Here is a 55970-nt window from a genome sequence, read left to right on the forward strand (position 1 = left end):
GCGTTGCGTTTCTCCGGTCCGGTCCTGCCCGACGGCGAGGCACGGGAGGTCTACGTCGTCGACGGCCGGATCACCTACGAGCGCCCGGCCGGGCTGGAGGGCGCCGAGACCGCCGCCGAGGGGTGGATCGTCCCCGGCCTGGTCGACGCCCACAACCACCTCGGCCTCGAGGACGGGGGAGCGGTCGACGACGCCGAGATCGAGCGGACCGCGATCGCGGACCGTGACAACGGCGTGCTGCTCACCCGCGACTGCGGCTCCCCGGCCGACACCCGCTGGGTCCACGAGCGCGAGGACCTGCCCCGGCTGATCCGCTGCGGGCGCCACGTCGCCCGCACCCGCCGCTACCTGCGCAACTACGGCGTCGAGGTCGAGCCCGACGGCCTGGTCGACACCGTCGCCGAGCAGGCGCTCGACGGCGACGGCTGGGTGAAGCTGGTCGGCGACTGGATCTCCCGCGAGGAGGGCGACCTGACGCCGTCCTTCCCGGCCGACGCCGTCACCGCCGCGATCGAGGTCGCGCACGCGCAGGGTGCCAAGGTCACCGCGCACTGCTTCGGCGAGGACGCGATCGGCCCGCTCCTCGACGCCGGCATCGACTGCATCGAGCACGGCACCGGCCTCACCGCAGCCCACCTCGAGCAGATGGTCGCGCGCGGCGTCGCGCTGGTCCCGACCGTGCTGCAGACCGCCAAGTTCCCCGAGTTCATCTCGGCGGCGCGTGACAAGTTCCCGACCTACAGCGCCACCATGGAGACGCTGCTCGCCCGCCGTCGGGCCGTCCTGATGGACGCGTACGACGCCGGCGTGGCCCTCTACGTCGGCAGCGACGGCGGCGGCTCTGCCCGCCACGGCGTGCTGCACGAGGAGATCCTCGCGATGGCGGCGATGGGCCTGCCCAACGCCTACGTCCTCGGCGCCGCCTCGTGGCGCGCGCGAGCCTGGCTGGGGTGGAACCCCGGTCTCGACGAGGGCGACCCGGCCGACTTCGTGGTCTACCCCCGCAACCCGGTCGAGGACCTGTCGGTGCTCGCCGAGCCGTCCCGCGTCGTGCTGCGCGGGAAGGTCGTCGCCTGACCCGCACGACTCGGCGATCGGGCGTATCAGGCGCGCCACCCGCCGGCTCCTAGGAGGGAGCGACCACCCGGTCGCGCCCCCTCTCCAAGGAGCCCACCATGCACCGCTACCCCGAGCACCTCACGCACCCCTCCGGTGTGGAGCTCACCCCCAAGCCCGACCGCGTGCTGCTCTCGCCCCGGTCCGGCGGTCCCGCCGCCGCGGGCCAGGCCGACGTCCTCGACTCCCTCGGCCTGGTCCGCGAGGGCGCCGACAGCCACGGCGGTCCGGCCGCCGCCGACGACGGCGAGCGCAAGCAGCCCGCCAACGAGGGGCCGGACTTCCTGTTCGCCCGCACCGCCGACGGCGCCGAGGTCGACGGCGACGCGATCGCCGCGGCCACCGCGAGCGGCAGCGTCGCCTGGTCGTCGCCCGTCTTCACGGCCGACTTCGGGGCCGGGCCCGAGGAGCTCGCCCCGGCCGCGGACGCCGTGGTGCTGCTGCACGCCGACGTCGCCGACCCGGAGGACCTGGCCAAGGTCACCGCGCTCGGACTCCAGCGCGACGAGGTCCGCTCGGCCCTGCTCGGCGACCACGACTACTTCACCGTGACCGACCCGGCGGCCAGCCCGGCGTACGACCTCGCCGAACGGATCGGCGAGGCGCTGGGGCGTCCGGTCGAGGTGCGCCTGGAGTGGGTGCCCGCGCGGGTGCCGGTCGCCTACACGCCCAACGACCCGATGTACGTCGACCAGTGGAACCTGCGCCAGATCCACGCCGGCGGTCCCGGCACGACCGGCTGGAACCTCACGACGGGCTCGTCCGCGGTGACCGTGGCGATCCTGGACGAGGGCGTCGAGCTCGGTCACCCCGACCTCGTCGGCGGCTTCCTGCACAACGGCATCAACCTCGGCACCATGTCCGGGACCGGCGCCCCGACCGGCAACCACGGCACGGCCTGCGCCGGGATCGTCGGCGCCCGCATCGGCAACGGCGTCGGGGTCTCCGGGCTCGCCGGCGGCTGCCGGCTGCTGCCGATCGCGTTCTCGCGGTGGACCGACACCGAGGTCGCGGCCGGCCTGCGCTACGCCCGGATGCAGGGCGCCCAGGTCGTGTCGATGAGCTTCGGCTGGAACGCGTGGAGCCACGCGGTGATCGATCCGGCGATCCAGGAGGCGTTCAACGCCAACATGGTGATGTGCGTCGCCACGCACAACCAGAACCTGGCCAACGGCATCACCTACCCGGCGACCAACCCGCTCGTGATCGCGGTCGGTGCCAGCGACCAGGTCGACAACCGCAAGTCGCCGACCAGCCCGGACGGCGAGCAGTGGGGCGCCAACTACGGCCCGCAGATCTCGGTGGTCGCGCCCGGCGTCCGGATCCCGACCACCGACCGGCTCGGTGCCAACGGCTACACCGGCACCGACTACACCGGCACCTTCAACGGCACCTCCGCCGCGACGCCGCACGTGGCCGCGCTCGCCGCACTGATCCGCTCGCGGAACTCCTCGCTCAGCAATGTGCGGGTCCGCCAGATCATCGAGACCACCGCGGACAAGACCGGCACCGTGGCGTACGCCAACGTGTCCGGCCACCCGAACGGCACCTGGAACGAGCAGATGGGCTACGGCCGGATCAACGTGTACGCCGCCCTGGTGGCTGCCAGCCGGATCGTCAAGCGGTTCCACTTCGAGGACGACCTGATGAAGCACCTGCGCGACGACGTGTTCGAGAAGCGGTTCAAGGAGATCCGAGAGATCGACATCTACAAGCGCGCCGGCCGCGAGATCGACCACCTCGACCCGGGCGACCTGGTCATCAACCCGGTGATCGACGAGCGGGAGGGACTGGAGGAGGTCATCCAGCGCCTCGACCGGATCGAGCGGGTCGTCGGCAGCCTCGGCGCGCCGTTCGTCGGGGCCGAGGACCGGCCCGACGTGTCCGGCGAGGTGGTCGAGGCCGCCCTCAACGGCGCCCACGCCGAAGGGGCGTCGTGATCCTGGTCCTCGCCTCCGAGCGGGACCCCGGGGCCGCGGCCCTGGTCGCGGGGTGGGCGGGCGCACGCCTGCTCACCCCGGCGGACCTGTCGCTGCCCGGCTGGGAGCTCGCGGCGGGCCCGTCCTCCGGGACGGGCCCGTCCGTGGGCCGGGGGATCGCGGACGGCGAGCCGTTCACCGACGACGGGGTGCGCTGCGTGGTCTCGCTGCTCGCCGGGGTCGAGGCCGGGGACCTGGCCTGGATCGCCGAGGAGCACCGCACGTACGTCGCCGGCGAGATGACCGCGTTCCTCGGGCACTGGCTCGAGACGATCGGCGAGCGCTGCCTGGTCGCGCCCTCCCACGCCAGCCTCGCCGGCCCCTGCCTGCCGACCTCCGTGTGGGCGGCGTCCGCCGGCCTGGCGATGACCGACGACGAGGAGCCGGTCACCCCGGTCGTCGTCACCGTGGTCGGCGGCGAGGTGTTCCGGGTCGCGGGCGAAGGGCCCGCCCCGAGCGCCGAGCTGCGGCGCCGCCTGGTCCGGATGGCCATCACGCGGGCCGCACCGCTGCTCACGGTGGTCGTCGACCTCGGTGGCGGTCGCGCCCTCCCGCGGCTGCACGCCGTGCTGCCGGCACCGCTGGCCCGGACCGCGCCGGTCCGCGCGGCGATCCGCACCCAGGTCCGCCGCGTGGTCGGCACGGAGGTGGCGTCGTGATCGTGCTGCACGGGCTGCGGACCGACACCCCGCTGGACGACGTACGCCGGGCGCTCGCGGAGCGCGGGACGCCGTACCTGTTCGTGGACCAGGCCGCCTGCGCCGACGCCGTGGTCGAGCGCACCGAGGACGGGCTGGTCCTGGTCGTCGGTGGTCGCGAGGTCGCGGTCGAGGACGTGCGGGGGATCTACCTGCGGCCCTACGACCTCGGCGACGCCGTCGACACGGCCGAGCGCGCCCGGCTGCTGCGGCTCGCGACGGACCTGCGCGAGTGGGCGGAGGCCGCGCCGGAGTCGGTACGGGTCGTCAACCGGCCCTCCGCCGGGCTGAGCAACCACTCCAAGCCGCGCCAGTGCCGGGCGATCGCGGCAGCAGGGTTCGCCGTCCCGGAGACCCTGCTGACCACCGACCCGGACGCGGCCGCCGCCTTCGTCGCCCGGCACGGGCGGGCGATCGTGAAGTCGATCAGCGGCACCCGCTCCGTCGTGCGCATCCTCGGTCCGGGCGACGACTTCACCGCGGTGCGCTGGTGCCCGACCCAGCTGCAGCGGTTCGTGCCCGGTGCGGAGCACCGCGTGCACGCCGTGGGGGAGCGACTGTTCGCGAACCGGATCCGCACCGACGCGGTCGACTACCGCTACGGCGGCTTCAGTCTCGAGCCCGCCGACCTGCCGGACGTCGTCGCCGCGCGCTGCCGGGCGCTCACCGCCGCGCTCGGGCTCGAGCTCGCGGGCATCGACCTGCGCTTCGGCGAGGACGGACGCTGGTACTGCTGGGAGGTGAACACCTCGCCGGCCTACACCTGCTTCGACACCGGCGACCGGGCGATCGCCGCCGCCCTCGCCGAGCACCTTACGCAGGTCGCGGTCCGGGGGTGAGGGTGGATTCGTCCGGCAGGTCGGGCGTCTGGCAGACTGTCCGACTGAGTTCTGCGACTTCCGGTCCCTCTCAACCGGTGGTGGCAGAACCCGTCCGAGTCCGGGCGCCGGTGTCCCCACCTGGTCGTCCCTGGCTCACCCACCACCAGTTCTCAAGGAGACACCACAAACGTGGCCGTCAAGATTCGTCTGAAGCGCCTGGGCAAGGTCCGGGTCCCGCAGTACCGCATCGTCATCGTCGACTCGCGCAAGAAGCGCGACGGCGCGGTGATCGAGGAGATCGGCAAGTACCACCCCAAGGAGGACCCGTCGTACATCGACGTCGTCTCCGAGCGGGCGCAGTACTGGCTGGGCGTCGGCGCGCAGCCGTCGGAGGCCGTCGAGGCCATCCTCAAGGTCACCGGCGACTGGCAGAAGTTCAAGGGCATCGACGGCGCCGAGGGCACCCTCAAGGTCAAGGAGCCCAAGCGCGACAAGCTCGAGATCTTCAACGAGGCCCTCAAGGAGGCCGCCAGCGAGCCCAAGGCTTCGGCGACCACCGCGAAGAAGAAGGCCGAGAAGAAGGCTGACAAGGTCGAGGCCGCCGACGCCAAGGCCGAGGTCGAGGAGATGGTCGAGAACCTCGCCGCCGAGGAGCAGGCCGCCGACGTGGCTGCCCTCGCCGACGCCCCGGCCGAGACCCCCGAGGCCTGAGCCGATGCTGGCTGACGCGCTGGAGCACCTCGTCCGCGGAGTGGTCGACCACCCCGACGACGTGGTCGTGCGCGACAAGCAGCTGCGCCGCGGCGCCGTGCTCGAGGTCCGGGTCCACCCCGACGACCTCGGCAAGGTGATCGGTCGCAGCGGTCGCACCGCGACCGCGTTCCGCACCGTGATCTCCGCGATCGCCGGCAACAGCAGCACCCGGATCGACTTCGTCGACACCGACCGCCGCTGACGCCTCGTCGACGAGCAGCCCCGCACCGATGTGCGGGGCTGCTCGCATTTCCGGGACAATGGGGCACGTGGAGAGCATCGAGGTCGTCGTCGGCCGCATCGGCAAGCCGCACGGCATCCGGGGTGAGGTGACCGTCGACGTCCGCACCGACGAACCGGACCGGCGCTACGCCGACGGCGCGGTGCTCCAGGTCGAGGCCCCACGAGGCTCGGCGTTCGCGGCCCGCACCCTCACCGTCAGCCGCACCCGCTGGCACCAGGGCGTGCTGCTGGCCAGCTTCGCCGAGCTGCCCGACCGCAACGCCGCCGAGGCCGCGCGGGGCGTGGTGCTGCGCGCCGTCGTACCCGCCGACGAGAGCCCGGACGACCCCGACGAGTTCTACGACCACCAGCTGGTCGGCCTCGCCGCCCACGACCTCGACGGCACGCACCTCGGCGAGGTGGTCGGCCTGACCCACGGCGCCCAGGACCTGCTGCGGATCCGGACGCTGGACCGCCGCGAGGCGCTGGTGCCGTTCGTGACCGCCCTGGTGCCCGAGGTCGACGTCGCCGGTGGCCGCGTGGTCATCGCGGACCGACCCGGCCTGGTCACCCCGTTCCCCGACGACGAGGGCGGCACCGACGAGGCCGACGCCGACGAGGCCGACGCGTGAGGCTCGACTACCTCACCATCTTCCCGGACTTCTTCGCGCCCCTGGAGCTCTCGCTGCCGGGCAAGGCGGCAGCGAGCGGGCTGCTCGACTTCGCGGTCCACGACCTGCGGGACTGGACCCACGACCGGCACCGCAAGGTCGACGACACCCCGTACGGCGGCGGCGCCGGCATGGTGATGAAGCCCGAGCCCTGGGGCGAGGCCTTCGACCAGCTGCTCGCCCCGGGCGCGACCGTCATCTTCACGACGCCCTCGGGCGAGCCGTTCGACCAGCGCCTGGCCGAGGAGCTCGCGACGCGCGAGCGCCTGGTCTTCGCGTGCGGGCGCTACGAGGGCATCGACCAGCGGGTCATCGACCACGCCCGCGAGATCGCCGAGGTCCGCGAGATCAGCCTGGGCGACTACGTCCTCAACGGCGGCGAGGTCGCGGCGCTGGCGATCACCGAGGCCGTCGTCCGGCTGCTGCCGGGCTTCATGGGCAACGCCGAGTCGCTGGTCGAGGAGTCGCACGCGCAGGGCGGGCTTCTGGAGTACCCCGTCTACACCAAGCCGCCGCTGTGGCGCGGCCACGAGGTCCCCGCCGTGCTGCGCTCCGGCGACCACGGCAAGGTCGCCGCCTGGCGCCACGAGCAGGCCGTACGACGCACGGCCGAGCGCCGTCCGGACCTGCTGGCGCCGTCCGTGCTCGACGACGGCACGCCGATCGTGCGTGCCACGCCCGGCGACGCGGGCGAGATCCTGACGCTCCAGCGTGCCTGCTGGGTGCAGGAGGCGCAGGCCAACGACACCCTCGACATCCCCGCCCTGCAGGAGTCGTTCGACGACGTCCGCGGGTGGCTGGGGGAGTGGGACACCTGGGTCGTGCGGCGCGCCGGACGACTCGTCGGCGCCGTGCGTGGCCGGCTCGAGGGCGAGCACACCTGGGACATCGGCCGGATCATGGTCGCGCCGGACCTGCAGGGCAGCGGCCTGGGCCGGGTGCTGCTCGAGCACATCCAGGCCGTGGCGCCGGCCGGCGTGACGTCGTACGTCCTGTTCACGGGGGCCGCGAGCGCCCGCAACCAGCGCCTGTACAAGAAGGCCGGCTTCCGGCTGCGCACCGACCTGCCCGCTCCGCCGCACGCGGTGGTCCTCTCCAAGCGCCGCTGACCTGCGCCGGCTTTTGGGGAGGCGGTCCCGGCTGTGCGAGGATTGCTGGTCGGTGTCACGGACGCTTCTGCCACAGGGGAATCGCCGATCGTGACGCTCGATCCGCATCCATCACCACCACCGCGGCTGACCTGTGTGCATTCGCGAGGAGAATCATGAGCAACCCCACCCCCGCCGTGGTCACCGACCTCGGCAACGCCGCCAAGCGTTCCGACGTCCCGGCCTTCCGCGCCGGTGACACCGTCAAGGTCCACGTCAAGGTCATCGAGGGCAGCCGCTCGCGTGTCCAGGTGTTCCAGGGCGTCGTGATCCGCATGCACGGCTCCGGCATCGGCCGTACCTTCACCGTCCGCAAGGTCTCCTTCGGCGTCGGTGTCGAGCGGACCTTCCCGCTCCACTCGCCGATCTTCGAGTCCATCGAGGTCGTCACCCGCGGTGACGTGCGTCGCGCGAAGCTCTACTACCTGCGCAACCTCACCGGCAAGAAGGCCAAGATCAAGGAGCGCCGCGAGGTCTGACCTCTGCGAGCAGCGCTACCACGAAGGCCCGACCGGGAACGGTCGGGCCTTCGTGCTTCCACCGTGGGCCCTGCTCCTAGACTCGTGTCTCGTGACGACCGACGACCCCGCCGCGGAGCCCGCCGCCCAGGTCCCCGACCCGACGGCGACCGACGAGGCAGGGTCCCGGTCCTCCTCCCAGCGCAAGCACCTGCCGGTGTGGCAGGAGAGCATCCTGCTGCTCGCGGTGGCGCTGGGCCTGGCGATCGTGATCAAGGCGCTGTTCGTCCAGGCCTTCTACATCCCGTCGGAGTCGATGGAGCCGGGCCTGGTCAAGAACGACCGGATCCTGGTCCAGAAGGTCTCCTACTGGTTCGGGCGTACGCCGCAGCGCGGCGACGTCGTCGTCTTCCAGGACCCGGGCGAGTGGCTCGGACCCACGGACAGCCAGGGGCCGACCGGTGTCGCGAACCTGCTGTCCAAGGTCGGCCTCTACCCGACCGGCGGCCACCTCGTGAAGCGCGTCATCGGCACCGAGGGCGACGTCGTCGAGTGCTGTGACGCCCAGGGCCGGATCAAGGTCAACGGCAAGCCGATCGACGAGTCCGAGTACCTCGCGAAGGACCCCGGGCAGTGCAACGCCGAGATCGACGACTTCATCAGCGAGCGCGAGAGCGGCCTGTCCCAGCCCTGTGACTGGATCATCGGGCCGATCCCGAAGGGCAAGCTGCTGGTCCTCGGTGACAACCGCGGCCACTCCGCCGACTCCCGGGCACACCTGTGCAGCCCCGGCGAGGATCCCTGCACGCAGAGCCCCTGGGTCGACACCGACCTCGTGGTCGGCAAGGTGTTCACCCTGATCTGGCCGCGGGACCGCTGGCGCTGGATCAGCCGCCCGGAGGTCTTCGACAGCGTTCCCGACAGCCCACCGGCCGGCCTGCTGAAGAAGGCGGAGAAGGCCGACACCGTCCCGGGCAACTGACCTCGGAGGGAGAGCACAGGGCATGTCCACGCTGCCCAGGGGAGCGACGGTACGCCGCGACGCCGGCATCTACGGCTACGAGCGCGCCCTGCGCCGACACGGCTTCGAGCCGGTCGCCGGAGTCGACGAGGCCGGCCGTGGGGCCTGCGCCGGCCCGCTCGTGGCCGGGGCCGCGATCCTGCCCGCCGGCAAGGCCGGCGTCGTGCCCGGCCTCGCCGACTCCAAGCTGTTGACCGCGGCCGCCCGCGAGCGCTGCTACGACCAGGTCGTGCGCCGCGCTCTCGCCTGGTCGGTCGTGGTGATCCCGCACGACGAGTGCGACCGCCTCGGCATGCACGTCGCGAACGTGCAGGCGCTGCGCCAGGCCGTGGCGAAGCTGGACCTGCCGGCGTCCTACGTGCTCACCGACGGGTTCCCCGTCGACGGCCTCGGTGTTCCCGGCCTCGCGGTGTGGAAGGGCGACCGGGTGGCCGCGTGCGTCGCCGCCGCGTCGGTGCTCGCGAAGGTCACCCGCGACCGGATCATGCTCGACCTCGACGAGCAGTGGCCGGCGTACGACTTCAAGACGCACAAGGGCTACATCACCGCGACCCACACCGCGGCCCTCGAGGAGCACGGCCCGTCGCCGATCCACCGGATGCGGTTCGTCAACGTGCGACGCGCGGCGGGACTCGAGCCGCTGCCGGGTGATCCGTAGCAGCGGGGGCTAGGGTGGGCTCGTGAGTGCCGAGGAGCTCGAGAAGTACGAGACCGAGCAGGAGCTGAACCTCTACCGGGAGTACCGCGACGTCGTCGGCATCTTCAAGTACGTCGTCGAGACGGACCGCCGGTTCTACCTGTGCAACTCGGTCGACGTGAAGGCCCGCTCCGAGGGCGGCGACGTGTTCTTCGAGGTCACCATCGCCGACGCCTGGGTCTGGGACATGTACCGTCCCGCGCGCTTCGCCAAGAACGTGAAGGTGCTGACGTTCAAGGACGTCAACGTCGAGGAGCTGGCGACCTCCGACCTGGAGCTGCCGAAGCCGTGATCCCGGGGTGGGTCAGCCGCTGAGGTGGAGGCCCGACGGCGGGCGGCGCCACTCGCGGTCCAGGCCGTTGGTGACCTTGAGGTGCGAGAGCTGGCCGTTCATGTAGAGGTCGTTGACCACGATCGAGCCGCTGGTCACGCCGTTGCCCGAGTTGCCGTTCGCGTAGAGCGTCGAGCTCAGCGCGTAGATGCTGCCGTAGATGTTGGTCTGGCCGTTGCCCTGGACGTGGACGGGGCTGGTGTTGTGCCGGTCGTAGACGATCGCGAGGTCGCTGAAGCCGAGGGCTCCTGCCGTCAGGCTCAGCTCGTTGCCGTTGCTGGCGTCGAACTGGCCGCCGGCCTCGCCGGTCGTGGCGCAGAACCGCGGTGCGGTCGGAGTGCCGCACACGACGTACAACGTCACGCCCGTGCCGCGGAAGACCGTGTTGTTGCCCATGTCCCACGTGCCGGTCAGGACGTACAGGCCGGGGGAGAGCACGCAGGTCTCGTTGTTGCCGAAGGACCTGGACCCGTAGACGCCCGGGCCGTCGGTGCACGGATTGGTCCGGGCGGTCCCTGCCGGAGTCGGGAGGACCATGGCGCCGAGCGGGTCGCCCATCTTGGTGGCGACGTGCTCGGCGGGCGGGTCGTAGTTGCCGGTGGCCGTGTTCTCGACGGTGATCTCGTTGCCGTCGCCGATCGCCTCGACGATGCCGTTCGGCCCGGTCGAGACGCTGCCGTTGAAGTGCACGCTGCTCGCCGTGACGGTCGCGTCGCCGTTGCCGAGAGTGTGGGTCCCCTCGCCCAGCACGCACAGCGAGCACTTGAACACCACACCCGGGTCGAGGGTCGACGTCGCGATCGCGCCGATCTTCATCTCGCTGACCCCCATCAGGCCGGCGAGCGCCGTCTTCACGGTGCGCTGCGGCACCCGCACCCGCACCCTGCTCGGCCGGTCCGGGTCGTCGAAGGAGATGCACTGCGAGGCCGGCGCGTACGTCAGGTGCCCGGGGTCCTTGCAGCCGCCCCACGCCGCAGCGGGGACGTCGAAGTTCTTCGCGGCGTAGTCCTGCGCTGCCGCGATCGCCACCGCGAGCTGGGCGTCGCCGTGCGCGTCGTAGAGCACGTTGCCGGCAGCGAGCGCCGATGCGTCCGCCGCGTTCTGCGCCTGGCCACGGACGTCGCGCGCCAGGCCGAGGTCGATGACGAGGGAGGCGGTCATCAGCAGCACGACGGCGATCAGGGCGGTCAGGACGGCGACGACGCCGCGCTCGTCGCTCGCGTCGCGGCGGCACGGGCGGGTCATGTGCACCATCCCCAGCTCTGCCCGGTCGGCACGGCCTCGGCGGTCCCGGTCCCCGTCGGCTTCGTGGTGTCCTCCTCGATCGACATCCGGAGGCTGGCGCGGACGTAGCCGCCGTTGGGCATCGGCAGCATTCCGAAGTCACCGCGCGACCGGACCAGGACGCAGACCTGGAGCACGTTTCCCCGGGCCCAGCCGTCGGGCGCGGAGATCTTCACGTAGGTGTCCGCCGGTGCCCGGTCGACCATCTTCTCGACGGTGCACGAGATGCCGGGCCAGCCGAGCGTCGTGCTGCAGCCGGACGAGGTCTTGCCGACCACCGACATGCGAGCCGTCTCCCGGACGCCCTGGTTGGCGTTGAGGGAGTCGTCGAAGTACAGGCCGTACTGGAGGATCCCGAAGACGATCAGCACGAGCAGGCCGCCGACGAGGGCGAACTCGACCGCCGCCGCACCGCGCGCAGCGTCGATCGCGCAGGCGCGACGCGCACGTCGTTCCAGAGCCATTCCTGCCTCCCCCTTGCCGGCCCGAGCCGGCCGAACTCCCGATCTGATTGTCGGCACCCGCGTGGCCGCAGCGAAGGTCCCAAGGGGTCGCAATTGCCCCAGCGCGGGAAGTCGGGCCGACCGACAGGGACCCTCGTGACGTCGGCGAACCATGGACGGGACCTGAACGGGTGGGTCCCGCGAGGACCATCGTCCCGGGCGGCCGGGACCACGGGGGCCTAGTCAGAACGAACTAGCCCGCCCCCGTCGTCCGAGTGGAATGCCCCGGGATTCGTTCCCCGGCCGTTCTCCTCGCCACTACTGTGTGCGCAACGCCGCTCGGGGGCGTCATGGGAGCGAGTCCGGGGGAGGCCGGCCGATGAGGCGTTGTGTGCGAGGAACGGGTGTGCTGCTGCGCCGTCGAAGGACGAGCGACAGGGGTGCAGCCGCGGTCGAGTTCGCGCTGATCCTCTTCCCGCTCATGCTCATCGTGTTCGGCATCATCAACTACGGCGACATGCTCAGCGTGCGTCAGTCCGTCAGCCAGGCCGCGTCCGAGGGAGCGCGCGCGGCGGCGGTCGAGATCGACGCCGCCCAGCGCAGCAGCGCGGCTGCATCGGCCCGGGACGCCGCGCTCAAGGCGCAGGGCCAGACCTGCAACGCCCACTGCCAGGTCGTCGTCGACGACTGCGCCGACGCGACGGGGCTGGCGCGGGGTGCGCTGCCCTCCGGCACGAGCAACTCCGCCGCCGACCCCGTCGACTGCGTGTGGGTCAAGGTCGAGATCGACTACACCGGACTGATCCCCGGCTTCGGCCTGGTGCTGCCTGACAAGCTGCGGTACACCGCCGTGGCTCGGGTGAGCTGAGGTGCGGCGCCCCCTGCGCGGTGAGCGCGGCGCGACCTCCGTGCTGGTTGCCGTCCTCATGGCCGGCGTCCTGCTGGTCTCTGCCGCCTTCGCCGTCGACCTCGGGCAGCAGCGTGTCGTCCGCCGTGACGTCCAGGCCGTCGCAGACGTGGTGGCGCTCGACATGGCCAGGGAGCTGGACGGGCGCACGGCGAACCTCTACAGCGAGTCCGCGATGAACGACGTGATGAGGGCCAGCCTGGCGCGCAACCGTACGGCCCTGGGCGGTGAGATCCCTGGCTCGGAGGTCACGTGGGAGTTCCTCGCCACGGGCGTGGGCGGCGCGTGGGTCACCCTCGCGAAGACCTCCACGACCGGTGTGCCCACAGCGATCCGCGTGCGGGCGAAGTCCGACACCTCGCTCGCCTTCGGAGGATTCACCGGCCGGGAGCGCGGTGCCGCGACCCGGACGGCCATCGCGTCGTCGAGCGAGCCCTCGGTGTGCTTCTCGGTCGGCACCAACCTCCTCGACCTGAACACGGCGGACAACTTCCTGGTCCAGATGCTCAACGGCATCCTCGGCATCGACCTGCTCGCGATCTCCACCTCGGTCGTCGGACCGGGCGGGGTCGTGGCGCTGCAGAACGCGCAGATCCCTCTGCTCGGCCTGTCGGCCGCGCTGGGCGTCGGCACGGTCGAGGGTCTGGTCACCTCGACCCAGCCGATCACCGTCGGCGCATTGCTGAGCGCCTCGGCGGACGTGCTGCGCAAGGACTCGTCGAACCTCGTGAACCTCAACGCGGCGGCGATCCTCGACGCGTTGTCCCTGAAGGCCACGCTCGCGACGCCGACCCTGGTGGTGGGGGAGATCCTCGACCTCGGACCGGACCCGAGCAGCGCACTCCACGCCAAGATCGGTGTGCTCGACCTGCTGAACGCGCTGGTGTACGTGGCGGGCCAGGACGCCCAGGGCGACCCGCACGCGGTGGGGGCGAGTCTCCCGCTCAACCTCGGCGCGCTGGGCACCCTCGACACCCAGGTCACGATCATCGAGCTCCCCAAGATCACCTGCGGCAACCCCAACCGGCCAGGTCCCACGCCGGTGACGGCGACCTCGGCCCAGATCAGGCTGACGACCACCCTCAACCTCCCCACCGGAACCGGTCTCCTCACCGACCTGCTGACCGGGCTCAGCAACACGCTGACCCAGCTGCTCACCCTCGGTGGGCTGTTCGAGTCGACCCAGGAGCGGATCAAGACCGGCTCGCTCTCCTCCACGCTCAAGCTGACCATCACCACGGCGAAGTCGACCGCGACGTTGAGATCGGCGTCGGGGAACTCGTGCAGCGGTGCCGGAGGGGTCAACTTCGACGTCCTGCCGAGCGTGCTCGCCGCCGGCGTCAACCTCGACCTGGCCTACACGGTCGAGCAGCGGAAGAAGCAGCCGCCGCTGTACCTGACGTGGGGGGCCTGGTCCGACAAGACGAAGGTGAACTCCACCCTCCTGGGTCTGGCGGCCAACGTCGGCGACGTGACCGCGTACCCGGTCACCCTGAACTACGCCGCGCCCCCGTCCGAGGAGATGCCGCAGCACACGAAGGCGGTGAACCCGCTGAGCCTGCAGTTCGCGGTGACCTCGTCGGACAAGAACTTCATCGGTGGGATCGTCGGCGACCTGCTGACCCCGGTCATGAACAACCTGGTCACCCCGGTGGTCGGGATCTTGAACGCGGCGCTGCTCCCGGGGCTCACCACGCTGCTGGGCCGCCTCGGGATCGAGCTGGGCAAGACGACGCTCCGGGCGAGTGGGCGACCCGGCTGCGGCACGCCGAAGCTCGTGGGCTGACGCCCCACTGGTCACGTCCGTCAGGCGTGGTGCCGCTCGTTCTCCACAGCTGCAGGGCCGGGCCAGGTTGTGCACAGGCCGGGCGTTCCTGAGGGCACGGCGTCCGCCGTCGCGGCGACCATCGGTGCATGACGACAGCACAGGCCCGCCGGGCGATCGGTGCCTACGGCGAGGACGTGGCGGTGCGCCACCTGACCGGGCTCGGCATGGTGCTGCTCGAGCGCAACTGGCGCTGCGCCGACGGCGAGGTCGACGTGCTGCTGCGCGACGGTGCCACCCTGGTGGTGTGCGAGGTCAAGACCCGCACCTCGCTGGTGGCCGGCACCCCGCACGAGGCGATCACCGACGCCAAGCTCGCCCGGCTGCGCCGGCTGGGGGAGCGGTGGGTCCTCGAGCGAGGCATCCGTCCCGACGGGATCCGGGTCGACCTGGTGGCCGTGATGCGCCCGCGCCGGGGAGCCGCGGTCGTGGAGCACGTGCGGGGGCTGTGCTGATGCCCTTCGCGACCGCGCGGTGCGTGGCCCTCGACGGGGCGGTCGGGCACCTCATCGACGTGCAGACCGACGTCTCGGTCGGGCAGGCGACGACCGTGGTCGTCGGTCGGGCCGACACGTCCCTGCGCGAGGGCGTCGACCGGGTGCGGATGGCGCTGGTCAACTCCGACCTGCGCTGGCCCGCGACGAAGCGGTGCACCTTCCTGTTCTCCCCGGCCGACCTGCGCAAGTCCGGCACCCACTTCGACCTGGCGATGGCGGTGAGCCTGCTGGCGGCCGACGCCCAGCTGGACCCGGCCTGGCTCGACGGCGTGGTGTTCATCGGCGAGCTGACCCTTGCAGGAGGGCTGCGTCCGGCTCTGGGCGTGCTGCCGATGGTCCTGGCCGCCGCGGCGGCCGGGATCCGCCGTGTCTACGTCCCTGAGCCCCAGGTCGCCGAGGCGACGATGGTGCCCGACATGGAGGTGATCGGCGTCCGCTCGCTCGGGCAGGTCGTCGCCGAGCTCCGGTGCGACGAGCTGCCGCTCGCACCACCCGTGGCCGCCTCGACCGGCCTGCGGCTGATCTCCTGGCGGGGTGACGAGCGGCTCGACGAGCTGGACCTGGCCGACCTGCGCGGCATGGCCGAGGAGAAGTACGCCGTCGAGGTCGCCGCAGCCGGCGGCCACCCGATCCAGCTCTCCGGGCCCAAGGGGTGCGGCAAGACAAGCCTGGCCGAGCGGATCCCGACGATCCTGCCGGACCTGACTCCCGAGGAGTCCCTGGAGCTGACCGCTCTGTACTCGCTGGCCGGGGCGCTCGATCCCGGCGGCGGCATGGTGCTGCGGCCGCCGTTCGCCGCGCCGCACCACGACGCGAGCAAGGTCAGCGTGATCGGTGGCGGTTCGGGACGGGTCCAGCCCGGCGAGCTCAGCCGGGCGCACTGCGGCGTCCTGTTCCTCGACGAGTTCCCCTTGTTCCGCTCCGACGTCATCGAGGCCCTGCGCCAGCCCCTCGAGAACGGCGACATCACGATCGCCCGCCGCGACGAGTCCGTGACCCTGCCGGCGGGTGCGCTCCTGGTGCTCGCCAGCAACCCGTGCCCCTGCGGCAACTGGACGAGGTCGTCCCAGACCAACCGCTGCACGTGTGCCGAGACCGTCCGACGCGCCTACCGGGCGAGGATGTCCGGCCCGATCGTCGACCGCATCGACGTCGTGCGCAACGTCGTCCCGGCCTCTCCCTCCAGTCACGACCCGTTCCGTGTGGCCGAGACCTCGGCCGAGGTCCGGATGCGGGTCGGTGCGGCGCGTCAGCGACAGCACGAGCGGTACGCCGGCCGGGGCTGGCGACTCAACGGCCACGTGCCGAGTCCACGACTCAAGGACACCTGGCCGCTCCCGCCCGCAGCGCAGCAGGTCATCGACGCCGAGATGCTGGCCGGCCGCCTCAGCGCTCGCGGCGCCGTCCGCGTCCACCGGCTGGCGCTCACCGTCGCCGACCTCCGGTCGGTGCGCTCCCGCCGCGACGTCACGGCCGGTGTCGACGAGGTCCGTACCGCCCTGCGGCTCCGGTCCGGCCAGCCGCTGGACCTCGCGATGTTCCGGGCCGAGGCCAGCGAGGAGGGCGTCGCATGACCGACCTCGAGCGCGAGCGAGTGGCTCGCGCCACGATCAACCTGGTCACCGAGCCCGGTGACCTGCGTTGCCTCGGGCTGACCCGCGAGCTGGGCGGCCCCCGCTTCCTCGAGGTGCTGCGCGAGCAGCCCGACCTGCGCCCCGAGCTCACCGCCGCAGCCGGCCGGCTCTCGAGCGCCCAGCCCGAGCGCGTCCTCGAGCGCGCCGCACGCCGCGGGATCCGTTTCGTGATCCCCGGCGACGACGAGTGGCCGGCCTCGCTCGACGACCTGGCTCGTGCCGGCGTGCTGCACGCCCGCGGCGACGTGCCGGTCGGTCTGTGGGTGCGCGGTCCGCACCGGCTCGACCGGCTCGAGACCGCGGTCGCGGTGGTCGGTTCGCGTTCGTCGACGCAGTACGGCGACCAGGTGGCCGGTGAGATGGCGGCCGTGCTCGGCGCGGCGGGACGCCCGGTCGTCTCCGGAGCGGCCTACGGCGTCGACTACGCCGCCCATCGTGGCGCCGTCACCGCCGGTGCACCGACCGTCGCCGTCCTGGCCTGCGGCGTCGACCGGGCCTACCCCCTCGGCCACCGTCAGATGCTCGACCATCTCGCCGAGCACCACGCGATCGTCTCCGAGGCCCCACCCGGTGCCGCCCCGTTCCGGATCAGGTTCCTCGCGCGCAACCGGATCATCGCTGCCCTCACCCGCGGTACGGTCGTCGTCGAGGCCGCCGTCCGCAGCGGCGCGCTCAACACCGCGTCCTGGGCCAACCAGCTCCACCGGACCGTGATGGGCGTTCCCGGCCCCGTCTCCAGCGCCGCGTCCGAGGGCGTGCACGAGCTGATCCGCGCCGGCGCCGCGGCGCTGGTCACCGGTGGGCAGGACGTGCTCGAGCTGCTCGGCGCCTCCGGCCAGGACCTGGGCGAGATCGCCCGCGCTCCCGACGGACCTCGCGACCGGCTGTCCGTGCGCGCTCGCCAGGTGCTGGACGCGGTCCCGGTCTCCTCGCCGGCGTCCACCGCCTCCGTCGCGGTCGTCGCCGGCCTCGGCGCCGTGGAGGTCGAGCAGCTGCTCGGCGGGCTCGCCGCCGACGGCCACGTCGAGCGGCTCCCGGCGGGTTGGCGTCTGGGAGGAGGTGATCGACCTACGATCGAGCGGTGAGCGTCGACCCAGCGAGCGTTGCGGACGAGGACGCGACGGCCGAGGGGCAGGCCGACGTCCTGCCCGAGGCGTTCGCGCGCGTCCTGGGCGAGTACGAACGCCACCTCGTCGCCGAGCGCGACCTGACCCGGCACAGCGTTCGGGCCTACGTCGGCGACATCGCCGGCCTGCTCGAGCACGCCGCGCGACTCGGCCTGACAGGCGTCGACGAGCTCGACCTGCGGACGCTGCGCAGCTGGCTCGCCAAGCAGCAGACCATGGGCCTGTCCCGCACGACGATCGCCCGCCGGGCCACCGCCGCGCGAGTCTTCACCGGGTGGCTGACCCGCACCGGCCGGACGCCGAACGACGTCGGCTCGGCGCTCGGGTCGCCGCGCCCGCACCGCACGCTGCCCGACGTGCTGCGGGTCGACGAGGCCACGCGGCTGATCGGGGCCGCGACCGAGCTCGCCGACGACGGGAGCCCGGTCGGCCTGCGAGACGTCGCCATGCTGGAGCTGCTGTACGCCACGGGCATGCGTGTCGGCGAGCTCTGCGGCCTCGACGTCGACGACGTGGACCGCGACCGCAACGTCGTGCGCGTCTTCGGCAAGGGACGCAAGGAGCGCACGGTGCCGTTCGGCCAGCCGGCCGCCGAGGCCATCGACCGCTGGCTCGGCCAGGGCCGCACCGCCCTGGCCCGCCCGGGCTCCGGCCCGGCCCTCTTCCTCGGCGCCCGGGGTGGCCGGATCGACCAGCGCGCGGTCCGGACCCTCGTCCACCGACGGCTCGCCGACGTCCCCGGCGCCCCCGACCTCGGGCCGCACGGTCTCCGGCACACCGCAGCCACCCACCTGCTCGAGGGCGGCGCCGACCTGCGGTCGGTGCAGGAGCTCCTCGGGCACGCGTCCCTGGCCACGACCCAGCGCTACACGCACGTCACCACCGACCGACTGCGCCGCGCCTACCAGCAGGCGCACCCGCGGGCCTGAGCCGCCTCACGAGGTCGACCTCGTGAGGCGACCCCGCACCTGGCGACTGCTCGTCTCACCGGGTTGCTCCGAAGGAGGCAGCAGCCGAACCGATCCCGCGAGGCGTGAGCGTGCGGACGACGGGCAGGTCCCGCCACAACGGCAGCAGCCGGACCGGCCCCGCACCGACCAGTCGCAGCGGGTCGAGGTAGGTCTCGCCGGCGACCCAGCCCCAGTGCAGGCAGGCCCTCGGGAAGCAGTGGGAGCCCGGCAGCTGGAGGACGCCGATGACCTCGCCCGCTGCGAGCACGGCGCCGACGCCGACGCCGGCGGTCACGGGCTCGTAGGTGGTGCGGGTTGCGCCGTGGCCGACGACGACCACGCCCCGCCCGGCGATCGGGCCGGCGAAGACGACCGTGCCGGGGAGGGCGGTGTGGACCGGCTGGCCGACGTGCCCGGCGAGGTCGACGCCGCGGTGCCCGGAGCCGTAGGGCGAGTCGGGTGGGTCGAAGTGGCGCACGACCTCGGGGACGGGCTGGAGCGGCCACACGCCGACCGGGTCGTCCGGGCCGGGCGCGGCCCGGGCGGGGGTGGCGTGCAGCAGGAGCCCGAGGGCGAGGGCGACGAGGGCGGGGACGGTGAGGACGGGCAGAGGACGGGCCATGGGACGAGGGTGCGGTGACGGTGCGGCATCGGGCGGTCGGAAGCGGCGAGGCTGTGGAGGAAGGGTGGGGAGGACGGGGGCTGTGGAGGGGCCAGGTCACGGATTGGTACGACGAGCGCCCGACGCCGTAGGCTTGGAGGCACCGGTCCGCCCTGGACCGGAATTCGCTCGTCCGCAGACCACGACAGCCCCTCTCCGGAGCTGATCGCCCGTGGGCGTCGATCCTCAGTCCGTCAGACCCCTGGGTCGGGCGGTCGGATCGCGTGCAGACGACAGGACCAACTGAAACAAGGCAATAGGAGAAATCATGGCTGTCGTGACCATGCGCCAGCTCCTCGAGAGCGGCGTCCACTTCGGACACCAGACCCGTCGTTGGAACCCGAAGATGAAGCGATTCATCCTCACGGACCGCAACGGCATCTACATCATCGACCTGCAGCAGTCGCTGGCCTACATCGACCGCAGCTACGCCTTCGTCAAGGAGACCGTGGCCAAGGGCGGGACGATCATGTTCATCGGCACCAAGAAGCAGGCGCAGGAGTCGATCGCCGAGCAGGCGACCCGCGTCGGCATGCCCTACGTCAACCAGCGCTGGCTGGGCGGCATGCTCACCAACTTCGCGACCATGAACCAGCGGATCAACCGCCTCAAGGAGCTCGACGACGTCGACTTCGACGACGTGGCCGGCTCGAACCGCACCAAGAAGGAGCTCCTGCAGATGAAGCGGGAGCACGCCAAGCTCGAGAAGACCCTGGGCGGCATCCGCGAGATGTCCCGGGTTCCCTCGGCGGTGTGGATCGTCGACACCAACAAGGAGCACCTCGCCGTCGAGGAGGCGCGCAAGCTGCGCATCCCGATCATCGCGATCCTCGACTCCAACTGCGACCCCGACGACGTCGACTTCCCGATCCCGGGCAACGACGACGCCATCCGCGCCGTGGGCCTGCTGACCCGCGTCATCGCGGACGCTGCGGCCGACGGCCTCATGTCCCGCTCGGGCGCCGGCTCGGCGTCCAGCACCGCCGCCGAGGAGCCCCTCGCTGCGTGGGAGCGCGAGCTCCTCGAGGGTGACGCCGCCGCTCCGGCCGCCGAGGCCACCGAGGCGCCCGCCGAGGCCGCCGAGGCGCCCCTGACCGAGGCCGTCGCGACCGACGCCGAGGTCACCGAGGCGACCGACGCTCCGGCCGAGGCCTGAGCTCTCCACGTCCACCCCTGAGAATCGAACGAGGATCCATGGCATTCACTGCTGCTGACGTCAAGAAGCTCCGCGAGCTGACCAGCGCCGGCATGATGGACTGCAAGAAGGCGCTCGACGAGACCGACGGCGACTTCGACAAGGCCGTCGAGCTGCTCCGCGTCAAGGGCACGGCCAAGGCCGCCGCCCGTGCCGCCGAGCGCGAGGCCTCCGCCGGTCTGGTCGCCGCCGCCGGCAACGCCCTGATCAGCCTCAAGGCCGAGACGGACTTCGTGGCCAAGAACGAGGCGTTCATCAACGCCGCGCAGGCCATCGCCGAGGTCGCCGACGCCACCAAGGCCACCGACATCGAGTCGCTGCGTGCCGCCGCGCTCGGCGACACGACGGTCGGCGAGACCGTCGACGAGCTGGCCCGCACGATCGGCGAGAAGATCGAGCTCGGCGAGGTCGCCTACTTCGAGGGCCCGGTCGCGGTCTACCTGCACAAGAAGGCCTCCGACCTGCCCCCGACCCTCGGCGTCATCGTCGAGTTCGAGGGCGACGAGTCCGCGGCCCGGCAGGCGGCGCAGCAGGCTGCTGCCCTCAAGGCGCAGTTCCTCACCAGCGACGAGGTCCCCGCGGACGTCGTCGCGGCCGAGAAGGACGTCCTGACCAAGAAGACGCTCGAGGAGGGCAAGCCCGAGGCTGCCGTCGCGAAGATCGTCGAGGGTCGGATCAACGCCTTCTTCAAGGAGATCGTCCTGCTCGACCAGGAGTCGGTCTTCGAGGCGAAGAAGTCGGTCAAGCAGGTCCTCGACGCCGCCAACACGACGGTCAAGCGCTTCGCCCGCTTCGAGGTCGGCGCCTGACCCGACGGTCCACAGCACGCACCTGGCGGCACCTTGCCGGGCACGCACTGTGAACCGTCAGGACGCCTGACGCACCAGACGGCCGGTGGTCACCTCGGTGACCACCGGTCGTCTGCTTTTTCGCCTGTGCGGCCACCCGCCAAGGAGTAGGTTTGTGCCGCCCGGCCATCGGACATGTGTCGGACCTGCGCGCCCGCACTCGTGGGCGCACTTCGGTGTCAGAAGGAGAGCGTCACGTGGGACTCATCCAGGCTGCAATCGGTGCCATCGGTGGCACCCTCGCCGACCAGTGGGTCGACTTCTACGGCGTCCCGGACGGCGTCGGCTCGACGGTTGCGGTCTTCCCCGCCGTCGCGAAGGGCCAGAACGCCGGCCGCGGCAGCAACACCCAGGGGTCCGAGGGAGTCATCACCAACGGGTCCAAGATCATCGTGCCCGAGGGGTACGGCCTGGTCCTGATGGAGGACGGCGCCTTCACGGGCTTCGCCGCCGAGCCGGGCGCCTACATCTGGAACTCCGACGACCCGGCCTCCCAGTCGATCTTCACCGGTGGTGGCCTGGTCGACTCGCTGATCAAGCAGAGCTGGGAGCGCTTCAAGTTCGGCGGTCGTCCCTCCGCGCAGCAGTCCGCGATCTTCGTGACGCTCAAGGAGCTGCCCAACAACAAGTTCGGCACCCAGTCGGAGATCTACTGGGACGACGCCTTCCTCAACACCCAGGTCGGTGCGATCACCCGCGGCACCTACACCTTGAAGATCACCGACCCGCTGACCTTCATCCGCAACTTCGTGCCCGCCGACGTCATCGGCGGTCGCAAGTCGTTCGACTTCACCGACATCGACAACCCGGCCGGCGAGCAGCTCTTCAACGAGGTCGTCGGGTCCCTGGCGCCGGCGTTCTCGATGTACACCAACGACCCGGCCAAGGGGAACCGGATCGCGCGCCTGCAGCAGGACTCGATCGGCTTCGCCCAGTCGCTGTCCGCGGCGGTCGAGCAGAACTACCAGTGGCGCACCGACCGCGGCCTCGAGATCGTCAAGACCGCGATCATCGCGATCGAGTACGACGCCAACACGCGTGAGCTGCTCAAGAACGTCCAGCGGGCCGACGCGCTGTCCGGGGCGCGCGGCAACTCCAACCTCCAGGCGTCGGTCGCGGCCGGCATCGAGGCGGCCGGCGAGAACGCCGGTCCGGGTGGCCTGATCGGGATGGGCATGGCGACCGGCGGCATGGGTCTGGGCGGCCTGCAGCAGCCGGTGCCGCCCGCCGGTGCGCCCGCCGCTCCGGCCGCGACCGCCCCGCCGGCCGCTCCCGCAGCCCCCGCGGCCCCGGCCGCGCCCGCTGCTCCCGCCGCCGAGGACCCGATGGCGGTCCTCAAGCGCGCCAAGGACATGCTCGACGCCGGTCTGATCACCCAGGAGGACTACGACGCGGCGAAGGCAAAGGCGCTCGGTCTCTGAGATGACCCAGGAGTCCGCTGAGCCGAAGCAGCCGACCTTCGACGGGCCACCCCTGTCGCTGGAGGAGGAGCTCGCTGCGGCCAAGGCCGAGCCGGAGCCCGGCCCGAGCATCGAGACCGTCAACGAGTCGCTCAAGGACGGCCTCAACCGCTGCCCGAAGTGTGGCTCGACCGACGTGCAGCTGCGTGGCTCGACGGGCATGCTGGTGTGCCTCTTCTGCCGCAACGAGTGGCAGGAGGCGCGCGTCGAGGAGCAGTTCGGCCTCGGTGAGGGCATCGACGAGCTCGAGGGCACCGTCATCGCGAGCGGTGCGGGGGACATCGCTGCTGACGTGGCGGACCAGCTCACGTTCAAGTGCGAGGCGTGCGGTGCCGAGGTCGTGGTCGACACGGCCCACGCACTCAACGCCCGCTGCCACTGGTGCCGCCACACGCTCAACGTCAACCAGCAGATCCCCAACGGCGCCGTGCCCGACGCGGTCCTGCCGTTCCGGTTGACCAAGGACGAGGCGGTCGAGAAGATCCGCGAGTTCGCCTCGAAGCGACGGCTCTTCGCGCACAAGCGGTTCAAGAAGGAGTTCGTGCCGGAGAACGTCCTGGGCGTCTACCTGCCGTACCTCGTCATCGACGCCCGGGCGGAGTCGCAGTACTGGGGCAAGGGCGAGGTCCAGACCCGGCGCTGGACGGAGAAGCAGGGCGACAACAACGTCACCTACTACGCCGCCGACGTCTACCAGGTCGCCCGTCAGGTGTCGTTCACGGTCGACGACCTGACCGTGGAGGGATCCTCGGAGCGGGCCCAGATGGGCCCGGCCAACACCAACAACATCATCAACACGATCCTGCCGTTCGACACGAAGAACGCGGTCCAGTGGAACGCCAGCTACCTCGTGGGCTTCACCAGCGAGAAGCGCGACCTCAACGTCGAGGCGGTGCGCCCGCACCTCGAGGAGCAGCTGCTCTCGATCGGGCGCTCGGAGGTCCGGTCCTCGCTGGGTCGGTTCGACCGGGGTGTGCGCTGGGAGCAGGAGAAGCTCGACGTGGGCGGCTCCCGCTGGGTGTCGATGTACCTCCCGGTCTGGCTCTACTCCTACCGGCAGGAGAGCAACGGCCTGCTGCACTACATCGCGGTCAACGCCCGCACGGGGGAGACGATGGGCAGCATCCCGGTCTCCCAGCCCAAGCTGCTCCTCGCAGCATTCACGGTCGGCACCTTCCTCGAAGGCATCGCCGGCGCGATCCTGGTGGCGACCGCATGACACTCGACCTGATCACGGCCCTCGTCCCGCTCTCCGGCGACAGCAACCCGGTCTGGCTGCTCGCGGCGGGCCCGGCCGGCGGCGCGGCGACGTACTGGGCCTTCTACCGCTACTACCGCAACACCGACAAGTCCCACCAGTTCGAGCGCGACACCCTGATCAAGGCGCAGCCCGTCCAGGGTGGCGAGGAGAAGGTCGGGCACATCTCGAAGACCCGGGACTCCGACATCGACGGTGACAACAGCGGCAACAGCCGCCAGCGGGTCCAGCGGGTGCAATGAGGAGGTGGCGCGCCCACCCCGGTAAGGTCAGCCCGTGCCCGGTTACAAGCGCGTCCTCCTGAAGCTCTCCGGTGAGGTGTTCGGCGGTGGCAAGGTCGGGGTCGACCCCGACGTCGTGCAGGCCATCGCCAAGGAGGTGAAGGCCGTCGCCGACGCAGGTGTGCAGATCGCCGTCGTCACCGGGGGCGGCAACTTCTTCCGCGGCGCCGAGCTCCAGACCCGCGGCATGGACCGGGTCCGGGCCGACTACATGGGCATGCTCGGCATCGTCATGAACTGCCTCGCGCTCCAGGACTTCCTGGAGAAGCAGGGCGTCGAGACCCGCGTGCAGACGGCGATCACGATGGGCCAGGTCGCCGAGCCCTACATCCCGCGGCGCGCGATCCGGCACATGGAGAAGGGCCGCGTGGTCATCTTCGGCGCGGGCATGGGCCTGCCGTACTTCTCGACCGACACCGTCGCCGTCCAGCGCGCGCTGGAGAGCAAGTGCGACGTGGTGCTGGTCGCCAAGAACGGCGTCGACGGCGTCTACAGCGCCGACCCGAACGTGGACCCGACCGCGACGAAGTACGACGAGCTGACCTACGACGACGCGATCGCCCAGGGCCTGCGGATCATGGACCAGACCGCGTTCGCGCTGTGCGGCGAGAACAAGCTCCCGATGATCGTGTTCGGCATGGAGCCCGAGGGCAACATCCTGCGGGTCGTGCAGGGTGAGAAGATCGGCACGCGGGTCAGCGCAGGCTGAACAGGCTGAGGTCTCGACAGGCTCGACCAGCTCTTAGACGAAGGAGAACCGGTGATCAACGACACCCTCAACGAGGCCGACCAGAAGATGGGCAAGTCGGTCGACGCGACCCGTGAGGAGTTCGCGGCGATCCGCGCCGGGCGTGCGCACCCGAGCATGTTCAGCAAGATCCTGGTCGACTACTACGGCACCCCGACGCCGCTGCAGCAGCTGGCGTCCTTCGCCTCGCCCGAGGCGCGCATCATCCTCGTGTCGCCGTACGACGTGGGCGCGCTCAACAGCATCGAGAAGGCGATCCGCGACTCCGACCTGGGCGTGAACCCGTCCAGCGACGGCAAGCAGCTGCGCTGCGTGTTCCCCGAGCTGACCGAGGAGCGCCGCAAGGAGTTCATCAAGCTCGCCAAGGAGAAGGCCGAGGGCGGCAAGGTCGCCGTGCGCCAGGTGCGCCAGAAGGCCAAGCAGAGCCTCGAGAAGCTCGAGAAGGACGGCGAGGTCGGCAAGGACGACGTCACCGGTGCCGAGAAGCGTCTCGACGGCCTCACCAAGAAGCACACCGACGCGATCGACGAGCTGCTGAAGAACAAGGAAGCCGAGCTGCTCGAGGTCTGACCTCCAGCTGCTCCCACACCTCATGTCATCGACAACGCCGTCGACGCCTGCCCCGAAGAAGGACCACGGCCGCGCCGGCCGCGACCTCAAGGCGGCGGTCGGTTCCGCGGTCGTGCTGCTCGGCGCCATCGCGGCCTCGCTGCTGTTCTGGAAGCCGGCGTTCATGGTGATCGTCGCGATCGCCGTGGTCGTCGCGGTGTGGGAGCTGCGCAAGGGGCTGCTCGCCAAGGACATCGACCTGCCCGAGCAGCCGCTGATGATCGGCGGCGTCGTGATGGTCGTCGTCGCCTACCTCTGGGGCTCCGCGGCCCTGGTGACGGCGACCGCCGTCAGTGCGCTGGTGATCATGCTGTGGCTGCTGCGCCGCGGCATCGACGGCTACGTCAAGAACGCCACCGCCTCGGTGTTCGCGCTGGTCTACGTGCCGTTCCTGGGCTCGTTCGTCGCGCTGATGCTCGCCGAGGGCGGTCGTGACGGCGGCGGGCTCGACGACCCGGGCGTCAAGGGCATCATCACCTTCATCCTGGTGACGATCGCCTCCGACATCGGTGGGTACGTCGCCGGCGTGCTCTTCGGCAAGCACCCGATGGCTCCGGTGATCTCGCCCAAGAAGTCCTGGGAGGGCTTCGCCGGCTCGACCCTGGCCACCGTCGGCGCCGGCGTGGCCCTCGTGGTCTACCTCCTGGACGGCGAGTGGTGGATCGGGGTCGCGCTCGGCCTGATCGCGGTCGTGATGGCCACGCTCGGCGACCTGTGCGAGTCGGTCATGAAGCGCGACCTCGGCATCAAGGACATGAGCCAGGTCATCCCCGGTCACGGCGGCCTGATGGACCGTCTCGACTCGCTGCTCGCCACGATCGCCCCGATCTGGCTGCTGCTGCACTACGGCATCTTCACCTGAGGCCGACTCACCTCAGGCCGGCAGCGGCCTCCCCGAGCAGGCCGATCGCCTCGGTGAGCTGGTCGTCGGTGAGGTACGGCGCCGGCCCCAGCCGCAGGTGCCGCCCGCGGTGGTCGGCGTGCACCCCGCGCTCGGCAAGCGCTGCGCGCAGCCGCGCCGCCTGCGGCGAGACGAGCGCGAGGAACCCACCGAAGCCCTCGGCCGGGGTGGCGCGGTCGCGGGTGAGGACCTCGTCGGGAAGGTCGAGCGCGTCGAACCCGCGGGCCAGCAGACCGCGTTGGTGCAGCGAGATCTCCCGCAGTCGCGCGGGCGTCAGGCCCTGCTCGACGAAGAAGTCGAGGACCCGGGCCGCCCGGTAGTGGCTGGTCGGGTCGTACGTCGAGCCGGCGAACCGGTCGGCCTCGTGGGCGAACCAGCCGGTGACCACCGGACGCATCCGGCTCGCGTGCGGCGGGACCCGCAGGAAGCAGTTGCCCTCGCCGAGCTGGAGGTACTTGTACCCGCCGCCGACGATCCAGGTCCCGGCCAGCCCGCTGTCCACCACGGACAGGGGCACGACCCCGAGCTGGTGGTAGGCGTCGACGAGCAGCTCGCTGCCGGCGCGTTCGCAGGCCTCGGCCACCGACGCGAGGCCCGGCACGATCCGAGCGCTCTCGAACAGCACGGAGGAGACCACGACCGCGGCGGTGCGGGCGTCGACGAGCGCGGCCAGCCGTTCGGCGAGCGTCTCGACGGGCGCGGCCGGCACCCGCACCACCTCGACACCGATCTCCGGGAGCCGGTCGAGCTGGCGACGGGCAGAGTCGAACTCGCCGTCGGTGGTGACCAGCCGCGGCCGGGACCGCAGGGGCAGGGCGGACAGGAAGCGCACCAGCAGCTCGTGGGCGCTGGCTCCCAGTGCGATCTCGGCGCCGGGCTCGTCCATGAGCACCCGTACGCCGGCGCGCAGCCGCTCCGCGCGGTCCTCGGCGCGGGCCCACTTGCGGTCGACGTCGAGCGCGGCGTCGTCGTACGCCTCGAGCACGCCCTCGCGGGCGACGTCGGGCCAGGCCTGGTGGGCGTGGCCGGTGAGGAGCAGCCGGTCGGCGACCCGGAACCGGGTGTAGTGCCCGGCCAGGTCGCCGGCCGGGCTCACATCTCGCTCCGGATCGCCCACAGGTCGGGGAACAGGGCGCGGGTGACCGTGCTCCACAGGTAGGTCGCGCCGGAGGAGCCACCGGTGCCGGGCTTGGCACCGATGGTGCGCTCGACCATCTTCACGTGGCGGTAGCGCCACTCCTGCAGGCCCTCGTCGAGGTCGACCAGCCGCTCGGCGACCTGGGCGGCACCGCCGTCGTCGTCGTAGGCCGCGAGCAGCAGCCGCTGGACGTCGGGCGACGGCTCCCACGCGGTGGTGAGGTCGCGCTCGAGGGCGGCCGCGGGGACGTCGTACCCCTGGGTGAGGAGGTAGCGCAGGAACGAGTCGAAGATCGACGGGCGCGACATCGCGGCCGCGATCCGGGTGCGGCCCTCGCTGCCCTCGGGGTAGTGCTCGAAGACGCGCGGGTCGCGGCGGCCGAGAGTGGCCTCGAGCTCGCGGAACTGCGCGGACTGGAAGCCGCTCGAGGCGTCGAGGCGGCCGCGGAAGCTGGTGAACTGGCGCGGGGTCATCGTCTCCAGGACGTCGACCTGCGCGACGTTGACCTTCAAGATGGTGCGGACCCGGCCGAGGGTGTGCAGCGCCCGGGGCGTGTCACCCTCCTCGAGCCGCCGCTGGAGGCCGGTGATCTCGTGGAGCATCTGCTTGAACCAGAGCTCGTAGACCTGGTGGATCACGATGAAGAGGAGCTCGTCGTGCTCGTCCGAGCGGGGGTGTTGCGCGGAGAGGACGTCGTCGAGGGCGAGGTAGTCGCTGTAGGTGAGCGACGGGTGCGGTTCGGTCACCGGCCCACTCTCACAGAGCGGCCAGCTTCGCGGCCAGTACGACGCGCTCGGACTCGTTGCGGCACAGGCCCAGGGCCAGCTCGAGCTCGGCACGGGCGTCCTCGGTGCGGCCCATCCGGCGCAGCAGCTCACCGCGCACGCCGGGCAGCAGGTGGGACCCGGCGAAGGCACCCCGTGCGGCCAGCTCGTCGACGAGCGGCAGGGCCGCAGCCGGCCCGGACGCCATCGACACGGCGACCGCGCGGTTGAGCTCGACGACGGCCGAGGGCGCGATCCGGCCGAGTGCCTCGTAGAGCAGGACGACCCGGTCCCAGTCGGTCTCGGCCACCGATGCGGCCCGGGCGTGGCAGGCGGCGATGGCGGCCTGCAGGCCGTAGGCGCCGAGCCCGCGACCGACGGTCTCGGCCCGGGCGAGCGTGGCCAGCCCGCGTTGGATCGCCCGGTGGTCCCAGCGGCGGCGGTCCTGGTCCTCGAGCAGGACCGGGGCGCCCGTGGCCGTCGTACGCGCCGGGAAGCGGGCCGCCGTCAGCTCGAGCAGCGCGAGCAGGCCGTGGACCTCCGCGTCGTCGGGGACCAGCCGCGCCAGCACCCGCGCCATCCGGATCGCCTCACGGGCCAGGTCGGCCCGGATCCACGCATCGCCGGAGGTGGCCGACGAGCCCTCGGTGAAGATCACGTAGACGACGCCGAGGACCGCCCGGAGGCGTTCGCGTCGCTCCTCGGGAGCAGGTACGACGAACGCGACCCGCGCGGCCGCCAGGGTCTTCTTGGCGCGGGTGATCCGGGCCTGGACGGTCGCGGTCGGCACCAGGAACGCGCGGGCGATCTCGTCGCTGGTGAGGCCGCCGACGGTGCGCAGCGTCAGCGCCACCTGTGACTCGGGGGAGAGGGTGGGGTGGCAGGCGATGAACACCAGGGACAGCAGGTCGTCGTCGATCCGGCCGGGGTCGGCGAGCAGGTCGAGGTCGCCGTCGTCGGCCGCGGAGGTGCGGCTGACGAGGTCGCGGCCGAGGGCGGCGTACCGCTCGTCGCGGGCGGCCCGGCGCCGGAACCCGTCGATCGCCCGACGCCGGCCCACCGTGAGCAGCCAGCCGGCCGGGCTCGCCGGGACGCCGTCGCGCGGCCACGCGACGAGCGCCTCGGCGAACGCCTCCTGGGCGAGGTCCTCGGCGAGGGTGAAGTCGCCGGTGTAGCGGGCCAGCGCACCGACGATCCTGGCGGACTCGATCCGCCAGACCGCCTCGACAGCACGCCGGCCCTCGCCGCCCGGCCCGGAGGGCGTGGTCACAGCTGGCCGGTCGCCTCGCGCCAGGCGCGCTCCTTCTGGATCCACGGGTTGTCCTGCGGGAACTCGTCGATCGAGGTGATCCGGCGGATCTCGGACTTCATGCCCGGCCCGGCCAGCGGCGCCCGCTTCGCCCACTCGGCGGCCTCCTCGAGCGAGGCGACGTCGACGATCCAGTACCCGCCGAACAGCTCCTTGGTCTCGCCGTACGGGCCGTCCGTGACGACCGGAGGCTGGCTCGAGTAGTCCACCACCAGCCCCGTGGCGGGGTCGGGGTCGAGGCCCTCCGCGGCGATCAGCACCCCGGCCTGCAGCATCTCCTCGGTGAACCGGCCCATCGCCTCCATCACCTCCTCGAACGGGAGGTTGCTCTCGGCGAAGGCGGCCTCGGCCTCGGCGGTGGCGCGCATGATGAGCATGTACTTCACGGTCGTCTCCTCAGGGCTGGGGGGTCGCGTCTCGACCCTTCCACCCCTCGGTCGATCGGGGAACCTCCGGATCGACACTCGCCGGATATCCGATCCTTGGTGCGCGGCCGCTACGATCGCCCGGACATGACTGAGGCAGGCGAGGGCCGCGTGGGCGGCGAGGCGGAGACGCTGGACGACAGGTCCCGGCGCCCCGACTGGTTCCACCGCGGGCACCCCGTCTTCTTCCCGCTCGCCGGGTTCTTCACCGGCATGGTCGCGGTGATCGTCGTCCCGGGTCTGTACGCCGCCATCATCAAGTGGGTCGCCGGCTACAAGCGGGTCGAGGAGCTGTTCCCGTTCGTGCTGCTGATGTTCGTCGTGCCGATCGGGCTGCTCGTGCCCCAGCACACCCGCCGCTTCGGGCGCTACATGCTGCTCGGCATGGTCGCCACGGTGCTGGTGGTGGTCGGGGTCGGGGCCACCGTCGTGTGGTTCCTGCTCAACAAGGACGCCTGAGCGCGCTTCCGGGCCGGTTCGCAGGATCTCCGGGGGATCCTTTGGGGGATTGGGTCACCGCGCTCGCGGGTGGGAGAATCGCCGGGACATGTCCGAGCAGCCCGACGCGCAGCCCCGCAACCTCCCCCTCGTCTTCACCGAGCCCCGGGGGCGCAAGAAGCCACCCCGGCACCTCGCGGACCTGAGCGAGGCGGAGCGCAAGGACCTGCTGGTCGAGATGGGCCTGCCCGGCTTCCGGGCCAAGCAGCTCGGCATGCACTACTTCGGCCGGCTGGTCCACGACCCCGCCGAGATGACCGACCTCCCGGCCGCCCAGCGCGCCGACCTGGTCGGCGCGCTCCTGCCGGACCTGATGGACCCGATCCGGCAGCAGAGCGCCGACAAGGGCAAGACGGTCAAGACGCTGTGGAAGCTCTTCGACGGCTCGCTCGTCGAGTCGGTGCTGATGCGCTACAAGGACCGCGCCACGATCTGCATCTCGAGCCAGGCCGGCTGCGGCATGGCCTGCCCGTTCTGCGCGACCGGCCAGGGCGGCCTGCAGCGCAACATGTCGACGGCCGAGATCGTGCACCAGGTGGTCGTCGGCGCACGCGCCATGGCCAACGGCGACGTCGCCGGCGGTCCCGGCCGGCTCTCGAACGTGGTGTTCATGGGCATGGGCGAGCCGCTCGCCAACTACAAGGCCACCGTGGGCGCCGTACGCCGCCTCACCGAGCCTGCCCCCTCCGGCCTGGGCCTGTCGGCCCGCCACGTGACCGTCTCGACCGTCGGCCTGGTGCCGCGGATCAAGCAGCTCGCGGGCGAGGGCATCCCCGTCACGCTCGCGCTGTCGCTGCACGCCCCCGACGACGAGCTGCGCAACGACCTGGTGCCGATCAACACCCGCTTCTCGGTCGCCGAGACCGTCGACGCCGCCTACGAGTACTTCGAGAAGACCGGTCGCCGGGTCTCGATCGAGTACGCGCTCATGCGCGACATCAACGACCAGGGCTGGCGCGCCGACCTGCTGGCCGACGTGCTGTCGGGCGAGGGCCGCGGCACCGGCTGGGTCCACGTCAACCCGATCCCGCTCAACGAGGTCCGGGGCTCGCGCTTCACCCGCTCGCGCGAGGAGGACATGGACGAGTTCGTCCGCCGGCTCGAGGCCAAGGGCATCGCGACGACGATGCGCGACACGCGGGGCAGCGAGATCGACGCGGCCTGCGGGCAGCTGGCGGCCTCGGAGTAGGCCGCAGGTGCCGGCTCGGGACCGCGTGCACGCCGCGAGCGCGGCGTGGGTGTTCGTGCCGGCCGGGGCGCCGCGCGTCGAGGCGGAGGAGTACCTGGTCGTCCGCCACCCCGACTGGAACGAGCGGCCCGTCCAGGTCGCGCGTACGTCGCTCGGGCGGCCCGGGCGGCCGGTCGCGGCGGTCGTCGACGAGGTGCTCGAACGGGCCCGGGACCTGGTCGACCCGGCGGTGCCGGCCACGGCCGAGGTGGCGTGGTGGGTGTGCCTGGACGCGCCCGAGGGCCTCGAGCGGGAGCTGGTGGGACGGGGCGCGGTGCTCGACGAGACGGTCGACGTGCTGGCGCTGGACCTCGCCGACGCCGACCCGGCGGCCCTCCTCCCGGCGACGGACGTCGAGCTGCGCTGGAGCGACGACCTCGACGTGTTCGCGGACGCGGTCGGGCTGACGACCGAGGTCCTCGGCGGCACCCCGACCGACCGGGACGTCCTCGAGGAGGTCTTCCCCGGGGAGGCGGCGAAGTTCCGCAGTGGTGGTGGCGGCGCCGTGGTGGCGTACGTCGACGGCCGGCCGGTCGGGTCCGGTGGCATCTCCGTGGTGGGGGCCGACGGGCGGCTGTGGGGCGGCGCGGTGCTGCCCGAGGCACGCGGGCGCGGCGTCTACCGGGCGGTGCTCGCCGCTCGCCTGCGCTACGCCGTCGAGCACGGTGCGGACCTCGCGATCGTGAAGGGCCGGGTCCGGACGTCCGGGCCGATCCTGCGCCGGGCCGGCTTCACCGCGCACGGGCAGGAGCGGTCCTGGCTGCTGCCGCTGCGCTGACCGGCACCTGTGGCCCTTGGCCGCAGGCGGCGTCGCACGTGGCGTCGCGAGCGGCTCAGGCCAGCGGGTTGCCGACCAGCAGCTCGACGTTCCGGTCGTCCGGGGTGCCGAGGCCGGCACCGTGGTCGTGCCAGTCGTTCGCGGCGAGCTCGCGGGCGAGGCCGGCGAGCTGCTCGGCGTTCGCGGTGCCCGCGCCGGCAGAGGCCGGCCCGGCGTGGTCGACCATGGTGGTGAAGATCGACAGGGTGCCGTCGCGGTTGTCGGCGACCTCGATGATCCGGGCCTGCTGCGGCCAGTCGATGTGGGAGGCCGTGGTGATCTCCCACAGGCCGCCACCGCCGGTGCGCGGACGCGGGGTGACCTTGTTGCGGTGGGTGTGGCCGTTGACCCAGGCGATGACCGACGGCGTCGCGAGCAGCGCGTCGAGGACCGTGGCGCCGGTGACCCGGGTCTCCAACGAGCCGCCGGTGGCGACGAGCGGGTTGCCCATGGTGTCGGAGGTGTGGTGGCTGAAGACCAGCACCACCTTGTCGGAGGACTGCGCGAGCAGTGCCGTGAGCCAGGCGAACTGGGTCTTGTCGAGCGAGCCGTCGGCGTACCCGTTGGGGTTGACGGTGTCGAGGACGATGAAGCGGAGCTGCCCCTGGTCGAAGGAGTAGTACGCCGTGCCCTGCTGCCGGTTCGTGCTCGTGAAGCCGTGGCCGAAGGGCGCGCCGCCGAGCGCGAAGTGCTGCTCGACGATCTGCTTGCGGGTGAGCAGGCGGCGGTTCAGGTCGGGGGCGACGGCGCGGACACCGGCGTTGGTGGCGCCGCTGAGCAGGCCGGTGAGGACGGCGCCGGGGTCGGCGGTGAGGTCCTGGAGCAGCTGGCCCGGGTCGAGCCCGAGCGGCGGCGAGACGATCTTGAGGGCGCCGAGCGCGATCAGGTTGAGCTGCAGCGTGGAGGCGGGGAAGTTGCCCTGGGCGAGGCCGTCGTGGTTGCCGAAGACGGAGTACCACGGGATGGTCAGGCCCTCGGCGGTGAAGGGCCGGCGGGCGGCGTCGAGCAGGCCGGGGACGACCGGGAAGCCGTACTCCGAGCGCGGGTGGTCGACCGGCTTGCCGGCGGGATTGCCCTCCGGGTGCCAGTACGCCGGGTCGTAGGTCAGCGGGGTGCTGTCGGCCACGCCCTCCCACCGGGTCAGGTTGCCGGAGTCGAAGCGGACCGGGCCGCCGTTGAGGACGTTGATGTTCCAGCGCACCTCGTTGAGCTGCGAGTTGTCCGAGTTGTCGCCGGTCTGGATCGCGAGCGCGAACGGCTTGCCGGTGACCGGGCCGCTGCCGATCCGGTTGATCGCCCTGACCATGGAGTCGGCCACGTGACCGGTGAGCATCTCGTGCGGCCGGTACGACGACGTGAACAGCCCGGTCGAGGGGAGCGGGCTGGGGTCGTCGAGCCGGTCGGTCCACTCCAGGCGCAGTGGCGACTGGGCGTCGACGACGTGGATGTCGCTGAGCTGGACGAAGGAGATCAGTCCCTGGCGGCGGCCGGTCCGGCCGGCGTCGCTGAGCACGCCGAGCGCCGTGCGCGCGACGTGCGGCTCGCCCGAGGCGGTGATCACGCTGCGGTAGCCGCCGCTCCCGGCCGGTCCGTGGGTGAACGTCCGGCCGAGGGTGGCGGGTGCCGGGACCGGGTCGGCAGCGGCGGGGGAGCGGAGCACGCCCGGGAGCGTGGTGGCGGCGGCCGCGAGACCGCCGGCGGCGATGGCGTTGCGGATCAGGTTTCGGCGAGAGATCTCCACGAAGCAGGCAACGACGCGGGGGTGAGCCGGGTCACGTGTCCCGGTCGTCGTACCCCAGCCGTTCACGAACGGGACGCCCGACACTCGCGCAATCCCGACCTCGTGTTGACGCGCGATTCCTAGCGTCCGTGTCATGAGCGAGGCCGAGCAGTTGGGGAGCAAGCTCCGCGTCCTGGTGGTCGCCGAGTCCTTCCTCCCGCAGGTCAACGGGGTGACCAACTCGGTACGGCGGGTGCTCGAGCACCTCGCGGCCGAGGGCCACCACGCCGAGCTCGTCGCGCCGACCGGCCCGGACACCTACGCCGGCTTCCGGGTCCGTCGCGCCCGGGGCGCCAACCTGCCGTTCTACCCGGACTTCCGGCTCGGCCTGGAGACCCGCCGGCGGCTGCGCCAGCGGATGCTCCGGTTCCGCCCGGACGTCGTCCACATCGCGTCGCCCGCGACGCTCGGCTTCCAGGCCGCTCGCGCCGCCGGGGAGCTGGGCATCCCGACCGTCGCGATCTACCAGACCGACCTGGTCGGCTTCGCGGAGCGCTACGACGTCCCGGGAGGTGTGCGTGCGGCAGCCGGACTGACCCGGCGCATCCACCAGCACGTCGACCGCACCCTCGCCCCGTCGACCGCCAGCATCGACCAGCTCGAGGCGCTGGGCGTGCCCGAGGTGCACCGCTGGGGACGTGGTGTCGACCTGGTCGCCTTCCACCCGCGGCACCGTGACGAGGCGTTGCGCAGGCGGCTGGCGTCGGACGGCCGGCTGCTGGTCGGGTACGTCGGCCGGCTGGCTGCCGAGAAGGAGCTGGACCTGCTCACGCACCTCGCCGACGACCCGCGCTACGCGCTCGTGGTCGTGGGCGGCGGACCCGAGGAGCAGCGACTGCGCGGTCTGCTCGGCGACCGCGCGAGCTTCCTCGGACTGCTGCACGGCGACGAGCTGAGCCGGGCCCACGCCTCGCTCGACGTGTTCGTGCACACCGGCCGCTACGAGACCTACTGCCAGTCGGCGCAGGAGGCGCTCGCCTCAGGCGTCCCGGTGGTCGCCCCGGCCGCCGGGGGACCGGTCGACGTCGTCGCGCACGGAGCCACCGGCCTGCTCTACCGGCCCGGCGACGGGGCGGACCTGGCGGCGTCGGTCGACCGGCTCGCCCGCGACGCCGGGCTGCGCGGGCGGATGGCGGCGACCGCGGTCCGGGCCGTGCAGGAGCGCTCCTGGCACGCGATCAACGAGCAGCTGGTCGCCCACTACCGGGCCGTCCTGGGAGGTCAGGTCAGCGCACGGGCTGCCTGACGAACAGGTCCGCAGCCTCCTCGACCGTGTCGACGAGATGGACGTGTTGCTCCATCGCGCGGCCCCGGGACAGGGCCTGCAGCAGCGGCCAGGCGGGGAGCTCCTCGGTCCAGTAGCGGCGACCGACGAGCACCATCGGCGCGACGGCCTCGTCGCTCGCGTAGTAGTTCTCGCACGCGTCCTGGAAGATCTCCTGGACCGTGCCGCCGGCGCCGGGCAGGAACACGATCCCGGCGTCGCACACCATCAGCAGGATCGCCTCGCGCAGCGCGTTGCGGAAGTACTTCGCGATCGCCGTCGCGAACAGGTTCGGCGGCTCGTGGCCGTAGTGCCAGGTCGGCACGCCGAGCGAGGGCGTCGGCTCGAGCGTGAGGGACAGTGCCTCGCGGGCCGTGGTCACCCAGTCGTCCACCGACGGCCGGAAGGACGGTACGGCGGCCACGCGGCGCAGCGCCTCCGCGAGCGCCTCCGGGGGAGCCGCCGCCATCCGGCAGCCGAGGTTGGCGGCCTCCATCGCGCCCGGTCCGCCGCCGGTCGCGACGACGTGGTCGCGACCCAGCAGGGCACCGAGGCGGGCCGCCTCGTCGTACCCGGGAGTGCCGCGGTCGGCCGCGTGCCCACCCATCACCCCGACCAGGCCGCGGCCGACGCCGGCGACCCACGCACCGAGCGCGTTGTCGATCGCCTGGTCGTGCAGCACCTCCGCCAGGGCCTCCGCCGGGCCCGAGGTCGCCAGTGCCCAGCGGTAGGCGCGACCGTCGAAGGTGTCGGCGTAGCGCGGGGCGTCGTAGAGCTCGTCGGCGGTGTAGAGCCGGGTGCGGGTGATGTCGAGTCCGGCGACGTGGGTGCCGGCGACGGCTCCCGCGCCGGCCTCGAGGGCGTGGTCGTCGTCCGTGCGGCACTCGACGACGAGGCTGCGGGTGCGGGGTCTCCTCACCCGCGCGACGGTATCCCAGCCCGGACCAGCGCCGTGTCCATCCCGCGGACACCCTCTCTGGATTAATTAGAGTAACTCGCTACAGTTAGATCAGAAAGTCACCGCCGACAAGGAGCCCCCCGATGACCCACCGCCCCGAGACCCTCGCCGTGCACGCCGGCCAGGAGCAGCCCGACCCCGCGACCAACGCGCGGGCGGTGCCGATCTACCAGACGACGTCGTACGTCTTCAACGACACCGAGCACGCCGCCAACCTGTTCGCCCTGGCCGAGCCGGGCAACATCTACACGCGGATCATGAACCCGACCCAGTCGGCGTTCGAGGAGCGCGTGACGCAGCTCGAGGGCGGCGTGGGGGCCCTTGCCGTCGCGTCGGGCTCGGCCGCGATCACCTACGCGGTGCTCAACCTGACCTACGCCGGCGACAACATCGTGGCCATCTCCACGCTGTACGGCGGCACCTACGCCCTGTTCGCCCACACGCTGCCGCAGTACGGGATCGAGGTCCGCTTCGTCGACCCGAACCGCCCCGAGGACCTCGCCCAGCACGTCGACGAGAAGACCAAGCTGGTCTTCGCCGAGACCGTCGGCAACCCGAAGATCAACGTGGTCGACATCCGCGCCTGGGCCGACGCCGCCCACGCCGAGGGGCTGCCGCTCGTCGTCGACAACACCGTCACGACGCCGTACCTGGAGCGGGTCTTCGACCACGGCGCCGACGTGTCGGTGCACTCGGCGACGAAGTACATCGGCGGCCACGGCACCTCCATCGGCGGCGTGATCGTCGACTCCGGCAACTTCGACTGGGCCGCGCACTCCGACCGGTTCCCCGGCCTGACCACCCCGGACAGCGCCTACCACGGCGTGGTCTGGACCGAGGCGGTCGGCAACCTCGCCTACATCATCCGGGCCCGCACGGTGCTGCTGCGCAACACGGGCGCCGCGATCGCGCCGCTCAACTCGTTCCTCTTCCTGCAGGGCCTCGAGACCCTGCACCTGCGCCTGGAGCGGCACAGCGAGAACGCGCTCGCCGTCGCGAAGTACCTCCAGGGCCACGAGGCGGTCGCCTGGGTGAGCTACCCCGGCCTGGAGACCGACCCCTCGCACGCGATCGCCAACCGGCTCTTCACCGGCAAGGGGTACGGCGGCCTGGTCTCGTTCGGGCTGAGGTCCGGGCGCGACGGCGGCAAGCGGTTCATCGAGTCGCTCGAGCTGTTCAGCCACCTGGTCAACATCGGCGACGCCAAGTCCCTGGCCGTGCACAACGCGACCACCACCCACTCGCAGCTCACCCCCGAGGAGCTCGACACGGCCGGCGTCCCGGAGGACCTGGTGCGGCTCTCGGTCGGCATCGAGAACATCGACGACATCATCGCCGACCTCGAGCAGGCGCTGATCGCGGCCAAGTGACCACCTCCCACGCAGCCCCCGGTCCGGCGCTGGCCGGATCGGTCGGGCTCGTCACCACCCGGCGGGCCGTGCTCACGCAGCACGGCCCGCTGGTGCTGGCCTCCGGCGCCCGGCTCGACCACGTCGAGGTCGCCTACGAGACGTACGGCGAGCTGACGCCCGCCCGCGACAACGCGGTGTTCGTCTGCCACGCCCTCACCGGCGACGCGCACGCGGCAGGCTGGCACGACGGTGCGCGCCGACCGGGCTGGTGGGACAACCTGATCGGCCCGGGCAGGGCGCTCGACACGGAACGGTTCTTCGTGGTCAGCGCCAACCTGCTCGGCGGCTGCTCGGGCACGACCGGCCCGTCCTCGCCCGACCCGGCGACCGGCCGGGCGTACGGCCCGGACTTCCCGGCCCTCGACATGGCCGACTTCGTGACCGTCCACCGCGGGCTGCTCGACCACCTCGGCATCGAGCGGCTGCACGCGGCCGTCGGGGGATCGCTCGGCGGGATGCAGGTCCTGGAGTGGGCGCTGCAGGAGCCCGAACGGATCGACCGGGCCGTGCTCGTGGCCGCGAGCTCACGGCTGACCACGGAGAACATCGCGTTCTCGGCGGTCGCCCGCGCGGCCATCCTCGAGGACCCCGACTTCCACGGCGGCCGGTACGCCGAGCACGGCGTCAGCCCGCGGCACGGCCTCAAGATCGCCCGGATGATGGCCCACATCACCTACGTCTCCGGGACCTCGCTCGCCGAGAAGTTCGGCCACGCGCGCGACACCTCGGGGAGCGACAAGCGGCTGGCCGCCGACTTCGAGGTCGAGCACTACCTGCAGCACCAGGGGGAGAGCTTCCTGGAGAGGTTCGACGCGCTGTCGTACCTCCACCTGACCCGGCCGATGGACTACTTCGACCCGTTCGTGGACCACCCGGACGTCGTACCGTCGACGCGGTTCGGGCTGGTCTCCTTCGACTCCGACTGGCGCTTCCCGACCGCGCACTCGCTGCGCATCCGCGACCGGCTCGCCGCCCGCGGCGTCGCCGTCGAGCACACCGAGGTCGTCTCGCCCTGGGGGCACGACTCGTTCCTGCTGGAGCCGCCGGGCTACCACGACCTGGTGCGATCCTTCCTCGGCTGACGAGCCGCGCCCTACCATGGCGAGGTGACGACCCGCCCGGTGCTCGAGAGGTTCTCGGTGGTCGACGCCGACGACCTCGACGAGTTCCGGGCCTCGGTGTCGCGGGCGCTCACGCCGCACCGGCTCGCGCCGCTGGACCACGCACGTGTCGAGCACGCATCGGTCGCGGTGGCGCCGCTCGGCTCCCTCTCCCTCGTGTACGGCGAGCACCGCGGCGCCGAGCTCGGCGCGACCCTGACCGAGCAGGTCGACTACTACGACGTGAACCTGTCGTGGGGCGGGCGCAACCTGATCAGCTGCGGCGACGACGAGGTGGTCGTCGACCCGCGCACGGCCGGGATCATCTCGCCGCGGATGCAGGCGACGATGCGGCTCAGCGACGACTACCGCCAGCTGCACGTGCGCTTCGAGAGGTACGCGCTGGAGCGGCACCTCGAGCAGATGCTCGGCCGGACGGTGGTCGCGCCGATCCGGTTCCGGATGGCGATGGACCTGCGCGGACCGGCAGCGGCCTCCTGGGCGCGGGCGGTCCGGCTGCTGGTGGACGACCTCGACGAGCCGCTGGGGCTGGCCGGGACGGTCGACACGGCCAACCCGTTCGCCGGCTTCCTGATGACCGGCCTGCTGCTGGCCCAGCCCCACAACTACAGCGACCAGCTCGCGCAGCGGCGCCACGGTGCGCACCGCCCGACCCCGGTCAAGCGGGTCGTCGACCTGATCGAGGCGCACCCCGAGGAGGAGCTCTCGGTCGAGCGGCTGGCCGAGGAGGCCGGGGTCAGTGCACGTTCGCTGCAGCGACACTTCCGCGAGCACGTGGGTGTCACGCCGCGCCACTACCTCCAGCAGGTGCGCCTCGCCCGGGTCCACGCCGACCTGCGCGCCGCCGGGCCGGGGAGCGGCCTGACCGTCGCCGACGTCGCGCTGCGGTGGGGGTTCACCCACGTCCCACGGTTCGCCGGCGCGTATCTCGACCGCTACGGCGAGAGCCCCTCGGTGACCCTGCGCGCGGCTCCGGAATGACCCCGCGGGTGACGACCGGCACACTGGTGTCGCTCACCGGATCACCCTGACGCGAAGCGGATCGCCGCACGCCGGCGCCGAACCTAGCGTCGCCGTCATGAGCAACGAGTACGACGTGGCGATCGTCGGATACGGACCGGCCGGCCTGGTGCTGGCCTCTGCCCTCGGGAGGGCCGGCCACAAGGTGGTCGTCCTCGAGCGCTGGCCCGGCCTCTACGGCCTGCCGCGCCTGACCCACATCGACGGCGAGACCGCGCGGGTCATCGCGTCGGTCGGCGACCTCGAGCATGCGCTGCGCGACGCGCTCCCGCTCGACTACTACCGCTACTTCAGCGGCTCGGGCGAGCTGCTGGTCGAGCTCGACTGGCGCGGCACGTCGGCCGGTCACCCCGCGCACATCTCGATGTACCAGCCCGACATCGAGGACGCGGTCGACGCCGCGGCCCGGGCCAGCGGCAACGTGGAGGTCAACCAGGGCTGGTCGGTCGTCAACATCCGTCCGCACGACGACGGCGTCGAGGTGACCGCCCGGCCGTGGAGCCAGTCGCGCACCGGGCAGTGGTCGCACGCCGACGAGGAGCGGACCGTCACCGCGTCCTACCTCGTCGGCGCCGACGGCGCCAACAGCTTCGTGCGGGCCACGCTCGGCATCGAGCGCAGCGACAACGGCGTGGACGACCGCTGGCTCAACATCGACACCGAGCAGGTCCGCGAGCTGCCGGAGCGGTTCGCCCGGACCACCCAGTTCTGCGACCCGGAGCGCGGCCACATGTTCATGCCGATCGGCCGCAGCCGGCAGCGCTTCGAGCTCGCCGTCCTGCCCGGTGAGGACCAGGCGGCCTACGAGGACCCCGCCTTCGCCTGGCAGTGGCTCGCACAGACGCACGGCCTCGGCCCCGAGGACGTGAGGATCCTGCGCCAGGTCGTCTACACGTTCCAGGGTCGGATCGCCGAGCGCTGGCGCGAGGGCCGGGTGCTGCTCGCCGGCGACGCGGCGCACACGACGCCGCCGTACATGGGACAGGGCGCCTGCTCCGGCATGCGGGACGGCATCACCCTCGCCTGGAAGCTGGACCTGGTCCTGCGCGGCCTGGCCGGAGAGGAGCTGCTCGACAGCTACGAGGCCGAGCGCCGGCCGCACGCCACCGCGATCACCGAGATCTCCACGATGCTCGGCAAGGTCGCCAACACCCACGACCCGGTCGAGGCGCACGCACGCGACGAGGCGTTCCGGACGGGCAACGTGCCGCCCCCGCCGCCGTTCCCGACCCTGGTGGCCGGCGTCGTCCACCACGACCCCGCGGGTGCGGTCAGCCCGCTCGCCGGCACCCTGACCCCGCACGGCGTGGTGCGTCACGGCGCCGCCGAGGGGCTCTTCGACGACGTCCTCGGTCGCGGCTTCAACCTGGTCACCGCAACCGCCGCACCGCTCGACGCGACCGATCTCGCGTTCCTCGACAAGCTCGGTGCCGTGACCGCCTCCCTCGACACCGTCGCCGACGTGGACGGCACCTACGCCGCCTGGTTCGCCGAGCACGGCGTCGAGGCGTTCCTCGGCCGCCCGGACCACCACCTGTTCTGGGCCGGCGCGCTCGCCGACCTCCCGGCCGCGCTCGGCCAGCTGCGCGAGCGACTGCAGTGGACCGTCGCGTGACGCCCCCGGCCGACGTCCTGTGGCGCTCGATGTCGCCCGAGCGGCTGGTCGACGGAGGTCTCGCCCCCGCCGACGTACGGCGGCTCCGAGCCGCGACCGACGCCGGCACCGCCTGGGACGACGCGCTCGTCGCGATCGCCGACGACCGCGCGGCCCAGGCCGAGAAGGCGCTCGCTGCCGGGCACGTCGTGACGGCCCGCGAGGCGTTCCGCTGGTCGGCCGCGGCGCTGCTGTTCGCGCAGATGGCGTGGAACGACGACAGTCCCCACCGCGCGGCGCTCTACGCCCGGTTCACCGCGACCGTGGGACGGGCCGGTGCGCTCGCGGAGCCGGCGTGGGAGCAGGTCGAGCTGCCGTTCGGGGAGGGCCGGCTCCTCGGCTGGCTGGTCCGTCCGCAGGGACAGGCGCGGGGGACGGTGATCGTGCTCGGCGGACAGAGCGGCTGGGGTGCGACCTACCTGCGCGCGGCCGATGCGCTGCTCGACCGCGGGCTGGCCGCCTTCCTGGTGGAGGGGCCGGGGCAGGGGGAGACCCGGATGCGCGGCGGCGTGCTGCTCGACGTCGACGTGCCGGCGGCCTACTCCACCTTCGTCGACCACGTCCTCGCCGACCCCTCGCTCGGAGGCAGCGTGGGCATCTGGGGCAACAGCATGGGTGGCCTGTTCGCCGCCACGACGGCCGCGCGCGACCCGCGGATCTCCGCCGTCTGCGTCAACGGTGCGCCCGCACGCCCGCGGCTGCTGGGCTTCCGGACCTTCGACGAGCAGGCTGCTGCGATGCTCGGGGGCGCCGAGGAGGCCTCCGTGCAGGCCAACTTCGACAGGATCGCGCTGCAGGACGACGACCGGATCGCCGGTGCGGTGCTCGTGGTGCACGGCGGCGAGGACCCGATCGTGTCGCGCGAGGAGCAGCAGCCCTTCCTGGACGCTGCCCTCGGCGTGGCCGACCTGTACGAGTGGGAGGACGGCGACCACACGATCTACCGGCACGGGCAGGAGCGCAACGCCGTCGTCGCGGACTGGTTCGCCGAGCACCTCGCCCCGCCGCGCGCGACGCTGCTGGACGAGGTGCGGGCCAGCTTCGCCGCGACGCCGGACCTGCGCACCCGCACGATCCTCGACGCGGTCACCCGGCACGTCCACGCCCTGGTGCACGAGCTGCGGCCGAGCCTCGCCGAGTGGGAGCAGGCGGTCGACTTCCTGACGGCGGTCGGGCACCGGTGCGACGACACCCGGCAGGAGTTCGTCCTCCTCTCCGACGTGCTCGGTGTCTCGATGCTCGTCGAGACCCTCGGCGGCGGGGACCAGGGCACCGAGAGCACGGTGCTCGGGCCCTTCCACATGACCGAGTCGCCGCGCCGCGCGCTCGGGGACTCGATCAGCGAGGTCGGCCTGGACCGGCCCGCGGTCGTGACGGGTGTGGTCGTCGACCTCGAGGGCCGGCCGGTCCCCGGTGCCGCCGTGGACGTGTGGCAGTGCGACGAGGACGGCTTCTACGACGTCCAGCGACCCGATGTACAGCCTGCGGGCAACGGGCGCGGCATGTTCACGGCCGACGAGGAGGGCGCCTTCTGGTTCCGCACGGTGGTGCCGTCGCACTACCCGATCCCGACCGACGGCCCGGTCGGCCGCCTGCTGGCAGCCAGCGAGCGGCACCCGTACCGACCCGCGCACGTGCACCTCATCGTCGACGCCGACGGCTTCGAGCCGCTGACCACGCACCTGTTCGTCGCCGACAGCCCCTACCTCGACAGCGATGCGGTGTTCGCGGTCAAGCCCAGCCTGGTCCGCGAATTCGCGGTCGTCGAGGACCGGGCCGAGGCGGCGAGGTACGGCGTGGGCGTGCCGTTCCGTCGGGCACACTTCGAGGTGCAGCTGGTCGCCCAGCAAGACGAGGAGACAACGTGACCGGGTTCGTCCACGACGCCCTGCCGATGCGGGTGGTCTTCGGCTCCGGGGCTCTCGACCGCGTCGCCGAGGAGGTCGACCGGCTCGGCCTGCGCCGGGTGCTGGTGCTCTCGACGCCCCGGCAGGGCGCGCTCGCCGCGCGGGTCACCGACCTGCTCGGGGAGCGGGCCGCCGGGACCTTCGACGGGGCGCGGATGCACGTCCCGGTGGAGACCGTCGCGGCTGCTGTCGCGGTCGTCGAGGAGCTCGGTGCCGACGGCTGCCTCGCCATCGGCGGTGGCTCGACGATCGGGCTGGCCAAGGCGCTGTCGCTGCGGCTCGGCCTGCCGTCGGTGGCCGTCCCGACGACGTACGCCGGCTCCGAGATGACGCCGGTCTGGGGCCTGACCGAGCACGGCCGCAAGACGACGGGTCGCGACCCGGTCGTGCTGCCCGGCTCCGTCGTCTACGACCCCGACCTCACCCACGCCCTGCCCGCCGCGGTGTCCGGGCCGAGCGGACTGAACGCGATCGCGCACGCCGTCGAGGCGCTCTACGCGCCGAACGGCACGCCGGTCGTCGGCGCGATGGCCGAGCGCGGTGTGCGCGACCTGGCCGCCGCGTTGCCGCAGGTCGTGGCCGACGGCTCGGACGGTGCCGCGCGCAGCCTGGCGCTGGAGGGCGCGTGGCTGTGCGGCGCCTGCCTCGGCGCGACCACGATGGGCCTGCACCACAAGCTGTGCCACGTGCTCGGTGGCATGCTCGACGTCCCGCACGCCGAGACCCACGCGATCGTGCTGCCGCACGTCGCCGCGTTCAACCTGCCTGCCGCCCCCGAGGCCGACGCCGTGCTGCGGCGCGCGCTCGGGACCGACGACGTACCGGCCGCGCTGCTCTCGCTCGGCGCGGCCGTCGGCGTGCCCGACGGGCTGCAGGCGCTGGGGGTGCGGCACGAGGACCTCGCCCGGGTCGCGGACGAGGTCCTCGCGGCGCCGTACAGCAACCCGGTCGCACCGACCCGGGCCGACCTCGAGGCGATCCTCGACGCCGCCTGGCGCGGCTAGAACGCCTGCGCCATCAGGTCGCCGAACAGCTCCTGAGGGTCGACGTCGAGCCCGCGGCGCTGGAACCACGTGCACACGTTGGTGCAGTCGCGCAGCAGGAAGTCGAAGCCCTGGACGTTGCCGACCAGGTCGACCAGCTGGGGCAGGTCGATGACGACGAGGCGCTCACCGGCGGCGAGGATGTTGTAGGGCGACAGGTCGCCGTGCACCAGCCCGGACTGCACCAGGGTGAGCATGGCCGCGCGCAGCTGGTCGAAGTACGACGCGAGCAGCGCCGGCTCCGGCCGGGTCTGCGCCAGCCGGGGTGCGCTGTCGGTGCCGTCGGGGCCCTCGACGCTGATCCACTCCATCAGGATCTCGGTGCCGTCGATCTGCACCGGGTAGGGGACCGGCAGCCCGAGCGACCAGCAGCGGTTGAGCGCCGACCACTCCGAGATCGCCCACTCGCCGGCCGCGACCTCGCGCCCGAACGTGCTCTTGCGCTTGAGCGCCCGCTCGTCACGGGAACGCTTCATGCTGCGGCCCTCGGTGTAGGCGGCGGATCGGTGGAAGGTGCGGTGGTCGGGCGAGCGGTAGCGCTTCGCCGCCATCACGACACCGTGCTCAGGGTCGTGCGGGTCGGAGCGTTCGAGCAGGAAGACGTCGGCCTCCTTGCCGGTCTTCAGGATGCCCAGCTCGGTGTCGACCGCGCCTTGGGACGTGACGACCCAGTCGGGACGCGGCTCGGGGCCGCGGGACAGTGGCTCGACGTCGAGCCAGGTGGACCATCGCTGGCCGGGTCCGAGCTCGTCGTAGGCCTCGAAGGCGAAGACGAAGCGCGGGTCGATGTCGGAGGTGCGGACGTCGGGGACGTCAGAGGTGGAGATGTTCTCCCAGAACAAGGTGATTCCTCGGGGTCGAGAGGGTGCGGACTGAGGGCAGGCCGACGACAACGATCGACATGTCACGCTCCTCTCGACGGGGCCCGCGCTGACTGCGCGGACCAACGGGCCCACCCTGCCGGGCCGGTGGGCTGGCGTGCAACCGAATATCGCGGCGTACATTGACCCGGTGCGCCGACTCGTAGCCCCGCTGGGCCTCCTGCTCGCCCTCGTGCTGTGCCTGCCCGGCCTGGCCGGCTCGGCCTCCGCCCTCCCGGGCGTCGAGGCCAGCGACACCGGCAACGGCTCGGCGCAGGGGACCGACCCGTACTGGCCGCTCGACGGCAACGGCGGCACCGATGCGCAGCACTACGACGTCCGGGTGCGCTACGACTTCGCGTCCGGCCGGCTGCGCGGGCGCACCGCGATCACGATGAGGGCGACCGCCGACCTGCGCAGCTTCTCCCTCGACCTGCTGCTGCCCACCACCGCGGTCAAGGTCGACGGCCGCAGGGCCCGCTTCCGCAGGGTCGGCAAGCACGAGCTGCGTGTCGTGCCGAAGGCGCCGATCGCCGCGGGTGCGTCCTTCCGCGTCGTCGTGCGGTACGCCGGCAAGCCGGGGGCCTACCGCTACGCCGGCGAGCGCAACTGGCTCGCCAGCGGCACCGAGGTCGTGGCGATGAACCAGCCGCACATGGCGCCGTGGTGGTTCCCCTCCAACGACCACCCCAGCGACAAGGCGACCTTCGACGTCCGGGTCACCGTGCCGAAGGGCAAGCAGGTCGTCGGCAACGGCGTCCGGGTCGGCCGCACGGTCCGGCGCGGCATGGCCACCACGCACTGGCGGATGAGCGACCCGATGGCGACCTACCTCGCCTTCTTCGCCGCCGGTCGCTATGTCATCGACCAGGGCACCACCGCCACCGGGATCCCCTTCTACAACGCGGTCTCGCGCGGCCTCGAGCCCAAGCTGCGCGGCTTCGTGCGCGGCCAGCTCGCCCGCTCCGGCGCCATCACCGACTGGCTGCAGACCAAGCTCGGCCCCTACCCGTTCGCCACCACCGGTGGCCTGGTCACCGGGCTCGACGTCGGGTTCGCGCTGGAGAACCAGTCGCGGCCGACGTACGGCGGCTGGATCTACCCGGGTGTGATCGTCCACGAGCTGGCCCACCAGTGGTTCGGCGACAGCGTCGCCGTCCAGCGCTGGCGCGACATCTGGCTCAACGAGGGCTTCGCGACCTACATGGAGGCCGTGTACGCCGCCGAGCACGGTGGGCCGTCGCTCGTGGCGTACCTCGACAGGGCCTACGACAAGCAGTGCACCTCGCCGGCCACGGACTTCTGGCGCCTCGACATCGCCGACCCCGGTGCGGACCACATCTTCGACGGGGCCGTCTACGACCGCGGCGCGATGGTCCTCGCCGCTCTGCGCAACCGAATCACGCCGGTCCACTTCGACACCCTGCTGCAGACCTGGGTCGCTGCGCACCACGACGGCAACGCCACTGTGGAGCAGTTCGAGGCGCTCGCCGAGCAGGTCTCCGGCGAGCAGCTTGACGGATTCTTCAACGCCTGGCTGCGGTCAGGGACGGTGCCGGCGCAGAACAACGCCGACAACGGGCTGGCGGGGGTCTTCTGCGGCTGACCCGCGCGCCTCCCGTGTGAGGCCTGGGGCCTTTGGTACCAATGTGGGGATCTGTGCCCTCGGGGGCGCACCTGCTACACGGATGGAGACGCCCGCACATGGACGCCAAGAAGCTGACCGCGCTCGTGGTGATCGTGTTCCTCGGGTTCTGGATGTTCACCGACCCGGCGGGCCTCGCGGACACCTCGAAGTCGGCCGCCAGCAGCGGGTGGGACCTGACGACCCAGGCGTTCAACGGGGTCATCGACTTCGTCGGCGCGATGGACTGACACGCGCCGCCGACCGATGGTCCTGTCCTTCGTCTCCGGGGTCGTGACCCGGATGGGTGACCCCAGGATCGGCAAGCACCTGCTGCGCGAGGAGGGCGAGGTCGTCGTCGACGAGGTGACCCACCACTGGTTCGCCTACGTCCGGCCCGCCCTGGAGACCGGCCTGGCGCTGGTGCTGCTCGTCGGCAGCTGGTTCGTCGACGTCCACGTGGCGTGGGCGCTGATCGTCGTCGCCGTGGTGTTCCTGGTCCGTGCCGGCTGGATGGCGCTCGGGGTGGTCCGCGACCGGTTCGTGATCACCAACATGCGCGTCTTCCGCGTGCACGGCGTGCTGTCGCAGAGCCTGGCGACGATGCCACTGAGCCGGATCCTCGACATCTCGGTGCAAAAGCCGCTGCACGGGCGGCTGCTCGGCTTCGGCCACTTCTGCTTCGAGTCGGCCGCGCAGGAGCAGGGCCTGCGCGACATCCGGTACGTCGGTCGCCCCGACGACCGCGACCTCGCCATCCAGCGCGTGGTCCAGCGGGCGGGACTCCGGGGACCCCGCGTCCCGAACTGAGGGCCGTCCGTAGGATTGCGCCCATGACGCAGCAGCCGTTCTCCCGTCCCGGTGCGATCGACCTGTCCGCGCTGAAGCGCACCCCGCCGGCCGGCGCCGGTGCTGCCGGTGCGCCCGCGGGTGGCGGCGGTGCGGGCGGCGGCTCGACGTCGGCGTACTCCGTCGCGGTGGACGAGGCCAACTTCCAGGCGGTGCTCGAGGCGTCGATGACCGCGCCGGTGGTGCTCGTCTTCTCCTCGCCGTCCCAGTCGCCGGAGAGCGCGCAGCTCGCGCTGGACGTGGCCACCGTCGCCGACGAGTACGACGGCCGGTTCCTCGCGGCGACTATCGACGTGGACGTGGTGCCGCAGATCGCGCAGGCGATGCAGATCCCGCAGGTCCCGCTGATGCTGGTGCTGCTCGACGGCCGCCCGGCGACGCAGCCGATCCCGGGAGCGGCGCCGATCGACGACATCCGCGCGCTGTTCAACCAGCTCGCGCAGCAGCTCACCGCACAGGGCATCTCCGGGCGTCACCGGCCCAACGCCTTCGGCGCCGCCGGCGCCGAGGCCGCCGAGGGCGAGGAGCCCGCGATCGACCCGCGCTACGTGCCCGCGCAGGAGGCCCTCGCGGCGGGCGACATCGACGCCGCCGTCGCGGAATACCAGAAGCTCGTCGACGCCAACCCCGCCGACCACGAGGCCGCCGCCGGGCTGGCGATGGCCAAGGTGCTGCAGCGCACCCGGGGCGTCGACCTCAACGCGGCGCGGGCCGCGGCCGCCGCCAACCCCGACGACGTCGACGCGCAGACCATGGTCGCCGACCTCGACATGCTCGGGGGTCACGTCGAGGACGCCTTCGCGCGGCTCGTCGAGCTGGTCCGTCGTACGTCGGGCAAGGAGCGGGACCGGGCCCGCGAGCACCTCGTCGGGTTGTTCGGCGCCGTCGGCAACGACGACCCGCGGGTCCTCAAGGGCCGCCAGGCGCTGGCCTCGGCGCTGTTCTGACCCGCTGACGGACCGCTGACATGGACCGCTGACATGGGTTTCGGGCGCGGTGCCGGCTACCTGCTGCGCGGGCTGCGGCTGTGGCGCCAGCGCCCGGCCCTGATGCTGCTGGGCATCGTGCCGGCGCTGATCGTCGCGGCGGTCGTGGTCGCGGCGCTCGTGGTCCTCGTCATCTACGCCGACGACGTGGTCGACTGGGCGACGCCGTTCGCCGACGGCTGGGACGACGCGGTGCGCGGGCTGTTCCGCGGTGCGCTCTACTTCGTCGTCCTGGGCGGCGCGGTCATGCTGGCGATCGTCACCTTCACCGGGCTCACCCTCGCGGTCGGCGACCCCTTCTACGAGAAGATCTGGAAGGAGGTCGAGCTCTCGCTCGGCGGCGACGTCCCCGACCGGGGGATCGGCTGGGTCCGCGGTGCGATCGACGGCCTGACGCTCGTCGCCCTCGGCATCGGCACGGCGATCGTGGTCTTCGTGGTGGGCCTGCTGCCCGTCGTCGGCACCGTCGTCGGTGCGGTGCTCGGCCTCGTCGTCGCCGGCCGGCTGCTCGCCGGCGAGCTCGTGTCCCGTCCGCTCGAGGCACGGGGCATGGACCGCGCCGCCCGCGCCGCGCTGATGCGCGACCACCGCGGGGCGATGCTCGGCTTCGGGGTCTGCGTGCAGGCCTGCTTCCTGGTGCCGGGCGGCGGCATCCTGGTCATGCCCGCGGCGGTGGCCGGGGCGACGTACCTCGCCCGCGAGGCGCTGGAGGGTCAGCCGGTCGGCGGCAGCTGACCCAGGGCGCCGGTCCGGAGCAGGCCGTGCGCCAGCTCGGCGCCGTCGAGGAGCCGGCCGGTGCGCACGGTCGCGCGCCAGCCCTCGTCGGTGCGGCGCAGCTGCCAGTGGTTGGCGGTCGCGCGGTTGACCCGGAACGCGCCGTCCTCGTGCAGCACCATCAGCGAGTGGGTGACCGCGATCGCCGTGTCACCGTCGACCTGCACCGAGACCGGTCCGTTGAAGTGGGCGCAACCGCCGGCGATGAAGCCCTGGTGCGACGCCGAGCGGACCATCGCACGGATCTCGTCGCGACCGGTCATCACGATGACGTCGTTGTCGTAGACGCCGTCCTCGGTCCAGATCGCGGCCACCTCGTCGGCGCAGCCGGAGTCCACCAGCGGTCCGTACGTCGTCAGCAGCTGCACGATCTCGCGCTCGTCCTCCAGGCGCTGGAGCCGGCGCTCGAGCGCGGCCAGGCGGTCGTCGGTCATCAGATCTCCTTCGCAAGGACGGCCAGCGCCTCGAGCTGGTCGCAGTAGTGGTCGGCGGAGGTGGCCTCGACGGCGGTGGTGACGAGGGTGGCGCCGGCGTCGCGGACCCGGGCCAGGCGGCTCGTCGTACCGCTGGGATCGCCGATCGGGTCGACCATCCGGCCGGGGGAGAGGATCACCTCGAAGCCGGCGGGGAGGTCGCGCCCGGCGAGCATCGTGCGCAGCTCGTCGAGGCCGAGGCCGAACGGCACCCAGCCGTCGCCGAGCTCGACAGCGCGGCGCAGGCTGCGCGCCGTGCGGCCGCCGATGAGGAGCGGGACCCGCTCCTGTACGGCGTGCGGCTCGACGACGAGGCCGTCGAAGTCGTAGTGCGTGCCGTGGTACGACGGCTCGCGCCGTCCCAGGCTGGCCCGCAGCGCGCGCAGGGCGTCGTCGGCGCGCTCGCCGCGGCCCGCGAACGGAGCGCCGAGGAGCGCGAACTCCTCCTCGAGCGAGCCCACGCCGATGCCGAGCATCAGCCGGCCGCCGCTGACCAGGTCGAGGGTGCCGTAGCGCTTCGCGATCGCGAGCGGGTGGTGATAGCCGATCACGAGGACCTGGGTCATCAGCCGCAGCTGGGCGGTGACGGCGGCCAGGTGGCCGAAGGTCGCCAGCGGGTCCCAGTAGGTGCCGCCGCGCAGGTCCGCGGCCTCGGCGGGCACGGCGACGTGCTCGCTGCAGGTGAGGTGGTGGAAGCCGAGCCGGTCGGCGGCCTGCGCGACCTGCACCAGCTCGGCGATGCCGGCGTGCTCCTCCCAGGGCGCGTGGGCGCCGGGGTTGGCGGTCACGATCGGGCTGACGATGCCGAGCTGCACGGGTGCTTCCTTCCGGTGGGGACGGCCGGCAGTCAAGCAGTCCCCGGGCCGGAGAGGGCGGCGTGCTCCCGGTGAGTGGCGGGCCGGTGTCGTCGGTGGAGGGGGCTTGTGATGACCGTCTCCTCTTGCTACCTTCGGATCCAGAAACGAGAATTCATTTCAGTTTTGACCGAGGGGAGCAGTCATGAGCGCTCAGATCGTCGAGCCGGTCGCCGAGGGTGCCGCCACCAACGCGGGCCGGGACCTGCCGCCGTCCATGGTGGAGCGGATGTCGCTGATCCTGGACGCGTTCGAGTCGCCCGCGGCACGGCTCACCCTCGAGCAGGTCTCGCGGGCCACCCACCTCCCGCGCTCGACCGCCCACCGGATCCTCGACCAGCTGGTCCGCCTCGAGTGGCTCGCCCACACCTCGTTCGGCTTCTCGCTCGGGCCGCGCTCCCTCGGCCTGGGGGGTGGTGGCCGCGCTGACACCGAGCTGCGCGAGGCCGCGGCGCCGTACCTCCACGAGCTGCAGGTCCGCACCGGGCTCGTCGCCCACCTCGCCGTCCTCGACGGCCCGGACGTGCGCTACCTCGACAAGATCGGCGGCCGCTTCGCGGTCCGGGTGCCCTCCCGCGTCGGCGGCCACGCTGCGGCCCACGCCACCGCCCTCGGCAAGGCGATCCTCGCCTGGCTGCCGGCCGAGCGCGTCGACGAGATCCTCGACGCGCGGCCCGCCCGGCTGACGAAGTCGACGATCACCGACCTCACCCTGCTCCACCAGGAGCTGCACCGGATCCGCGGTCGCCACGGCGTCGCCTACGAGCGCGGCGAGGCGCACCCCGACATCGCCTGCGTCGCCGCCGCCATCCGCAGCCCCGAGGGCGCGGTCGGCGCGGTCTCCCTCGTCGGCGACCTGCGCGCCCCCGTCGAGCGGGTCGCGCCGCTCGTGCTCCGCGCCGCCCGGCAGACCGCTGGCGACCTGTTCCCGGAGCCGGTGCCCGCGCCCGCTCCGGTCCGTCCCTCGCGTGCCGCCGCCCCCGCACAGCCCACCTGGTCGGCCGCGACCATGGAGCGCCTCGTCGCCGACGCCGCATCCGGCGCCTGGTCCTGACCGACCCGGCTCGAACTGGCTCAGAAATCGCGCCGACCCGGCAGAAACTGGTCGCGAAAAACCGCCGACCCGGCAGAAAGTGGTGTCTACGGAGGCCACTTTCTGCCGGGTCGGCGTGATCTCGAGGTCAGTTTGTGCCGGGTCGGCGCGATTTCAGAGCCACTTCGAGACGGGTCAGCCCCAGTGGTCGCCCCAGCCCCACAGGTCGGGAGCGATCTGCTCGTGCTGGTCCTCGATGCCGAACCTGCCACGGAAGAACAGCATCGGGGTGGCGCGGTGCGGGGTCTCGAGACGAGTGACCCGGCCGATCACGACATCGTGGTCGCCGGCGACCACGACGTTCTCGACGGTGGCGTGCACCCGCATCAACGTGCCGGGCAGGCTCGGGGTGCCCTCGGGGGAGAGCTCCCAGTCGAGCTCCTCGAACTTGCGGCCGCGGCTCGAGCCGAACCGCTGGCACAGGTCGGCCTGGTCCTCGCCGAGCACGTTGACGGTGAACCGTCCCGAGCGCCGGATCCGCGGCCAGGCGCGGCCGCTGTGATCCGCGCAGAACAGCACCAGCGGCGGCTCGAGGGAGACGGAGGCGAAGGACTGGCAGGCGAAGCCGACCGGCTCGCCGTCGTCCAGGCCGGTCACGATCGTCACGCCGGTCGCGAAGTTGCCCATCGCGGCCCGCATCTCCAGCGGGGACGGCTCGATTGCGGTGCTCATGGCGACGACGCTAACGACGCTCCTCTGCGGCGGGTGCGGGCGTCCCGCTGAGTGACGGCGGGGTGCCGCCACGGTCCCCCGGACGTCGTACGACGACCTCGAATCGCCCTGCAGCACAGGGCTTTCCGGTCACCGGAAAGAGCGCGGGCCCGTTCGCGCACCGCAACCTAGCGTGCGGAGCGTGACCGACCTGACCCACGATTCCACGCGACGCGAGCTGGCCACGGACGCCGGCGTGCTGCGCTACCACGAGGCCGGAGACGGCCCCCCGCTGCTCCTGCTGCACGGGTCGGGCCCCGGCGTCACCGGGTGGCGCAACTTCGGCGACAACCTCGCTGCGTTCGCGCCCCACTTCCGGTGCCTGGTGCTGGAGCTGCCGGGCTTCGGCGTCAGCGACACCACCGACCAGCACCCGATGGTGGCCGCGCTTCCGGCCGTGCAGCGCTTCCTCGACGGGCTCGGCCTCGACCGGGTCGACGTCATCGGGAACTCGATGGGCGGCGGTGTCGCGACCCGGCTCGCGATCAGCCAGCCGGACCGGGTACGACGACTGGTCACCGTCGGTGGCGTCGGCCGCAACATCTTCAGCCCCGCCCCCGGCGAGGGCATCAACCTGCTGGTCGAGTTCGTCGAGAACCCGAACCGCGAGAACCTCGTCGCCTGGTTGCGCTCGATGGTCTTCGACCAGGCCATGGTCACCGAGGAGCTGATCGAGCAGCGATGGGCCCAGGCCACCGAGCCGGAGACCCTCGAGGTCGCGCGCCGGATGTACGGCCGATCCGCCATCTCCGCTGCCTTCGCCGGTGCCGGCAGCTCGGCCCAGGCGACGCCCGGCTGGGCGCAGTTCGACCAGATCAAGGCGCGCACCCTGCTCACCTGGGGCCGCGACGACCGGGTCAGCCCGCTCGACATGATGCTGATCCCGATGCGGACGATCCCCGACGTCGAGGTGCACGTGTTCGCCAACTGCGGCCACTGGGCGATGATCGAGCAGAAGCGCGCCTGGGAGCGCACCGTGCTCGCCTTCCTCACCGAGCAGGACGAGGGGGGTGCCCGGTGAGCACCTGGAGCGACGAGTTCGACCTCGTCGTCGTCGGCAGCGGCGGTGGCGGCATGACGGCGGCGCTGGCCGCCGTCGATGCCGGCCTGTCGGTGGTGGTGATCGAGAAGGGCGCCAAGTTCGGCGGCAGCACCGGCATCTCCGGCGGCGGCATCTGGGTGCCCAACAACCCCACCCTGCGCAAGGCGGGGCACGACGACTCACGCGCGTCGGTGCTCGAGTACCTCACCACGATCACCGGCGGGAAGGTCCCCGCGACCCGGCTGGCGGCGTACGTCGACCACGGCCCGGCCGCGATGGAGCTCCTCGAGCGGTCGAAGTGGGTGAGGTTCGCCTGGACCAAGGGGTACGCCGACTACCACCCCGAGCTCGCCGGCGGCCGCCCGCAGGGCCGGTCCATCGAGGCCAAGCCGTTCGACACCCGCAAGCTGGGGGAGGACGAGGCCCACCAGCGGCCCAACAACTTGAAGGGCCCGCTGGGGCTCTGGGTCACCGCGAAGGACTACCACGACCTCGCCATGGTCAAGCGGACCTGGCAGGGCCGCCGCGCATCGCTGCGGGCGGCCTGGCGGGTCAGCTCGAACGTGGTGCGGCGTCGCCACATGGCGACCGGTGGCCGCGCCCTGGTCGCCCGGATGCGCATGGCGCTCAAGGACGCCGGCATCCCGTTGTGGCTGGAGACCACGATGACCTCGCTGGTCGTCGAGGACGGGAGCGTGACCGGCATCGTCGCCACCCGCGACGGCGCGGAGGTGCGGATCCGCGGCCGCAGGGGCGTCCTGCTCGCCGCCGGCGGCTTCGACCACAACCCGGCGATGCGCGAGCGCCACCTCCCGCCCGGTGCGCGTCCCGACCACAGCCTCGGTGCCGTCGAGAACACCGGCGACGCCATCACCGCGGGCCAGGCGGCCGGCGGCGCGGTCGACCTGATGGACGACGCGTGGTGGATGCCGTCGGTCACGCACCCGGCCGGTGCCACGATCCCGCTCGTCTCCGAGCGCGCGATCCCCGGTCAGGTCATCGTGGGCACGGACGGGAAGCGGTTCACCAACGAGGCCTCGCCGTACGTCAACTTCGTCCACGACCAGCTCGCCAGCGGCAACGAGAAGGCCTGGCTGGTCATGGACTCGCGGGCCCGGTCGCGCTACCCGTTCGCCCAGATCCTGCCGGGAGCCCCCTTCCCGCAAGGCTTCTACGACCAGGGGATCGTGCACCGCGCGGACACGGTGGCGGAGCTGGCGGCCGCGATCGGAGTGCCTGCCGACACCCTGCGGGCGACCGTCGACCGGTTCAACGGGTACGCCCGCGCCGGCAGGGACGAGGAGTTCGGTCGAGGCGAGAGCGCCCACGACCGCTACTACGGAGACCCGACGCTGGCCAACCCGAACCTGGACGTCATCGACCGGGCGCCCTACTACGCCGTACGGATCGAGGTCGGCGACCTCGGGACCAAGGGCGGCCTGGTCACCGACGACCGCGGCCGGGTGCTGCGCGAGGACGGCACGGTCGTCGCCGGGCTCTACGCGACCGGCAACTGTGCCGCGTCGGTGATGGGCAACGACTACGCCGGTCCCGGCGCCACCATCGGCCCCTCCATCGTCTTCGGCTACCTGGCCGCGCGCCACGCCGCCGGCCTCTCCGACGACCGGAAGACCCCGCCCGCCGCAGCCGCGCCGGGTGCCACCGTGCAGAGCCACCGCTGAGGAAGTGAGTTCGTGATGAGTGAGGTGCTCGACCAGATCGAGGCCCGCGCCGAGGAGATCGCCGCGCTGGGCCCCAGCAACGAGAAGCTGGGCCGGCTCGACGACCGCGCCGCCGAGCTGCTGCGCGAGACCGGTGTGATC

58 protein-coding genes and 1 pseudogene (2 of these 59 running past the window's edge) are annotated in these 55970 nt (G+C 72.3%); 46 read left to right on the forward strand and 13 right to left on the reverse strand.

All coding sequences use genetic code 11. The features are described from left to right. From BJ958_RS01355 to BJ958_RS01410, 13 genes and pseudogenes are all read left to right on the forward strand, one after another. On the forward strand, positions 1-1077 hold the 3' portion of the coding sequence (locus BJ958_RS01355; protein WP_179724857.1) for an amidohydrolase family protein. 6 nt of this gene lie to the left of the window's left edge; 1077 of the gene's 1083 nt are visible here — the last part of the coding sequence; its start codon lies off the left edge, out of view; the stop codon is at positions 1075-1077. Between the two features lie 98 nt (positions 1078-1175). Continuing rightward, complete coding sequence (locus tag BJ958_RS01360) at positions 1176-3056, forward strand: S8 family serine peptidase (RefSeq protein WP_179724859.1); 1881 nt, start codon at positions 1176-1178, stop codon at positions 3054-3056. Further along, positions 3053-3754 (forward strand): hypothetical protein, encoded by a 702-nt coding sequence (locus BJ958_RS01365; protein WP_179724861.1) that lies wholly within the window; start codon positions 3053-3055, stop codon positions 3752-3754. The genes BJ958_RS01360 and BJ958_RS01365 overlap by 4 nt, the downstream gene beginning before the upstream one ends. Continuing rightward, positions 3751-4632, forward strand: coding sequence for an ATP-grasp domain-containing protein (locus BJ958_RS01370; RefSeq protein WP_179724863.1), 882 nt, complete (start codon positions 3751-3753; stop codon positions 4630-4632). Before BJ958_RS01365 ends, BJ958_RS01370 begins: the two co-directional genes overlap by 4 nt. A gap of 171 nt (positions 4633-4803) precedes the next feature. Beyond that, positions 4804-5325, forward strand: a complete 522-nt coding sequence (gene rpsP, locus BJ958_RS01375; protein WP_179724865.1) for a 30S ribosomal protein S16 — start codon at positions 4804-4806, stop codon at positions 5323-5325. A 4-nt stretch (positions 5326-5329) separates the two neighbouring features. Further along, positions 5330-5569, forward strand: coding sequence for an RNA-binding protein (locus BJ958_RS01380; protein WP_141799604.1), 240 nt, complete (start codon positions 5330-5332; stop codon positions 5567-5569). A gap of 58 nt (positions 5570-5627) precedes the next feature. Next, complete coding sequence (gene rimM / locus BJ958_RS01385; protein WP_179724867.1) at positions 5628-6221, forward strand: ribosome maturation factor RimM; 594 nt, start codon at positions 5628-5630, stop codon at positions 6219-6221. Continuing rightward, positions 6218-6889 (forward strand): annotated as a pseudogene (gene trmD, locus BJ958_RS27490) (tRNA (guanosine(37)-N1)-methyltransferase TrmD); the annotation flags it as partial. The gene rimM and the pseudogene trmD, both read left to right, overlap by 4 nt. A gap of 93 nt (positions 6890-6982) precedes the next feature. Next, on the forward strand, positions 6983-7369 hold the full coding sequence (locus BJ958_RS27495) for a GNAT family N-acetyltransferase (protein WP_343052819.1): 387 nt from the start codon (positions 6983-6985) through the stop codon (positions 7367-7369). Between the two features lie 155 nt (positions 7370-7524). Beyond that, a complete protein-coding gene (rplS, locus tag BJ958_RS01395; RefSeq protein WP_179724871.1) occupies positions 7525-7887 on the forward strand; it encodes a 50S ribosomal protein L19 in 363 nt (120 codons plus the stop codon). Between the two features lie 91 nt (positions 7888-7978). Next, a complete protein-coding gene (gene lepB / locus BJ958_RS01400) occupies positions 7979-8848 on the forward strand; it encodes a signal peptidase I (protein ID WP_273519966.1) in 870 nt (289 codons plus the stop codon). 22 nt (positions 8849-8870) lie between these two features. Beyond that, on the forward strand, positions 8871-9545 hold the full coding sequence (locus tag BJ958_RS01405; protein ID WP_179724873.1) for a ribonuclease HII: 675 nt from the start codon (positions 8871-8873) through the stop codon (positions 9543-9545). Positions 9546-9567: 22 nt separating this feature from the next. Next, a complete protein-coding gene (locus BJ958_RS01410) occupies positions 9568-9876 on the forward strand; it encodes a DUF2469 domain-containing protein (RefSeq protein WP_141799600.1) in 309 nt (102 codons plus the stop codon). Positions 9877-9888: 12 nt separating this feature from the next. Here BJ958_RS01410 and BJ958_RS01415 read toward each other — a convergent pair whose 3' ends face one another. Both BJ958_RS01415 and BJ958_RS01420 read right to left on the reverse strand, forming a co-directional pair. Next, a complete protein-coding gene (locus BJ958_RS01415; RefSeq protein ID WP_179724875.1) occupies positions 9889-11160 on the reverse strand; it encodes a TadE/TadG family type IV pilus assembly protein in 1272 nt (423 codons plus the stop codon). Then, a complete protein-coding gene (locus BJ958_RS01420) occupies positions 11157-11663 on the reverse strand; it encodes a TadE family protein (RefSeq protein WP_179724876.1) in 507 nt (168 codons plus the stop codon). Before BJ958_RS01420 ends, BJ958_RS01415 begins: the two co-directional genes overlap by 4 nt. 370 nt (positions 11664-12033) lie before the next feature. Between BJ958_RS01420 and BJ958_RS01425 the strand changes: the two genes are divergently transcribed. From BJ958_RS01425 to BJ958_RS01450, 6 genes are all read left to right on the forward strand, one after another. Then, a complete protein-coding gene (locus BJ958_RS01425) occupies positions 12034-12510 on the forward strand; it encodes a TadE/TadG family type IV pilus assembly protein (protein ID WP_179724878.1) in 477 nt (158 codons plus the stop codon). A 1-nt stretch (position 12511) separates the two neighbouring features. After that, positions 12512-14335: a Tad domain-containing protein gene (locus BJ958_RS01430; RefSeq protein ID WP_179724880.1), complete on the forward strand. Its 1824-nt coding sequence runs from the start codon at positions 12512-12514 to the stop codon at positions 14333-14335. Between the two features lie 128 nt (positions 14336-14463). Then, complete coding sequence (locus BJ958_RS01435; RefSeq protein ID WP_179724882.1) at positions 14464-14829, forward strand: YraN family protein; 366 nt, start codon at positions 14464-14466, stop codon at positions 14827-14829. Further along, the gene (locus BJ958_RS01440; protein WP_179724884.1) at positions 14829-16445 is read left to right on the forward strand and encodes a YifB family Mg chelatase-like AAA ATPase; all 1617 of its coding nucleotides are present in this window, start codon (positions 14829-14831) and stop codon (positions 16443-16445) included. Before BJ958_RS01435 ends, BJ958_RS01440 begins: the two co-directional genes overlap by 1 nt. Next, positions 16442-17590, forward strand: coding sequence for a DNA-processing protein DprA (dprA, locus tag BJ958_RS01445; protein WP_179724886.1), 1149 nt, complete (start codon positions 16442-16444; stop codon positions 17588-17590). The genes BJ958_RS01440 and dprA overlap by 4 nt, the downstream gene beginning before the upstream one ends. Beyond that, complete coding sequence (locus tag BJ958_RS01450; RefSeq protein WP_179724888.1) at positions 17587-18561, forward strand: tyrosine recombinase XerC; 975 nt, start codon at positions 17587-17589, stop codon at positions 18559-18561. The genes dprA and BJ958_RS01450 overlap by 4 nt, the downstream gene beginning before the upstream one ends. Positions 18562-18616: 55 nt before the next feature. On the opposite strand, the gene BJ958_RS01455 is transcribed toward BJ958_RS01450, so the two are convergent. Continuing rightward, positions 18617-19204, reverse strand: coding sequence for a peptidoglycan DD-metalloendopeptidase family protein (locus tag BJ958_RS01455; RefSeq protein ID WP_179724890.1), 588 nt, complete (start codon positions 19202-19204; stop codon positions 18617-18619). Between the two features lie 307 nt (positions 19205-19511). On the opposite strand from BJ958_RS01455, the gene rpsB reads away from it, so the two are divergent. From rpsB to BJ958_RS01495, 8 genes are all read left to right on the forward strand, one after another. Next, a complete protein-coding gene (rpsB, locus tag BJ958_RS01460) occupies positions 19512-20399 on the forward strand; it encodes a 30S ribosomal protein S2 (RefSeq protein ID WP_179724892.1) in 888 nt (295 codons plus the stop codon). Positions 20400-20437: 38 nt separating this feature from the next. Continuing rightward, entirely contained in the window at positions 20438-21247 is an 810-nt protein-coding gene (gene tsf, locus BJ958_RS01465) for a translation elongation factor Ts (protein ID WP_179724894.1), read from the forward strand. A 236-nt stretch (positions 21248-21483) separates the two neighbouring features. After that, positions 21484-22707, forward strand: a complete 1224-nt coding sequence (locus tag BJ958_RS01470; protein ID WP_179724896.1) for an SHOCT domain-containing protein — start codon at positions 21484-21486, stop codon at positions 22705-22707. A gap of 1 nt (position 22708) precedes the next feature. After that, positions 22709-23965, forward strand: coding sequence for a TFIIB-type zinc ribbon-containing protein (locus tag BJ958_RS01475; protein WP_179724898.1), 1257 nt, complete (start codon positions 22709-22711; stop codon positions 23963-23965). Beyond that, positions 23962-24246 carry a hypothetical protein gene (locus tag BJ958_RS01480; RefSeq protein WP_179724900.1) on the forward strand — a complete coding sequence of 95 codons (285 nt, stop codon included), beginning with the start codon at positions 23962-23964 and terminating at the stop codon, positions 24244-24246. The genes BJ958_RS01475 and BJ958_RS01480 overlap by 4 nt, the downstream gene beginning before the upstream one ends. Before the next feature lie 34 nt (positions 24247-24280). Beyond that, positions 24281-24994, forward strand: coding sequence for a UMP kinase (gene pyrH / locus BJ958_RS01485; protein ID WP_179724902.1), 714 nt, complete (start codon positions 24281-24283; stop codon positions 24992-24994). Positions 24995-25048: 54 nt separating this feature from the next. Beyond that, a complete protein-coding gene (gene frr / locus BJ958_RS01490; RefSeq protein ID WP_273520431.1) occupies positions 25049-25603 on the forward strand; it encodes a ribosome recycling factor in 555 nt (184 codons plus the stop codon). Between the two features lie 22 nt (positions 25604-25625). Next, on the forward strand, positions 25626-26504 hold the full coding sequence (locus BJ958_RS01495; protein WP_179724906.1) for a phosphatidate cytidylyltransferase: 879 nt from the start codon (positions 25626-25628) through the stop codon (positions 26502-26504). A 7-nt stretch (positions 26505-26511) separates the two neighbouring features. Here BJ958_RS01495 and BJ958_RS01500 read toward each other — a convergent pair whose 3' ends face one another. Genes BJ958_RS01500 through BJ958_RS01515 form a run of 4 tightly spaced genes read right to left on the reverse strand, consistent with a single transcriptional unit; the run spans position 26512 to position 30131 of the window. Next, positions 26512-27639 carry an aminotransferase class V-fold PLP-dependent enzyme gene (locus BJ958_RS01500; RefSeq protein WP_179724908.1) on the reverse strand — a complete coding sequence of 376 codons (1128 nt, stop codon included), beginning with the start codon at positions 27637-27639 and terminating at the stop codon, positions 26512-26514. Further along, positions 27636-28427, reverse strand: coding sequence for a tryptophan 2,3-dioxygenase family protein (locus BJ958_RS28900; RefSeq protein ID WP_179724910.1), 792 nt, complete (start codon positions 28425-28427; stop codon positions 27636-27638). The genes BJ958_RS01500 and BJ958_RS28900 overlap by 4 nt, the downstream gene beginning before the upstream one ends. A 10-nt stretch (positions 28428-28437) precedes the next feature. Beyond that, positions 28438-29715 carry a sigma-70 family RNA polymerase sigma factor gene (locus tag BJ958_RS01510; protein WP_273519958.1) on the reverse strand — a complete coding sequence of 426 codons (1278 nt, stop codon included), beginning with the start codon at positions 29713-29715 and terminating at the stop codon, positions 28438-28440. Then, positions 29712-30131, reverse strand: coding sequence for a YciI family protein (locus tag BJ958_RS01515; RefSeq protein WP_218866040.1), 420 nt, complete (start codon positions 30129-30131; stop codon positions 29712-29714). Before BJ958_RS01515 ends, BJ958_RS01510 begins: the two co-directional genes overlap by 4 nt. 135 nt (positions 30132-30266) lie before the next feature. On the opposite strand from BJ958_RS01515, the gene BJ958_RS01520 reads away from it, so the two are divergent. From BJ958_RS01520 to BJ958_RS28905, 3 genes are all read left to right on the forward strand, one after another. Beyond that, complete coding sequence (locus BJ958_RS01520; RefSeq protein WP_179724914.1) at positions 30267-30638, forward strand: hypothetical protein; 372 nt, start codon at positions 30267-30269, stop codon at positions 30636-30638. 88 nt (positions 30639-30726) lie between these two features. Then, a complete protein-coding gene (gene rlmN / locus BJ958_RS01525) occupies positions 30727-31866 on the forward strand; it encodes a dual-specificity RNA methyltransferase RlmN (protein WP_179724915.1) in 1140 nt (379 codons plus the stop codon). Between the two features lie 7 nt (positions 31867-31873). Beyond that, positions 31874-32683, forward strand: coding sequence for a GNAT family N-acetyltransferase (locus BJ958_RS28905; RefSeq protein ID WP_179724917.1), 810 nt, complete (start codon positions 31874-31876; stop codon positions 32681-32683). A 55-nt stretch (positions 32684-32738) separates the two neighbouring features. Here the strand turns inward: BJ958_RS28905 and BJ958_RS01535 are convergent, their stop codons facing one another. Next, positions 32739-34463 (reverse strand): TIGR03767 family metallophosphoesterase, encoded by a 1725-nt coding sequence (locus BJ958_RS01535; RefSeq protein WP_179724919.1) that lies wholly within the window; start codon positions 34461-34463, stop codon positions 32739-32741. 133 nt (positions 34464-34596) lie between these two features. On the opposite strand from BJ958_RS01535, the gene BJ958_RS01540 reads away from it, so the two are divergent. Beyond that, the gene (locus BJ958_RS01540) at positions 34597-35748 is read left to right on the forward strand and encodes a glycosyltransferase family 4 protein (protein ID WP_179724920.1); all 1152 of its coding nucleotides are present in this window, start codon (positions 34597-34599) and stop codon (positions 35746-35748) included. Here BJ958_RS01540 and BJ958_RS01545 read toward each other — a convergent pair. Further along, positions 35729-36685, reverse strand: a complete 957-nt coding sequence (locus BJ958_RS01545) for an LOG family protein (RefSeq protein WP_179724922.1) — start codon at positions 36683-36685, stop codon at positions 35729-35731. The genes BJ958_RS01540 and BJ958_RS01545 overlap by 20 nt on opposite strands. Positions 36686-36807: 122 nt before the next feature. On the opposite strand from BJ958_RS01545, the gene BJ958_RS01550 reads away from it, so the two are divergent. The 6 genes from BJ958_RS01550 (at position 36808) to BJ958_RS01580 (ending at position 44842) form a co-directional block, all read left to right on the forward strand. Then, on the forward strand, positions 36808-38094 hold the full coding sequence (locus tag BJ958_RS01550; RefSeq protein WP_179724924.1) for an O-acetylhomoserine aminocarboxypropyltransferase/cysteine synthase family protein: 1287 nt from the start codon (positions 36808-36810) through the stop codon (positions 38092-38094). Beyond that, on the forward strand, positions 38091-39218 hold the full coding sequence (gene metX / locus BJ958_RS01555) for a homoserine O-acetyltransferase MetX (protein ID WP_343052528.1): 1128 nt from the start codon (positions 38091-38093) through the stop codon (positions 39216-39218). Before BJ958_RS01550 ends, metX begins: the two co-directional genes overlap by 4 nt. Positions 39219-39242: 24 nt before the next feature. Beyond that, positions 39243-40238 (forward strand): AraC-like ligand-binding domain-containing protein, encoded by a 996-nt coding sequence (locus tag BJ958_RS28910; RefSeq protein WP_179724926.1) that lies wholly within the window; start codon positions 39243-39245, stop codon positions 40236-40238. A 97-nt stretch (positions 40239-40335) separates the two neighbouring features. Beyond that, complete coding sequence (gene mhpA, locus BJ958_RS01565) at positions 40336-41892, forward strand: bifunctional 3-(3-hydroxy-phenyl)propionate/3-hydroxycinnamic acid hydroxylase MhpA (protein WP_179724928.1); 1557 nt, start codon at positions 40336-40338, stop codon at positions 41890-41892. Further along, entirely contained in the window at positions 41889-43799 is a 1911-nt protein-coding gene (locus BJ958_RS27285; RefSeq protein WP_218865532.1) for a dioxygenase family protein, read from the forward strand. The genes mhpA and BJ958_RS27285 overlap by 4 nt, the downstream gene beginning before the upstream one ends. After that, positions 43796-44842: an iron-containing alcohol dehydrogenase gene (locus BJ958_RS01580; protein ID WP_218865533.1), complete on the forward strand. Its 1047-nt coding sequence runs from the start codon at positions 43796-43798 to the stop codon at positions 44840-44842. The genes BJ958_RS27285 and BJ958_RS01580 overlap by 4 nt, the downstream gene beginning before the upstream one ends. On the opposite strand, the gene BJ958_RS01585 is transcribed toward BJ958_RS01580, so the two are convergent. Continuing rightward, the gene (locus BJ958_RS01585) at positions 44839-45723 is read right to left on the reverse strand and encodes a serine protein kinase RIO (protein ID WP_246318992.1); all 885 of its coding nucleotides are present in this window, start codon (positions 45721-45723) and stop codon (positions 44839-44841) included. The two genes, BJ958_RS01580 and BJ958_RS01585, sit on opposite strands and share 4 nt — an antisense overlap. 169 nt (positions 45724-45892) lie before the next feature. Between BJ958_RS01585 and BJ958_RS01590 the strand changes: the two genes are divergently transcribed. The 5 genes from BJ958_RS01590 to BJ958_RS01610 all read left to right on the forward strand — a co-directional run bounded on the left by BJ958_RS01590 (position 45893) and on the right by BJ958_RS01610 (position 49935). Continuing rightward, entirely contained in the window at positions 45893-47347 is a 1455-nt protein-coding gene (locus tag BJ958_RS01590) for a M1 family aminopeptidase (RefSeq protein WP_179724932.1), read from the forward strand. Between the two features lie 98 nt (positions 47348-47445). Next, positions 47446-47616, forward strand: a complete 171-nt coding sequence (locus BJ958_RS01595) for a hypothetical protein (RefSeq protein ID WP_179724934.1) — start codon at positions 47446-47448, stop codon at positions 47614-47616. A 16-nt stretch (positions 47617-47632) separates the two neighbouring features. Then, positions 47633-48175: a PH domain-containing protein gene (locus BJ958_RS01600; RefSeq protein ID WP_179724936.1), complete on the forward strand. Its 543-nt coding sequence runs from the start codon at positions 47633-47635 to the stop codon at positions 48173-48175. A gap of 23 nt (positions 48176-48198) precedes the next feature. After that, on the forward strand, positions 48199-49161 hold the full coding sequence (locus BJ958_RS01605; protein WP_179724938.1) for a co-chaperone YbbN: 963 nt from the start codon (positions 48199-48201) through the stop codon (positions 49159-49161). A 33-nt stretch (positions 49162-49194) separates the two neighbouring features. After that, positions 49195-49935, forward strand: a complete 741-nt coding sequence (locus BJ958_RS01610) for an EI24 domain-containing protein (RefSeq protein ID WP_179724940.1) — start codon at positions 49195-49197, stop codon at positions 49933-49935. Here the strand turns inward: BJ958_RS01610 and BJ958_RS01615 are convergent. Beyond that, positions 49914-50408 carry a nuclear transport factor 2 family protein gene (locus tag BJ958_RS01615; RefSeq protein ID WP_141799564.1) on the reverse strand — a complete coding sequence of 165 codons (495 nt, stop codon included), beginning with the start codon at positions 50406-50408 and terminating at the stop codon, positions 49914-49916. The genes BJ958_RS01610 and BJ958_RS01615 overlap by 22 nt on opposite strands. Further along, positions 50408-51262: a TIGR03619 family F420-dependent LLM class oxidoreductase gene (locus tag BJ958_RS01620; RefSeq protein WP_179724942.1), complete on the reverse strand. Its 855-nt coding sequence runs from the start codon at positions 51260-51262 to the stop codon at positions 50408-50410. The genes BJ958_RS01615 and BJ958_RS01620 overlap by 1 nt, the downstream gene beginning before the upstream one ends. Positions 51263-51446: 184 nt before the next feature. On the opposite strand from BJ958_RS01620, the gene BJ958_RS01625 reads away from it, so the two are divergent. Further along, positions 51447-52355, forward strand: a complete 909-nt coding sequence (locus BJ958_RS01625) for an IclR family transcriptional regulator (RefSeq protein ID WP_218865535.1) — start codon at positions 51447-51449, stop codon at positions 52353-52355. A 174-nt stretch (positions 52356-52529) separates the two neighbouring features. Here the strand turns inward: BJ958_RS01625 and BJ958_RS01630 are convergent, their stop codons facing one another. After that, complete coding sequence (locus BJ958_RS01630) at positions 52530-53066, reverse strand: flavin reductase family protein (protein ID WP_218865537.1); 537 nt, start codon at positions 53064-53066, stop codon at positions 52530-52532. Positions 53067-53247: 181 nt separating this feature from the next. On the opposite strand from BJ958_RS01630, the gene BJ958_RS01635 reads away from it, so the two are divergent. The 3 genes in view from BJ958_RS01635 to BJ958_RS01645 are tightly spaced (at most 15 nt apart) and all read left to right on the forward strand, a layout consistent with a single transcriptional unit that may run on beyond the window. Further along, positions 53248-54126: an alpha/beta fold hydrolase gene (locus BJ958_RS01635; RefSeq protein WP_218865539.1), complete on the forward strand. Its 879-nt coding sequence runs from the start codon at positions 53248-53250 to the stop codon at positions 54124-54126. Next, on the forward strand, positions 54123-55829 hold the full coding sequence (locus BJ958_RS01640) for an FAD-binding protein (protein ID WP_179724946.1): 1707 nt from the start codon (positions 54123-54125) through the stop codon (positions 55827-55829). The genes BJ958_RS01635 and BJ958_RS01640 overlap by 4 nt, the downstream gene beginning before the upstream one ends. A 15-nt stretch (positions 55830-55844) precedes the next feature. Next, positions 55845-55970, forward strand: partial view of an acyl-CoA dehydrogenase family protein gene (locus tag BJ958_RS01645; protein WP_179724948.1) — the 5' portion only. 1056 nt of this gene lie beyond the right edge of the window; the window shows 126 of its 1182 coding nt (coding positions 1-126); the start codon lies at positions 55845-55847; the stop codon falls past the right edge of the window.

Origin of the sequence: Nocardioides kongjuensis (assembly GCF_013409625.1) — a bacterium.
In the GTDB taxonomy this organism is placed as follows: Bacteria; Actinomycetota; Actinomycetes; order Propionibacteriales; family Nocardioidaceae; genus Nocardioides; species Nocardioides kongjuensis.

Bases quoted from the DNA above. Each gene is read 5' to 3' on its own strand.
- BJ958_RS01360 (WP_179724859.1), top strand. From the start codon at position 1,176: ATGCACCGCTACCCCGAGCACCTCACGCACCCCTCCGGTGTGGAGCTC.
- BJ958_RS01380 (WP_141799604.1), top strand. From the start codon at position 5,330: ATGCTGGCTGACGCGCTGGAGCACCTCGTCCGCGGAGTGGTCGACCAC.
- rimM (WP_179724867.1), top strand. From the start codon at position 5,628: ATGGGGCACGTGGAGAGCATCGAGGTCGTCGTCGGCCGCATCGGCAAG.
- rplS (WP_179724871.1), top strand. From the start codon at position 7,525: ATGAGCAACCCCACCCCCGCCGTGGTCACCGACCTCGGCAACGCCGCC.
- BJ958_RS01405 (WP_179724873.1), top strand. From the start codon at position 8,871: ATGTCCACGCTGCCCAGGGGAGCGACGGTACGCCGCGACGCCGGCATC.
- BJ958_RS01415 (WP_179724875.1), bottom strand. From the start codon at position 11,160: ATGACCCGCCCGTGCCGCCGCGACGCGAGCGACGAGCGCGGCGTCGTC.
- BJ958_RS01420 (WP_179724876.1), bottom strand. From the start codon at position 11,663: ATGGCTCTGGAACGACGTGCGCGTCGCGCCTGCGCGATCGACGCTGCG.
- BJ958_RS01435 (WP_179724882.1), top strand. From the start codon at position 14,464: ATGACGACAGCACAGGCCCGCCGGGCGATCGGTGCCTACGGCGAGGAC.
- BJ958_RS01440 (WP_179724884.1), top strand. From the start codon at position 14,829: ATGCCCTTCGCGACCGCGCGGTGCGTGGCCCTCGACGGGGCGGTCGGG.
- dprA (WP_179724886.1), top strand. From the start codon at position 16,442: ATGACCGACCTCGAGCGCGAGCGAGTGGCTCGCGCCACGATCAACCTG.
- BJ958_RS01455 (WP_179724890.1), bottom strand. From the start codon at position 19,204: ATGGCCCGTCCTCTGCCCGTCCTCACCGTCCCCGCCCTCGTCGCCCTC.
- rpsB (WP_179724892.1), top strand. From the start codon at position 19,512: ATGGCTGTCGTGACCATGCGCCAGCTCCTCGAGAGCGGCGTCCACTTC.
- tsf (WP_179724894.1), top strand. From the start codon at position 20,438: ATGGCATTCACTGCTGCTGACGTCAAGAAGCTCCGCGAGCTGACCAGC.
- BJ958_RS01475 (WP_179724898.1), top strand. From the start codon at position 22,709: ATGACCCAGGAGTCCGCTGAGCCGAAGCAGCCGACCTTCGACGGGCCA.
- BJ958_RS01480 (WP_179724900.1), top strand. From the start codon at position 23,962: ATGACACTCGACCTGATCACGGCCCTCGTCCCGCTCTCCGGCGACAGC.
- BJ958_RS01495 (WP_179724906.1), top strand. From the start codon at position 25,626: ATGTCATCGACAACGCCGTCGACGCCTGCCCCGAAGAAGGACCACGGC.
- BJ958_RS01515 (WP_218866040.1), bottom strand. From the start codon at position 30,131: ATGCTCATCATGCGCGCCACCGCCGAGGCCGAGGCCGCCTTCGCCGAG.
- BJ958_RS01520 (WP_179724914.1), top strand. From the start codon at position 30,267: ATGACTGAGGCAGGCGAGGGCCGCGTGGGCGGCGAGGCGGAGACGCTG.
- rlmN (WP_179724915.1), top strand. From the start codon at position 30,727: ATGTCCGAGCAGCCCGACGCGCAGCCCCGCAACCTCCCCCTCGTCTTC.
- BJ958_RS01540 (WP_179724920.1), top strand. From the start codon at position 34,597: ATGAGCGAGGCCGAGCAGTTGGGGAGCAAGCTCCGCGTCCTGGTGGTC.
- BJ958_RS01550 (WP_179724924.1), top strand. From the start codon at position 36,808: ATGACCCACCGCCCCGAGACCCTCGCCGTGCACGCCGGCCAGGAGCAG.
- mhpA (WP_179724928.1), top strand. From the start codon at position 40,336: ATGAGCAACGAGTACGACGTGGCGATCGTCGGATACGGACCGGCCGGC.
- BJ958_RS01595 (WP_179724934.1), top strand. From the start codon at position 47,446: ATGGACGCCAAGAAGCTGACCGCGCTCGTGGTGATCGTGTTCCTCGGG.
- BJ958_RS01600 (WP_179724936.1), top strand. From the start codon at position 47,633: ATGGTCCTGTCCTTCGTCTCCGGGGTCGTGACCCGGATGGGTGACCCC.
- BJ958_RS01605 (WP_179724938.1), top strand. From the start codon at position 48,199: ATGACGCAGCAGCCGTTCTCCCGTCCCGGTGCGATCGACCTGTCCGCG.
- BJ958_RS01610 (WP_179724940.1), top strand. From the start codon at position 49,195: ATGGGTTTCGGGCGCGGTGCCGGCTACCTGCTGCGCGGGCTGCGGCTG.
- BJ958_RS01615 (WP_141799564.1), bottom strand. From the start codon at position 50,408: ATGACCGACGACCGCCTGGCCGCGCTCGAGCGCCGGCTCCAGCGCCTG.
- BJ958_RS01625 (WP_218865535.1), top strand. From the start codon at position 51,447: ATGAGCGCTCAGATCGTCGAGCCGGTCGCCGAGGGTGCCGCCACCAAC.
- BJ958_RS01630 (WP_218865537.1), bottom strand. From the start codon at position 53,066: ATGAGCACCGCAATCGAGCCGTCCCCGCTGGAGATGCGGGCCGCGATG.